This window comes from Streptomyces sp. NPDC005070, from assembly GCF_053600395.1.
In genome coordinates this window covers 1-56,801 of sequence record NZ_JBSFZS010000038.1, presented here as the reverse complement: position 1 = coordinate 56,801, position 56,801 = coordinate 1, and the positions used below count along the sequence as shown (strand labels likewise).

52 protein-coding genes, 1 tRNA gene and 3 pseudogenes (1 of these 56 running past the window's edge) are annotated in these 56,801 nt (G+C 68.9%); 30 read left to right on the top strand and 26 right to left on the bottom strand.

The window, feature by feature from the left end:
- Both glp and galU read right to left on the bottom strand, forming a co-directional pair.
- On the bottom strand, positions 1-94 hold the 5' end (the start) of the coding sequence (gene glp / locus ACWEBX_RS15505; protein WP_451885365.1) for a molybdotransferase-like divisome protein Glp. Its footprint begins 1,229 nt before the window's first position; the window shows 94 of its 1,323 coding nt (coding positions 1-94); it begins with the start codon at positions 92-94; its stop codon lies off the left edge, out of view.
- A gap of 4 nt (positions 95-98) precedes the next feature.
- Positions 99-1,001 (bottom strand): UTP--glucose-1-phosphate uridylyltransferase GalU, encoded by a 903-nt coding sequence (gene galU / locus ACWEBX_RS15500; RefSeq protein WP_451885364.1) that lies wholly within the window; start codon positions 999-1,001, stop codon positions 99-101.
- A gap of 133 nt (positions 1,002-1,134) precedes the next feature.
- Here galU and ACWEBX_RS15495 point away from each other — a divergent pair, with 133 nt between their 5' ends.
- The gene (locus ACWEBX_RS15495) at positions 1,135-1,710 is read left to right on the top strand and encodes a 5-formyltetrahydrofolate cyclo-ligase (RefSeq protein ID WP_451885363.1); all 576 of its coding nucleotides are present in this window, start codon (positions 1,135-1,137) and stop codon (positions 1,708-1,710) included.
- Positions 1,711-1,860: 150 nt separating this feature from the next.
- Here ACWEBX_RS15495 and ACWEBX_RS15490 read toward each other — a convergent pair whose 3' ends face one another.
- Positions 1,861-4,620, bottom strand: coding sequence for a penicillin acylase family protein (locus ACWEBX_RS15490; RefSeq protein WP_451885362.1), 2,760 nt, complete (start codon positions 4,618-4,620; stop codon positions 1,861-1,863).
- 199 nt (positions 4,621-4,819) lie between these two features.
- On the opposite strand from ACWEBX_RS15490, the gene ACWEBX_RS15485 reads away from it, so the two are divergent.
- From ACWEBX_RS15485 to mscL, 6 genes are all read left to right on the top strand, one after another.
- Positions 4,820-6,406, top strand: a complete 1,587-nt coding sequence (locus ACWEBX_RS15485) for a potassium/proton antiporter (protein WP_451885361.1) — start codon at positions 4,820-4,822, stop codon at positions 6,404-6,406.
- A 297-nt stretch (positions 6,407-6,703) separates the two neighbouring features.
- On the top strand, positions 6,704-8,083 hold the full coding sequence (locus ACWEBX_RS15480; RefSeq protein ID WP_451885360.1) for an MFS transporter: 1,380 nt from the start codon (positions 6,704-6,706) through the stop codon (positions 8,081-8,083).
- Positions 8,084-8,151: 68 nt separating this feature from the next.
- Positions 8,152-8,478, top strand: coding sequence for an FmdB family zinc ribbon protein (locus ACWEBX_RS15475; RefSeq protein ID WP_451885359.1), 327 nt, complete (start codon positions 8,152-8,154; stop codon positions 8,476-8,478).
- A gap of 159 nt (positions 8,479-8,637) precedes the next feature.
- Entirely contained in the window at positions 8,638-9,516 is an 879-nt protein-coding gene (locus ACWEBX_RS15470; protein ID WP_451885358.1) for an S-methyl-5'-thioadenosine phosphorylase, read from the top strand.
- 279 nt (positions 9,517-9,795) lie between these two features.
- On the top strand, positions 9,796-10,338 hold the full coding sequence (locus ACWEBX_RS15465; RefSeq protein WP_451885357.1) for a hypothetical protein: 543 nt from the start codon (positions 9,796-9,798) through the stop codon (positions 10,336-10,338).
- A gap of 114 nt (positions 10,339-10,452) precedes the next feature.
- Entirely contained in the window at positions 10,453-10,923 is a 471-nt protein-coding gene (gene mscL / locus ACWEBX_RS15460) for a large conductance mechanosensitive channel protein MscL (protein WP_451885356.1), read from the top strand.
- Between the two features lie 94 nt (positions 10,924-11,017).
- On the opposite strand, the gene ACWEBX_RS15455 is transcribed toward mscL, so the two are convergent.
- A complete protein-coding gene (locus ACWEBX_RS15455) occupies positions 11,018-11,200 on the bottom strand; it encodes a hypothetical protein (RefSeq protein WP_355759474.1) in 183 nt (60 codons plus the stop codon).
- Between the two features lie 106 nt (positions 11,201-11,306).
- Here ACWEBX_RS15455 and ACWEBX_RS15450 point away from each other — a divergent pair, with 106 nt between their 5' ends.
- From ACWEBX_RS15450 to ACWEBX_RS15440, 3 genes are all read left to right on the top strand, one after another.
- A complete protein-coding gene (locus tag ACWEBX_RS15450; protein WP_451885355.1) occupies positions 11,307-12,542 on the top strand; it encodes a low temperature requirement protein A in 1,236 nt (411 codons plus the stop codon).
- A gap of 52 nt (positions 12,543-12,594) precedes the next feature.
- Positions 12,595-13,644 (top strand): P1 family peptidase, encoded by a 1,050-nt coding sequence (locus ACWEBX_RS15445; protein ID WP_451885354.1) that lies wholly within the window; start codon positions 12,595-12,597, stop codon positions 13,642-13,644.
- A 256-nt stretch (positions 13,645-13,900) separates the two neighbouring features.
- The gene (locus ACWEBX_RS15440) at positions 13,901-14,650 is read left to right on the top strand and encodes a DUF6227 family protein (RefSeq protein ID WP_451885353.1); all 750 of its coding nucleotides are present in this window, start codon (positions 13,901-13,903) and stop codon (positions 14,648-14,650) included.
- A 128-nt stretch (positions 14,651-14,778) separates the two neighbouring features.
- On the opposite strand, the gene ACWEBX_RS15435 is transcribed toward ACWEBX_RS15440, so the two are convergent.
- Positions 14,779-16,416 carry an MFS transporter gene (locus ACWEBX_RS15435; protein ID WP_451885352.1) on the bottom strand — a complete coding sequence of 546 codons (1,638 nt, stop codon included), beginning with the start codon at positions 16,414-16,416 and terminating at the stop codon, positions 14,779-14,781.
- A 62-nt stretch (positions 16,417-16,478) separates the two neighbouring features.
- Between ACWEBX_RS15435 and ACWEBX_RS15430 the strand changes: the two genes are divergently transcribed.
- Positions 16,479-17,462 (top strand): helix-turn-helix transcriptional regulator, encoded by a 984-nt coding sequence (locus tag ACWEBX_RS15430; protein ID WP_451885351.1) that lies wholly within the window; start codon positions 16,479-16,481, stop codon positions 17,460-17,462.
- A 619-nt stretch (positions 17,463-18,081) separates the two neighbouring features.
- On the opposite strand, the gene ACWEBX_RS15425 is transcribed toward ACWEBX_RS15430, so the two are convergent.
- Positions 18,082-19,080 (bottom strand): sigma-70 family RNA polymerase sigma factor, encoded by a 999-nt coding sequence (locus ACWEBX_RS15425; RefSeq protein WP_451885350.1) that lies wholly within the window; start codon positions 19,078-19,080, stop codon positions 18,082-18,084.
- 169 nt (positions 19,081-19,249) lie between these two features.
- On the opposite strand from ACWEBX_RS15425, the gene ACWEBX_RS15420 reads away from it, so the two are divergent.
- The gene (locus ACWEBX_RS15420) at positions 19,250-19,774 is read left to right on the top strand and encodes an N-acetyltransferase family protein (protein ID WP_451885349.1); all 525 of its coding nucleotides are present in this window, start codon (positions 19,250-19,252) and stop codon (positions 19,772-19,774) included.
- A gap of 86 nt (positions 19,775-19,860) precedes the next feature.
- Here the strand turns inward: ACWEBX_RS15420 and ACWEBX_RS15415 are convergent, their stop codons facing one another.
- Positions 19,861-20,667 carry a dioxygenase family protein gene (locus tag ACWEBX_RS15415; RefSeq protein WP_451885348.1) on the bottom strand — a complete coding sequence of 269 codons (807 nt, stop codon included), beginning with the start codon at positions 20,665-20,667 and terminating at the stop codon, positions 19,861-19,863.
- Between the two features lie 137 nt (positions 20,668-20,804).
- Here ACWEBX_RS15415 and ACWEBX_RS15410 point away from each other — a divergent pair, with 137 nt between their 5' ends.
- Positions 20,805-21,314 carry a MarR family winged helix-turn-helix transcriptional regulator gene (locus tag ACWEBX_RS15410; RefSeq protein WP_451885347.1) on the top strand — a complete coding sequence of 170 codons (510 nt, stop codon included), beginning with the start codon at positions 20,805-20,807 and terminating at the stop codon, positions 21,312-21,314.
- 190 nt (positions 21,315-21,504) lie between these two features.
- On the opposite strand, the gene ACWEBX_RS15405 is transcribed toward ACWEBX_RS15410, so the two are convergent.
- Entirely contained in the window at positions 21,505-23,049 is a 1,545-nt protein-coding gene (locus ACWEBX_RS15405; RefSeq protein ID WP_451885346.1) for an MFS transporter, read from the bottom strand.
- 271 nt (positions 23,050-23,320) lie between these two features.
- Entirely contained in the window at positions 23,321-23,965 is a 645-nt protein-coding gene (locus ACWEBX_RS15400) for a TetR/AcrR family transcriptional regulator (protein WP_451885345.1), read from the bottom strand.
- 475 nt (positions 23,966-24,440) lie between these two features.
- Between ACWEBX_RS15400 and ACWEBX_RS15395 the strand changes: the two genes are divergently transcribed.
- The 3 genes from ACWEBX_RS15395 (at position 24,441) to ACWEBX_RS15385 (ending at position 28,771) form a co-directional block, all read left to right on the top strand.
- The gene (locus tag ACWEBX_RS15395) at positions 24,441-25,715 is read left to right on the top strand and encodes a M6 family metalloprotease domain-containing protein (protein ID WP_451885344.1); all 1,275 of its coding nucleotides are present in this window, start codon (positions 24,441-24,443) and stop codon (positions 25,713-25,715) included.
- A gap of 297 nt (positions 25,716-26,012) precedes the next feature.
- Positions 26,013-27,911: an IclR family transcriptional regulator domain-containing protein gene (locus tag ACWEBX_RS15390; protein ID WP_451885343.1), complete on the top strand. Its 1,899-nt coding sequence runs from the start codon at positions 26,013-26,015 to the stop codon at positions 27,909-27,911.
- A gap of 143 nt (positions 27,912-28,054) precedes the next feature.
- Complete coding sequence (locus ACWEBX_RS15385; RefSeq protein WP_451885342.1) at positions 28,055-28,771, top strand: ScbR family autoregulator-binding transcription factor; 717 nt, start codon at positions 28,055-28,057, stop codon at positions 28,769-28,771.
- Positions 28,772-29,124: 353 nt separating this feature from the next.
- Here ACWEBX_RS15385 and ACWEBX_RS15380 read toward each other — a convergent pair whose 3' ends face one another.
- Entirely contained in the window at positions 29,125-29,388 is a 264-nt protein-coding gene (locus ACWEBX_RS15380) for a hypothetical protein (protein WP_451885341.1), read from the bottom strand.
- A 273-nt stretch (positions 29,389-29,661) separates the two neighbouring features.
- On the opposite strand from ACWEBX_RS15380, the gene ACWEBX_RS15375 reads away from it, so the two are divergent.
- Positions 29,662-30,642 (top strand): Lrp/AsnC family transcriptional regulator, encoded by a 981-nt coding sequence (locus tag ACWEBX_RS15375; RefSeq protein ID WP_451885340.1) that lies wholly within the window; start codon positions 29,662-29,664, stop codon positions 30,640-30,642.
- A gap of 262 nt (positions 30,643-30,904) precedes the next feature.
- Here the strand turns inward: ACWEBX_RS15375 and ACWEBX_RS15370 are convergent, their stop codons facing one another.
- The 10 genes from ACWEBX_RS15370 to ACWEBX_RS15325 form a co-directional block, all read right to left on the bottom strand.
- Positions 30,905-32,419 carry a GMC family oxidoreductase gene (locus tag ACWEBX_RS15370; protein ID WP_451885339.1) on the bottom strand — a complete coding sequence of 505 codons (1,515 nt, stop codon included), beginning with the start codon at positions 32,417-32,419 and terminating at the stop codon, positions 30,905-30,907.
- A gap of 116 nt (positions 32,420-32,535) precedes the next feature.
- Complete coding sequence (locus tag ACWEBX_RS15365; RefSeq protein ID WP_451885338.1) at positions 32,536-33,900, bottom strand: aldehyde dehydrogenase family protein; 1,365 nt, start codon at positions 33,898-33,900, stop codon at positions 32,536-32,538.
- Positions 33,900-35,000: a phenazine antibiotic biosynthesis protein gene (locus ACWEBX_RS15360; protein ID WP_451885337.1), complete on the bottom strand. Its 1,101-nt coding sequence runs from the start codon at positions 34,998-35,000 to the stop codon at positions 33,900-33,902. The genes ACWEBX_RS15365 and ACWEBX_RS15360 overlap by 1 nt, the downstream gene beginning before the upstream one ends.
- 105 nt (positions 35,001-35,105) lie before the next feature.
- On the bottom strand, positions 35,106-35,753 hold the full coding sequence (gene phzG / locus ACWEBX_RS15355) for a phenazine biosynthesis FMN-dependent oxidase PhzG (RefSeq protein WP_451885336.1): 648 nt from the start codon (positions 35,751-35,753) through the stop codon (positions 35,106-35,108).
- 13 nt (positions 35,754-35,766) lie between these two features.
- Positions 35,767-36,600, bottom strand: a complete 834-nt coding sequence (locus tag ACWEBX_RS15350) for a PhzF family phenazine biosynthesis protein (RefSeq protein ID WP_451885335.1) — start codon at positions 36,598-36,600, stop codon at positions 35,767-35,769.
- Entirely contained in the window at positions 36,600-36,953 is a 354-nt protein-coding gene (locus tag ACWEBX_RS15345; protein ID WP_451885334.1) for a hypothetical protein, read from the bottom strand. Before ACWEBX_RS15345 ends, ACWEBX_RS15350 begins: the two co-directional genes overlap by 1 nt.
- Entirely contained in the window at positions 36,950-38,815 is a 1,866-nt protein-coding gene (locus ACWEBX_RS15340) for an anthranilate synthase family protein (RefSeq protein ID WP_451885333.1), read from the bottom strand. The genes ACWEBX_RS15345 and ACWEBX_RS15340 overlap by 4 nt, the downstream gene beginning before the upstream one ends.
- A complete protein-coding gene (locus tag ACWEBX_RS15335; protein ID WP_451885332.1) occupies positions 38,812-39,435 on the bottom strand; it encodes an isochorismatase family protein in 624 nt (207 codons plus the stop codon). The genes ACWEBX_RS15340 and ACWEBX_RS15335 overlap by 4 nt, the downstream gene beginning before the upstream one ends.
- A gap of 24 nt (positions 39,436-39,459) precedes the next feature.
- A complete protein-coding gene (locus tag ACWEBX_RS15330; protein ID WP_451885331.1) occupies positions 39,460-40,626 on the bottom strand; it encodes a 3-deoxy-7-phosphoheptulonate synthase in 1,167 nt (388 codons plus the stop codon).
- A 47-nt stretch (positions 40,627-40,673) separates the two neighbouring features.
- On the bottom strand, positions 40,674-41,183 hold the full coding sequence (locus ACWEBX_RS15325) for a PhzA/PhzB family protein (protein WP_451885330.1): 510 nt from the start codon (positions 41,181-41,183) through the stop codon (positions 40,674-40,676).
- Between the two features lie 820 nt (positions 41,184-42,003).
- Here ACWEBX_RS15325 and ACWEBX_RS15320 point away from each other — a divergent pair.
- From ACWEBX_RS15320 to ACWEBX_RS15260, 13 genes and pseudogenes are all read left to right on the top strand, one after another.
- A complete protein-coding gene (locus ACWEBX_RS15320; RefSeq protein WP_451885329.1) occupies positions 42,004-43,362 on the top strand; it encodes an FAD-dependent oxidoreductase in 1,359 nt (452 codons plus the stop codon).
- A gap of 19 nt (positions 43,363-43,381) precedes the next feature.
- Complete coding sequence (locus tag ACWEBX_RS15315) at positions 43,382-44,485, top strand: hypothetical protein (RefSeq protein ID WP_451885328.1); 1,104 nt, start codon at positions 43,382-43,384, stop codon at positions 44,483-44,485.
- A 234-nt stretch (positions 44,486-44,719) separates the two neighbouring features.
- A pseudogene (locus ACWEBX_RS15310) lies at positions 44,720-45,025 on the top strand (IS5/IS1182 family transposase); the annotation flags it as partial.
- 161 nt (positions 45,026-45,186) lie between these two features.
- The gene (locus ACWEBX_RS15305) at positions 45,187-46,053 is read left to right on the top strand and encodes an oxidoreductase (protein ID WP_451885327.1); all 867 of its coding nucleotides are present in this window, start codon (positions 45,187-45,189) and stop codon (positions 46,051-46,053) included.
- A gap of 280 nt (positions 46,054-46,333) precedes the next feature.
- The gene (locus tag ACWEBX_RS15300) at positions 46,334-46,888 is read left to right on the top strand and encodes an NAD(P)H-dependent oxidoreductase (RefSeq protein WP_451885326.1); all 555 of its coding nucleotides are present in this window, start codon (positions 46,334-46,336) and stop codon (positions 46,886-46,888) included.
- A gap of 317 nt (positions 46,889-47,205) precedes the next feature.
- On the top strand, positions 47,206-47,334 hold the full coding sequence (locus ACWEBX_RS15295) for a hypothetical protein (RefSeq protein ID WP_451885325.1): 129 nt from the start codon (positions 47,206-47,208) through the stop codon (positions 47,332-47,334).
- Positions 47,331-47,642: a hypothetical protein gene (locus ACWEBX_RS15290; RefSeq protein ID WP_451885324.1), complete on the top strand. Its 312-nt coding sequence runs from the start codon at positions 47,331-47,333 to the stop codon at positions 47,640-47,642. Before ACWEBX_RS15295 ends, ACWEBX_RS15290 begins: the two co-directional genes overlap by 4 nt.
- A gap of 5 nt (positions 47,643-47,647) precedes the next feature.
- A complete protein-coding gene (locus ACWEBX_RS15285; RefSeq protein WP_451885323.1) occupies positions 47,648-47,854 on the top strand; it encodes a hypothetical protein in 207 nt (68 codons plus the stop codon).
- 3 nt (positions 47,855-47,857) lie between these two features.
- The gene (locus ACWEBX_RS15280; protein ID WP_451885322.1) at positions 47,858-48,082 is read left to right on the top strand and encodes a hypothetical protein; all 225 of its coding nucleotides are present in this window, start codon (positions 47,858-47,860) and stop codon (positions 48,080-48,082) included.
- Positions 48,079-49,662, top strand: coding sequence for an acyl-CoA carboxylase subunit beta (locus tag ACWEBX_RS15275; protein ID WP_451885321.1), 1,584 nt, complete (start codon positions 48,079-48,081; stop codon positions 49,660-49,662). Before ACWEBX_RS15280 ends, ACWEBX_RS15275 begins: the two co-directional genes overlap by 4 nt.
- Positions 49,663-49,682: 20 nt before the next feature.
- A complete protein-coding gene (locus ACWEBX_RS15270; protein ID WP_451885320.1) occupies positions 49,683-49,883 on the top strand; it encodes an acyl-CoA carboxylase epsilon subunit in 201 nt (66 codons plus the stop codon).
- 184 nt (positions 49,884-50,067) lie between these two features.
- On the top strand, positions 50,068-50,427 hold the full coding sequence (locus ACWEBX_RS15265; RefSeq protein WP_451885373.1) for an OB-fold protein: 360 nt from the start codon (positions 50,068-50,070) through the stop codon (positions 50,425-50,427).
- Positions 50,428-51,127: 700 nt separating this feature from the next.
- A tRNA-Arg gene (locus tag ACWEBX_RS15260) sits at positions 51,128-51,203 on the top strand.
- A gap of 13 nt (positions 51,204-51,216) precedes the next feature.
- Here the strand turns inward: ACWEBX_RS15260 and ACWEBX_RS15255 are convergent.
- The 6 genes and pseudogenes from ACWEBX_RS15255 to ACWEBX_RS15230 form a co-directional block, all read right to left on the bottom strand.
- Positions 51,217-51,554, bottom strand: a pseudogene (locus ACWEBX_RS15255) (tyrosine-type recombinase/integrase); the annotation flags it as partial.
- A 192-nt stretch (positions 51,555-51,746) separates the two neighbouring features.
- Positions 51,747-51,902, bottom strand: a pseudogene (locus ACWEBX_RS15250) (transposase); the annotation flags it as partial.
- A 90-nt stretch (positions 51,903-51,992) separates the two neighbouring features.
- Positions 51,993-52,676 carry an alpha/beta fold hydrolase gene (locus ACWEBX_RS15245; protein ID WP_451885319.1) on the bottom strand — a complete coding sequence of 228 codons (684 nt, stop codon included), beginning with the start codon at positions 52,674-52,676 and terminating at the stop codon, positions 51,993-51,995.
- A gap of 401 nt (positions 52,677-53,077) precedes the next feature.
- Positions 53,078-53,344, bottom strand: a complete 267-nt coding sequence (locus tag ACWEBX_RS15240) for a DUF6959 family protein (protein ID WP_451885318.1) — start codon at positions 53,342-53,344, stop codon at positions 53,078-53,080.
- An 818-nt stretch (positions 53,345-54,162) separates the two neighbouring features.
- Entirely contained in the window at positions 54,163-54,948 is a 786-nt protein-coding gene (locus tag ACWEBX_RS15235) for a sulfite exporter TauE/SafE family protein (RefSeq protein WP_451885317.1), read from the bottom strand.
- 411 nt (positions 54,949-55,359) lie between these two features.
- Positions 55,360-55,824, bottom strand: coding sequence for a BP74-related protein (locus ACWEBX_RS15230; RefSeq protein ID WP_451885316.1), 465 nt, complete (start codon positions 55,822-55,824; stop codon positions 55,360-55,362).
- Between the last annotated feature and the right edge of the window lie 977 nt (positions 55,825-56,801).

Sequence of the window (56,801 nt, the reverse complement as noted above, 5' to 3'; positions counted from 1 at the left end):
CGAGGGGGCGGACGGTCGTGAGGATGTCCTCCAGGTGGTCGTCCACCGACCAGAGGTGTTCCTGGCCGGTGGTGCGGGTCGTGGCGCTGCTCAAATCCCTACATCTCCTCGGCTACGTAACTGCGAAGCCAGGTCCGGAAGTCCGGGCCCAGGTCCTCACGTTCGCATGCGAGTCTGACAATGGCACGCAGGTAGTCGCCGCGGTCACCGGTGTCATAGCGGCGGCCCTTGAAGACGACGCCGTGCACGGGTCCGCCGACCTTCTCGTCCGCGGCGAGCTGCTGGAGGGCGTCGGTGAGCTGGATCTCGCCGCCGCGGCCCGGCTCGGTCTTGCGCAGTATGTCGAAGATGTGCGGGTCGAGGACGTAACGCCCGATGACGGCGTAACCGCTGGGCGCGTCCGCCATGTCCGGCTTCTCGACCAGACCGGTCACCTTGACCAGGTCGCCCTCGTCGGTGGCCTCGACGGCGGCGCATCCGTAGAGGTGGATCTGCTCGGGCGCCACCTCCATGAGAGCGATGACGCTGCCGCCGTGCTGCTCCTGGACCTCGACCATGCGGGCGAGGAGGGGATCGCGGGGGTCGATCAGGTCGTCGCCGAGGAGCACGGCGAAGGGCTCGCGGCCGACGTGCGGAGCGGCGCACAGGACGGCGTGGCCAAGGCCCTTGGGGTCGCCCTGGCGCACGTAGTGCATGGTCGCCAGGTCGCTGGACTCCTGGACCTTGGCGAGCCGGCTCGCGTCGCCCTTCTTCTGGAGGGCGGATTCCAGCTCGTAGTTGCGGTCGAAGTGGTCTTCGAGGGGGCGCTTGTTGCGTCCGGTGATCATCAGGACGTCGTCAAGACCCGCCGACACGGCCTCTTCGACCACGTACTGGATCGCCGGCTTGTCGACGACCGGCAGCATCTCCTTGGGAGTGGCCTTGGTGGCCGGCAGGAACCGGGTGCCGAGGCCTGCCGCGGGGATGACAGCCTTGGTGATCCTGGGGTGTGACTCAGTCATGTCCGCAACCATAACTGGTGGCTATGTGCAGAATCTGTGGCTCCGGTTAATTCACGTTCATATGAACTGATTAAGAGAGCTACAGGAGTCACCTGTGAGACACGGCGGACCCGAACCAGAGCCTGACAAGCGAATGTTGCGGCGAGGACACCTGCTGGTGAGAAACGGGTTGACGGCCGGTGACGTGCGGGAAACCGCCGCCGCGCTCGCCGCCCGCGCGCTGGAACTGCCCGAACTGGCGCAGGCCCGCACCGTCGCCGCCTATGTGTCCGTGGGGAGCGAACCGGGCACCCTCGCCCTCCTGGACACTCTCCACGCGCGCGGGGTGCGTGTCCTGCTGCCGGTCCTGCTACCGGACAACGACCTGGACTGGGGCGCGTACACAGGGCCGGACTCCCTCACGGAGGTGCGGCACGGCGGAAAGACGGCCCTCCTGGAGCCCGCGGGCGAGCGGCTGGGGCCGGAGGCCGTCCAGGACGCCGACGCCGTTCTGCTGCCCGGCCTCGCCGTCGACGCCCGCGGGATGCGGCTGGGGCGCGGCGGAGGCTCGTACGACCGTGTGCTGGCCCGTCTGGAGCGCTCGGGCGCGGACCCGGCGCTGGTGGTGCTCCTGTATGACACCGAAGTCGTCGACCGGGTCCCGGAGGAGGCGCACGATCGGCCCGTCCACGCGGTGGTGACCCCTTCCGGGGTGCGCCGCTTCCGCTGACGGGGAGGCGGACGGCGGACGAGGGGCCGGAGCGGCGGACGAAAGTGGCCCTCCACGCGTGCGTGGAGGGCCACTTTCGTCAGGCACCGGCTTCAGGGCGTCGAGCACGGCGAGGACGCCGGCGCCGACGGCCGCCGAAGCGTCAGGGCTTCAGGGCTTCAGGACCAGGGTGTCGGTCGTCTTCTGGTCGACGGCCTTCTTGCTGAAGGCCCACGGCAGGAGTTCTCCCTTGGCCCACAACTCCGTCTGGTCGGTGTAGTGCGCGCTGTAGGCGTGCCCCGAGGCGCCCGTGAGGTTGATCCACTTGGACTTGTCGAGGTCCTCGAGGTTGACGACCATCCGCATCGAGGGCACCCAGACCACCCCGTAGCCGCCCGCCGCGTTCCAGCCGGTCGCGTTGACCGTCGCCTCGCCGCCGCCGAGGTTCCAGGGGCCGCGGTTGAGCATGTACTGCAGGAAGCCGGGGCCTTCGGTACCGAGGGTCTGGTTCTTCAGGAACAGGCGGTGCAGCCGGCCCCAGCTCCAGGTGTCGATGTCCTTGCCGAGCTTGGCGGTCAGCTCCCAGCGGGCGTCGCCCATGGCCCGGAGGAAGAGGTCGTCCCGTGAGGTGCTCGCTTCCTCGGTGCGCGTCTTGGGCAGCTTCCACCAGTCGTTGTGCTCGTCGTCGCTGATCTTCCGGACCACCTCGAACCAGCGGTCGCCGCCGTCCGGCTGCGCCTGGTCCGGCTCACGCTCGCCGCACTCGCGCACCGTCTGGTCCTCGTCCGCGGGACCGGTGGTGTCGACCTGCTCGACCCACAGGCACTGGCCCTTGACCCGCAGCTCCTTCGGCAGTTTGTTGCCGAAGGCGAGCTTGAGGATGTTGCGCCAGGTGGCGTTGAAGTACGCGGCCGCCGCGGAGTCGGCGTCCTGGGTGTAGTCCCAGCCCTCCAGGAGCTTCTGCGCCGCGCGGACGTCCTTGTCGGGGACGTCGATCTTGAGCAGCAGGGGCACGATCTTTGCGGCGATCTCGCTGCTGTTGTCGAGCTGCATCTGGCGCATGTCGTCGGTCGAGATCTTGGCGCCGCCCTTGGTCTTCGCCTCGATCAGGTCGGTGATCCGCTGGCTGCGGGTGCCGTAGCCCCAGTCCGTGGTGAGCGTGTACGGGTACTTGTCCGGGTCCACGACCGCCTGGTTGGCGGTGACGATGTAGCCGCGCTTGGGGTTGTACTCGTAGGGCAGGGCGGACGGCTTGATGTAGCCGGTCCAGCGGTACTTCGAGTCCCAGCCGGGCGCGGGCAGCGAGCCGTCGTCGCCCTTGGCGCGCGTGGGGATCTTGCCGGGGAGCTGGTAGCCGATGTTCCCGCTCGCGCCGGCACCGTCGGCGTAGACGAGGTTCTGGGACGGCACCTCGAAGGACGCGGCCGCCTTGCGGAACTCGTTCCAGTTCGACGCCTTGTCCATCGCGAAGACGGCGTCCATGGTCCTGCCCGCGGCCAGCGCGGTCCAGCGCAGTGCTATCGCGTAGCCGTCGCCGCGGTCGGGCGCTCCCGCGTCGACCGTGGCCTTCTTGCCGACCTGGACGAGTTCGTCGTCACGGTCGGAGAGCAGCGGCATCCCGTCCTGCGCCTGCCGGACGACGATCGTCTTGGCGTCACCGCCGGCGACCTTGATCGTCTCCTTGCGGGTGGTGAAGGGCAGCACCTTGCCGTCGTACTCGTAGCCCTCGCCGGTGATCTTCTCCAGGTAGAGGTCGGTGACGTCGACCCCGGAGTTGGTCATGCCCCAGGCCATGTCGGCGTTGTGGCCGATGACCACACCGGGCATGCCCGCGAAGGTGTATCCGGAGACGTCGAACTTGCACGTCGCGGAGACCGCGGTGCAGTGCAGACCCATCTGGTACCAGACCGAGGGCAGCGACGCCGACAGGTGCGGGTCGTTGGCCAGCAGCGGCTTGCCGGTGATCGTGTGGCTTCCGGCGACGACCCAGGAGTTGGAGCCGATGCCGTTGCCGTTCACGCCGACGGCGGTGGGCAGGTCGTCGAGCACGTTGTAGAGACCCGAGAGCTGGCTCTGGAACCCGGAGGGCGTCTGTGTGTTGCCCGCGAGCCCCGTGCCCGCGCTCGACGCCGAGGTGGTGCCCGAGGGGCTGTACGTCCCGGTGGCACTGTCGTACGAGCCCTCGCGGACGATCGTCTTGTGCCGGTCGTACGGGTACTCCGGGTAGAGGTCCGCGATCTGCTTCGGGCCGAGCCGGCTCGTCATCAGGGAGCGGTCGATCTCCTCCTGCATGTTGCCGCGCAGGTCCCAGGCCATCGCCTTGAGCCAGGCCACCGAGTCGACCGGGGTCCACTGGGTCGGCTTGTAGTCGTTGGTGAAGCCGAGGGCGGCGTACTCCAGGGAGATGTCCTTGCCGCTCCTGCCCTTCAGGTAGGCGTTGACCCCCTCGGAGTACGCCCGGAGGTACTTCTTCGTGGAGGGCGACAGCTTGGTGTCGTACTCCTTCTTCGCGATCCGGTCCCAGCCCAGCGTGCGCAGGAACTCGTCGTTCTTGACCTGGCCCTCGCCGAACATCTCGGAGAGCCGGCCCGAGGTCATGTGGCGGCGCACGTCCATCTCGTAGAACCGGTCCTGCGCCTGGACGAAGCCCTGGGCCATGAACAGGTCCTCGTCGGACGAGGCGTAGACCTGCGGGATCCCGTTGCCGTCGCGCTGCACGGTCACGGGCCCGGACAGCCCGTCGATGCGGATGGATCCCTTGGTCTGCGGGAAGGAGGCCCGCACCGTGCTGATGCTCCAGTACGCGCCGAAGGCGATGCCTCCGATGATGGCGAGAACCAGGACAATCAAGAACAGTCGGGCTTTGCGCCCCTTCTTCCTGCCGGGCTTGCCGGGCTGCTGGCCGGAAGAGGCGGTGGTGTTGGGGGGCATCGCTGTCCTTGCTGTCCTAACGCGAGCGGCAGGCGGTCCTGGAGTGCTGGGGCAACCATAGGCGCAGGGCCAACCACGCCTTGACGCGGAGTAGGAAACCGGGAAGCACGACTGTTCGATCTTGCCTCCGGGAACGTCAAGAAAACGTCAAGAGTTAGGTAAGGTAACGAAGTACTTGCACTGAAGTGGCCGGCTTCCGGTGCTCGGATCCGGGTGCCGCCCCCGCGGAACCGGATCGGCGAGAAAGGAACAGCCCCTGACTGTCCACCACCTCAACCAGCTCCTGCTCGTGTGCTCGCTCGTCCTTCTCGTCGCGGTGGCGGCGGTCCGGATCTCTTCGCGCAGCGGGCTCCCCACGCTGCTCGTGTACCTGGGGATCGGCGTCGCGATCGGCCAGGACGGAGTCGGCGACGTCCAGTTCAGCAATGCCGAACTGACCCAGGTCATCGGATACGCGGCCCTGGTCGTGATCCTGGCCGAAGGCGGACTCGGCACGAAGTGGAAGGAGATCAGACCGGCCCTGCCGGCGGCCTCCTCGCTGGCAACGGTGGGCGTCGCGGTGAGCGTCGGCGTCACGGCCGCGGGCGCGCACTATCTGATCGGCCTGGAATGGCACCAGGCCTTCATCATCGGAGCGGTCGTCTCCTCGACGGACGCGGCGGCGGTCTTCTCCGTCCTGCGGAAAATCCCCCTCCCCACGCGCGTGACGGGCATCCTGGAGGCCGAATCGGGCTTCAACGACGCCCCGGTGGTCATCCTGGTCGTCGCGTTCTCCACCGCGGGCCCGGTCGAGCACTGGTACACGCTGCTCGGCGAGATAGCGCTGGAGCTGACCATCGGCGCCGCCATCGGTGTCGCGGTCGGCTGGCTGGGCGCGTACGGACTGCGGCACGTTGCGCTGCCGGCCTCCGGCCTCTACCCGATCGCCGTGATGGCGATCGCCGTCGCCGCCTACGCCGCCGGCGCGCTCGCCCACGGCAGCGGCTTCCTCGCCGTCTACCTCGCCTCCATGCTCCTCGGGAACGCGAAGCTGCCGCACTGGCCCGCCACGCGCGGCTTCGCCGAGGGGCTCGGCTGGATCGCCCAGATCGGCATGTTCGTGCTGCTCGGCCTGCTGGTCACCCCGCACGAGATGGGCGACGACATCGTCCCGGCCCTCGTCATCGGTCTGGTGCTGACGATGGTGGCGCGGCCGCTGAGCGTGGTCGCGGGCCTGCTGCCGTTCCGCATCCCGTGGCAGGAGCAGGTGCTGCTGTCCTGGGCGGGTCTGCGCGGCGCGGTGCCCATCATCCTGGCGACGATCCCGATGGTGAGCGGCGTCGCCGAGAGCAAGCGGATCTTCAACATCGTCTTCGTCCTCGTCGTCGTCTACACCCTCGTCCAGGGCCCGACCCTGCCGTGGCTGGCCCGCAAGCTCCGCCTCGGCGGGTCCTCGGGGGCCTCCGATCTGGGCATCGAATCGGCACCCCTGGAGCGGCTGCGCGGCCATCTGCTGTCCGTCGCGATCCCCGAGGGATCGCGGATGCACGGAGTAGAGGTGGGTGAGCTGCGGCTGCCCCCGGGCGCGGCGGTCACCCTCGTCGTCCGCGAGTCGAAGTCCTTCGTGCCCATGCCCACGACGGTGCTGCGGCTCGGCGACGAACTGCTGGTCGTGGCGACCGACCCGGTCCGCGACGCGACCGAGAGACGCCTCCGCGCGGTGGGCCAGGGCGGCAAGCTCGCCGACTGGCTGGGCTTCGACGACGGCGGCAAGGAACACCGGACCCAGCACAGAACGGGCCTGTGACGCGAGCGCCGGGCCGTCGACCGGCTTCCTAGGAGACTGCGCGTTCCTACGAGACTGCGGCTTCTTACGCGACTGCGGCTTCTTACGAAACTCAGGACGCGCCTCTTGCACGACCTCTTGCACGACCTCGCCGAGGCTTACGACACATCGAACGAAAACGCGAAGACGAAGGGCATTCACAGGCCCACGACCGCGGAGTGCTCTTTTTCACAGGCCCGACATGACGGCCACCCCCTGTACGATGAACGCACACCTTGATCGAACCAACTCTGCCTGACGCAGAGCTGGCGCGACCGTATGGCGGCCGTGACGTCCTTCCGCAGGGGGCGCCGGTATCTACCGCAGATCCGCGCAAGAGGACAGCTCTCGGCGCCCCCGCACGGGCGCGCTACCAGGCGGCAGAAAGGCACGGCCGTGGCATCCACGGTCACCTCCCGTCCTGGATACGGACAACTGCTGCGCACCCGCGGCGCCTGGACGTTCCTGCTCCCCGGCTTCGCCGCCCGTCAGCCGTTCGCCATGCTGACGATCTCCATCGTGCTGCTCGTGCAGCACACCACCGGCTCGTACGGTGCGGCCGGCGCCGTCGCGGCCGTCACCGGTGTCTCCATGGCACTGTTCGCGCCCTTCACCGGACGTCTGGCCGACCGGCACGGCCAGCGGGCCGTCCTGCTCCCCGGCGTCCTCGTGCACGCCGTGGCCGGCCTCTCCCTGACCGCGCTCGCGCTGGCGGGCGCCCCCCTGTGGGTGCTGTTCGCCGCCGCGGTGCCCACCGGCGCCTCGGTGCCGCAGGTCGGCCCCATGGTGCGGGCACGCTGGGGCGTGAAACTCCAGGGCTCGCCCCTGATGCCGACCGCCGCCGCCTTCGAGTCCGTCACCGACGAGCTCACCTTCGTCTTCGGCCCGCTGCTCGCCACCGCGCTGTGCACGGCCGTCGCCCCCGCCGCGGGCCTGCTGACCGAGGCGTCGCTGACCCTCGTCGGCGGCCTGCTGTTCGCCGCGCAGAAGAGCACACAGCCCGCGGTCTCCGCCGCCGGGCACGCGCGCGTGGAACACGGTTCCGCCCTGCGGATCCCCGGAGTGCGCGTTCTGATCGTGACGTTCCTGGGCATCGGTTCCGTCTTCGGCGGCATGCAGGTCTCGCTGGCCGCGTACAGCGAGTCGATCGGCGAGCCCGGCCTGAACGGTGTCCTGTACGGCGTCTTCGCGGCCGGCAACATGCTCTCGGGCATCGTCTGCGGCGCCGTCGCCTGGAAGGTGGCCCCGCAGCGACGGCTCGTCGTCGGGTACGCCGCCCTCGCGCTGGCCGCGTCCGGGCTGTGGGCCGCGAACTCGTTGATGGTGCTCGCCGGCCTCGGCCTCGTGGTCGGCATGTGCATCGCCCCGAGCCTGATCACCGGCTACACCCTGATCGAGAGCCTCGTCCCGCAGGGCGCACGCACCGAGGCCTTCACCTGGCTCACCGGTGCCGTCGCGCTCGGCCAGGCGGCGGCCGTCACGGTCGCCGGACAGCTCGAGGACAGGCTCTGGGACGGCGCCGGGTTCCTGGTGCCGATGGCCGGTACGGCACTGGCTCTGGCGACCCTGGTGTCGCTGCGTTCACGCCTCGTCGCACGGACCCCGAGCCGCGCCGTCGCACGTGGCGTCGGTCACCGCGTGCCGGTGACAGTGGACTGATCTCGCGGAATACGTCAGTATGGACCGTCGTTAGCACTCACTAAGTGAGAGTGCCAGGAGGAAGACAAGTGCCGACCTACCAGTACCAGTGCACCGAGTGCGGCGAGGGCCTCGAGGCGGTGCAGAAGTTCACCGATGACGCCCTGACCGTATGCCCGAGCTGCGACGGCCGCCTGAAGAAGGTGTTCTCGGCCGTCGGCATTGTCTTCAAGGGCTCCGGCTTCTACCGCAACGACAGCCGCGGCTCCTCGTCGAGCAGCTCGCCGGCGTCGAAGCCGTCCACGTCCTCGGACACGAAGGCCGCGTCGTCGGCGTCCGCCTCGTCGTCCTCGGACTCGAAGTCGTCGAGCGCGAAGTCGTCGGGCACCGGCTCCGCCGGCAGCTCCGCCGCGTAAGGACTCCTCGGCCCGCGGCCGGGGCTCCCCGTCCCGTCCCGGCCGCAGCGCCTCACGGCCCGCAGGCCGCACAGGCCCGTTTCCGCGGAAGACCCCGTCGTCGTACGACGACGGGGTCTTCCGCGTTCCTCCGTCGGGACAGCCCGTAGGGTGCCGTTCATGGCGAACACGGAGAACCCACGGAACCCGGCCGGGGAGCAGTCGACGGCCTCGGCCGAGATCGGTGTCATCGGCGGCTCGGGCCTCTACTCCTTCCTCGACGACGTGACCGAGCTGCGGGTCGACACCCCTTACGGACCGCCCAGCGACTCCCTGTTCCTCGGCGAGATCGCCGGCCGGCGGGTCGCCTTCCTGCCCCGCCACGGCCGCGGCCACCATCTCCCGCCGCACCGCATCAACTACCGGGCCAACCTGTGGGCGCTGCGCTCCGTCGGCGCCCGCCAGATCCTCGGCCCCTGCGCCGTGGGCGGACTGCGTCCCGAGTACGGGCCCGGCACCCTGCTCGTTCCCGACCAGTTCGTGGACCGTACGAAGTCACGGGCGCAGTCCTACTTCGACGGGCTGCCGCTGCCCGACGGCACGGTGCCGAACGTGGTGCACGTGTCGCTTGCCGACCCGTACTGCCCCGTCGGACGGAAGGTCGCTCTGGAAGCGGCACGCGGACGTGACTGGGAAGCCGTGGACGGCGGTGCGCTCGTGGTCATAGAGGGCCCGCGGTTCTCCACCCGGGCCGAATCCCTCTGGCACCAGGCGCAGGGCTGGTCGGTGGTCGGCATGACCGGGCATCCCGAGGCCGCGCTCGCCCGCGAACTGGAGCTCTGCTACACGTCGCTGACCCTGGTCACCGACCTGGACGCGGGCGCCGAGAGCGGCGAGGGCGTCTCGCACGACGACGTGCTGAAGGTGTTCGCGGCGAACGTGGACCGGCTGCGGGACGTGCTGTTCGACGCGGTCGCGGGACTGCCGGCGAACGGATCGCGGGACTGCCTGTGCACGAGGGCGCTGGGCGGCATGGATCCCGGCTTCGAGCTGCCGTGACCTGAACCGCCGTGGCGCCGACTGCCGTGATCCGGGCCGCCTTGACCGAGGGGCCGGGATCCTCCGTGCCGTGACCCGGGCCGGGGTAACCGGGGCCGACGTGACCCGAGCTCGGCGTGACCCGAGCTGCCGTGACGCGTGCCCGAGCGGGGCGGAATCTCCCGTTCGGGTGAGGGAGTTGTCCACAGTTCCCGGGCCGTCCACGGGTGCCTGCGGGCTTCGGCGCGAGACCTCATCGTGGGATCGCAAGCCGGTCCCTCGTCACAGGTGGTGGTCACCATGGCACAGCTCTCGCGACACATCCGCCCACCGGGCGCGGACACACCTCCGACGTGCGAGGTGCCGCAGTTCGCGCCCTTCCGGGTGCGGGGCGGGCGCTTTCGGCCCCGGCCCCTCGCACGGCACAGGAGGCGGGCGGTCGCCGCGGGCCTGGCCATGACGGCGGCCGCGCTCGTGGCGGCAGGTCCGGGCGATGCCGGGCGGGCCCGCGGACATCCGGCGTCCACGCCCTCCGCGTCCGCCTCCACCACGGCTTCCACCCCCGTACGCGGGCCCGGTCCGGCCGGGACCGTGAGGGCGCCGGTCCGGATCGCGGACGCAGACGTGGCGCGTCTGCTGCGTCCCGGCGACCGGGTCGACGTGGTCGCGGCGGACGACGGCGGCGAGGTGCGGGTGCTCGCGGCCAGGGCGCGGGTCACCGGGGTCCCGGACGCCGGCGCCACCGGCACCGGAGCACTGGTCGTGCTCTCCGTTCCGCCCGCGACGGCCGTGCGGCTGGCCGGCGCGGGCACCACGTCACGGCTGGCGGTGACGCTGCGATGAGCGCCGAAACCGTGTCAAGTCTCTCGATCGAGCTACCCAGTTGGACAGGCTCGGAACACCCTGCCGTAGGTTGCGGAGCTGTTTGTTCCACAACATGCGCGGAGGGGCCTCCTAGTGAGCGACAAAAAGCAGCCCGGCGTCTGGGAGGGCTTCAAGGCCTTTCTGATGCGCGGCAACGTCATCGACCTGGCCGTCGCCGTGGTCATCGGCGCGGCCTTCACCAACATCGTCAACGCCGTGGTGAAGGGCATCATCAACCCGCTGGTGGGCGCTGTCGGTACGAAGAACCTCGACAACTACAGCTCCTGCCTGGAGAAACCCTGCACGGGCACCGGAGCGAACGCCAAGGGCATCCAGATCATGTGGGGCTCGGTGCTGGGCGCCACGCTCAGCTTCGTGATCACCGCCACCGTCGTCTACTTCCTGATGGTGATGCCGATGGCCAAGTTCCTGGCCCGGCAGGCGGCCCGCCAGAAGGCGAAGGAGGGCACGAGGGAGGTCCTCGAGGTGTCCGAGCTGGAGGTGCTCAAGCAGATCCGCGACGAGCTGGTCGCCCAGCGCGGCCAGGGACGCCGCGAGTACTGACGGCGAGGCCGCGGGCACGCGCCCGGGAACTCGGCCGAAGGCGCCGGGACCCTGGGGCGCGCCCGTCCCGGGGCCAGGGCGCCCGGAGCCGGGCTCAGATGTGGTGGGGCGGCTTCTCGTCGAGGAAGCGCTTCAGGTCGGCGGCGCTGTCACCGGTGCTGTCGGCCCGCTCGCCCCACCCACGGTCCGTATCGTCCGAGGACTGCTGGTTCAACGGATCGTCGAAGACCAGTGCGGGCTTCGGATCGCGCGGTTCGGGGGCGGGGGCGGGACTCATGCCCCAAGCGTACGCCGCGGGGATGCGGGGCCACCCTGGTCGACCCGGGATCGCTTGTGAAGGCATTCACAAGAATTCCCGGCGCTTTTCTGCTGTGCTTGGCCCTATGACCTCCCGTTCCGCTCCGGAATCCGCCTCGACACCACGGTCCGCGGGCCACTGGCCGCTGCGCAGAATGACGGCCCGCGGCCGCGACGAGGCGCACCGGGTCGCGTCGCCGCTGGAGCTCCTGTTCGACCTCTGTTTCGTGGTGGCCATCGCCCAGGCGGGCGCCGAGCTGGTGCACGCGGTGGCGGAGGGGCACGCGGGTCAGGGCATCCTCGACTACGCGATGATCTTCTTCGCCATCTGGTGGGCGTGGATGAACTTCAGTTGGTTCGCGTCGGCCTACGACAACGACGACGTGCTCTACCGGGTGGTCACGCTGGTGCAGATCGCCGGCGTCCTGGTGCTCGCGGCCGGGGTGTCCAAGGCGTTCGAGAACCACGACTTCCTGGTGGTCTGGCTGGGCTACGTGATCATGCGGTTCGCGATGATCGCGCAGTGGCTGCGGGTGGCCCGGTCCACCGAGGGGGCCGAGAGAACGGCGGCCCTGCGGTACGCGGGCGGGGTACTGCTGTGCCAGATCGGCTGGCTCGGCCTCCTGATCACGCCGGAATCCGTCCGCCCGTGGGCCTTCTTGGTGGTGGCTCTCGCCGAACTGTGCGTCCCGCTGTTCGCGGAGAAGGACTTCACCACGTCATGGCATCCGCACCACATCGCCGAGCGGTACGGACTGTTCACGATCATCGTGCTGGGCGAGACGATCGCCGCCGCCACCGTCGCGGTGAAGTCGGCCGTCGACGAGCACGACGCGCTGGGCGAGCTGCTCCCGATCGCCGCGGGCGGCCTGCTGATCGTGTTCTCCGCCTGGTGGATCTACTTCGTGGTGCCGATCCACGGCCATCTGCGGTCCAACGGCCAGGCCTTCCTGTGGGGGTACGGCCACTACCTGATCTTCGCGTCGGCCGCCGCGATCGGTGCGGGTCTGGAGGTCGCTGTGGAACAGACGGTCGGCACGGCGCACATCTCCACGCTCTCGGCGTCCGCCGCGGTGACACTGCCGACCGCCCTGTACTTCCTCGCCGTCTGGGTCCTGCACTCCCGCCATTTCAAGGTCGGCATCGCCCAGCAGCTCGTGCTGCCGACCACCGCGCTGCTCGTCATCCTGTGCACCTTCCTGGGCGACTGGGCGGTCCTCGCCGCGGGGATCGTCTCCGCGCTGGCCGTGGCGGTCGGGGTGGTGATGACGACGCGGATGGTGACGAGAGAGGCGGCGGCCGGAGCGGCGCGCGGCACGTAGCCCGGCGTGCGCGAACACGCCGCCGCGGCCGCGGGCGGGGAAGACTGGGCGCATGACAGTTGACGCTCTGACAGATGTCGCGGGTCTGCGGGTGGGGCACGCGACGCGCAGCGGGGACGGTTGGCTCACGGGGACGACGGTGGTGCTCGCTCCCGAGGGAGGTGTGATCGCCGCCGTGGACGTGCGCGGCGGCGGGCCCGGCACCAAGGAGACGGACGCGCTCGATCCGCGCAACCTCGTGCAGCGGATCGAGGCGGTCGTGCTGACCGGGGGCAGCGCCTACGGGCTGGACTCGGCGTCGGGCGTGATGGCGTGGCTGGAGGAACGGGGACGCGGGGTGCGGGTGGGGCCGGACCCCACGCACGTCGTGCCCGTCGTGCCGGCGGCCTGTGTCTTCGACCTCGGGCGCGGCGGCGACTTCCGGTCACGGCCGGACGCCTCCACCGGACGCGCGGCGGTCGAGGCCGCCGACGCGAGTGCGCTGCGGGCGCCGGTGCGCGAGGGCGGCGTGGGCGCCGGTACCGGCGCGGTGGTCGGAGCGCTCAAGGGCGGGGTCGGGACGGCGAGCGCCGTGCTGGAGTCCGGTGTCACGGTGGCCGCGCTGGTGGTGGCCAACGCGGTGGGCTCGGTGGTGGAGCCGGAAACGGGGGCGCTGTACGGGGAGTTGGCGCGAGGTCGTACGGCGGGTCCGCCGGCCGCGGTGCGCGAGGCGGCCCGGCTGCGGCTCGCAGAGGCCGCCGCGCGGAACGCGCCGCCCCCGCTGAACACCACGCTCGCCGTCGTCGCCACCGACGCCGGTCTGACGCGGGCGCAGGCGCAGAAGCTCGCGGGTACGGCGCACGACGGAATCGCGCGCGCCGTGCGGCCGGTGCATCTGCTGAACGACGGGGACACGGTGTTCGCGCTGGCCACGGGCGACAGGGAACTCGACGCCGGGAACCCCTTGGCTCTCAACGAGATCCTCGCGGCGGGCGCGGACCTGGTGACGCGCGCGATCGTGCGGGCCGTGCGCGCGGCGGAGCCGGTGGACGGGCCGGGCGGAGCGTGGCCGTCGTACGAAGAGCTCTACGGGGAGGGAGGGTTGGGGAACCGGACGTCGTAGCGCCCGGGAACTGGTGCGGCAAGGGCGCCTTGCAGGACAATGAGTGTGACGGGCCGGAACCTTTCGCGGGCCGCGTGGACCGCTGGAAGTGCCGCCTGACGACGGCCTTTTGACGAACTGACGAGCCGCGGGGGAACTGACCGCACGGCCCGCCCGTTTTCCGTCCGTACGTTTTCTCGGTTCGCGGACATGATGTCCGACCGAGGGGCTACGGTATGCACCCACAAGGTGACATGCAGCAACGCCGGGAGAAACCTTGAGCGTTCCGTACGAGACAGCAGCGTACGAACCACCCGAGTCGCCCGAGTCTCCGGAGGAGCATCTCGCACGACTTCTGGGCCGCGCCCTGAACTCGTTCGAGCTGCCCGACGAGGCGATACGGCGGCTCGACTGCGCGCTGGCGCACGACAGCTCGCTGCACTCCGCGCACCACAGCGCGGGGCTGCACCGGGAGACGTACCGGCACACCTGGCTGCTCGCCGACGGTTCCACCGTCACGCTGTGGGAGCTGGTGCACAACACGGCGGCCGGTCACGACGCCCAGCACGAGGTCTACGTCGACGAGGAGGAGCTGCGCACGGCCACGGCCCGGCTCCCGCTCCCCCCGGACGCGCCGGACTTCGAGCTGCCCGTGTTCGTGCAGTTGTCGTCGATCCCCGAACCGCGTCACACCTACGTGCCCGACGACTCCGCCGATCACGCGCGCCGGCTCCTGCGGCGTGCGGAGAATCCGGACCGGCCGGGCGCCGACCTCACGTCGCTGCTGCTGCGGGAGGCGTTCGCGCACCAGATCACTCAGGCCTTCGGACGCCCTTGCCGTGCGGGGCAGGCGGGGCTGTGCTTCTCGCTCTACGAACACGCGTTCCTGCTGCGCGACGGGCGGGAGATCTCCTTGTGGGAGGTCGAGCACACGGCGACACCGGACCGGCGGCACATGTGCGAGGTGTACGCGAGCGAGGACGCGGCCCGGGCCGCGATGGAGCGCCGGGCGGCACGACTGGGCTGACACCGGACTGACACGGGGAAGGGGCCCGGCACCTGAGGTGCCGGGCCCCTTCCCCGTTCGGACCTCCGCGTCGCGCGGGTGGCGGCGGAACCGGGCATCGCCCCCCGAGGCGGTGCCCCCGAGAGGGATCAGCCGACGAACTCCGGCTTCAGGTCCTGGTCCGCACCCTGGTCCTGGCCCACGTCCTGACTACTGCCCGGGCCCTGACCCTGATCCTGATTCCTGCCCTGGTCCTGGCTGTCGTCCTTGCTCTGGCCCTGCTCCCGGGCGTCCGTCTCGTCCTGTGCGCCCTCCACGTGCTGGGCCGGCCGCTTCGGGAGGGCGAACATCAGCAGGAAGATGACGGTCAGCACGGCGGCGACCCAGCCCAGCGCGTGCTGGAAGGCGTTCACGAAGGCCGGGCCCACCTGGTCGAGGGTCAGCCGGTCGCCGATCTCTCCGAAGAAGAGGACCGAGACCAGGCCGAGGCCGAGCGCGTTGCCCATCTGCTGCACGGTGTTGATCAGGCCCGAGGCCGAACCAGAGTGCTCACGCGGGACGTCGGAGAGCACGGCGTCGGTCAGCGGCGCGACGATGAAGCCCATGCCCGCTCCCATGACCACCAGCGGGAGGGCCATCTGCCAGGGGGCGATGTCCATGCCGTAGCGGTCGGACTCCCAGATGTAGAGCAGCACGCCCAGCGCCATGACCAGGGCTCCCGCCTGGAGCACCTTGCGCCCGAAGCGCGGGACCAGAAGCTGCACGGACATGCCGGCCGCCGCCGACACCGCGATCGAGAACGGCACTCCGGTCAGCCCCGCCCGCAGCGGGCTCCAGCCCAGTCCGATCTGCATGTACAGCGTCCAGACCAGGAAGAAGATGCCGAGCGCGACACCGAAGACGGTCTGCACCGCGATGCCCGCCGCGAAGCTCTTCACCTTGAACAGCGACAGCTCGACCAGCGGTGAACCATCCCGCGCGGTCTTCCGCTTCTCGTACGCCACCAGCGCCGCGAAGACCACGAGGGAGCCGGCCATCGAGACGTACCCCCACAGCGGCCAGCCCAGCTCGCGGCCGCGGGTCAGCGGGTAGAGCAGCATCAGCAGGCCGAGCGTGACGAGGGCGACGCCGACGAGGTCGAGCTTGAGGGCCTTCGGGGCCTTGGACTCGCTGATGAAGCGGCGGCCCAGGATGAGCGCGACGACACCGACCGGCAGGTTGATGAGGAAGATCGGCCGCCATTCCAGACCGAACAGGTTCCACTCGGTGAGGAGCGCGCCGAGCAGCGGGCCCGAGACCGCGCCCAGACCGACGATCGCGCCGAACAGGCCGAAGACCTTGCCGCGCTCGTGCGCCGGGAAGGTGGCGTGCACGATCGACAGGACCTGCGGCACCATCATCGCCGCCATGGCGCCCTGCAGGATGCGCGAGGCGACGAGCATCTCGGGGTTCGCCGCGAAACCGCACAGCGCGGACGCGACCGTGAAGCCGGCCACGCCGAGGAGGAAGAGCCGCTTGCGGCCGTGGATGTCACCGAGCCGTCCGCCGGTGACGAGTCCCGCGGCGAAGGCGAGCGCGTAGCCCGCGGTGATCCACTGGATCTGGCTGAAGGAGGCGCCCGCGTCCCGCTGGATCGACGGGATCGCGATGTTGACGATCGTGACGTCGACCAGGTCCATGAAGGCCGCGGTCATCACGATGGCGAGGGCGAACCAGCGCCGTCGGTCGGCCGCGGCGCCGGGTGCCGGGCTGCTGAGAGCTGTCTCAGGGGTCTCGGTGGAGGTCATGCGACCAACTTAGAACCCTATTAGGTCAGATCACGTCCTAGTTCTCCGGCACCCTGGAAACCATGACGACCGATACTCCGGCCCGGCTTCTCCAGCTCCTCTCCCTCCTCCAGACGCCCCGCGAGTGGCCCGGCGGCGAGCTGTCCGAGCGCCTCGGGGTGTCCCGTCGCACGGTCCGGCGCGATATCGACCGGCTCCGCGAGCTGGGCTATCCGGTGCAGGCGACCAAGGGTGCGGACGGCGGCTACCGGCTGGTGGCGGGCACGGCGATGCCCCCGCTCGTCCTCGACGACGAGGAGGCCGTCGCGATCGCGGTGGGTCTGCGGGCCGGCGCCGGGCACGCGGTCGCGGGCGTGGACGAGGCCTCCGTACGGGCGCTCGCCAAGCTGGAACAGGTCCTGCCGTCCCGGCTGCGCCGCCGCGTGTCCATGCTCCAGGCCGCGACCACTCCCCTGACCAGCGGGGACGGGGCGAGCATCGCCCCCGAGACGCTGACCGTGATGGCGTCGGCCATCGCGGGCCGCGAACGGCTGCGGTTCGCCTACCGCTCCGGGGACGGAACACCGTCGCGGCGGCTGACCGAGCCGTACCGGCTGGTCTCCACCGGCCGCCGCTGGTATCTCGTCGCGTACGACCTCGACCGCGACGACTGGCGGACGTTCCGCGTCGACCGGGTGAGTGAACCCTTCGCGACGGGAGCCCGGTTCACGCCCCGCGAACTGCCGACGGGGAACGCCGCCGAGTTCCTGCGGCAGTCGATGTACCGGCGTCAGGAGACCTACACGTACGACATCACCTTCGCCGCCCCGGCCGAGTTCGTCGCGGCGCGCGTGCCCACGTGGGTCGGCGCGCCCGAGCCGATCGACGAGCGGAGCTGCCGGCTGCGGGCCTCCTCCAGTGACTCGGTGGAATGGCTCGCGGTGCGGATCGCGATGGTCGACTGCGACTTCACGGTACGAGAACCGAGAGAACTTGTGGATTACGTAAGGGAGTTGGGTGCACGGCTGAGCCGGGCGGGGGGAGTGCCGCAGACTGACGGCGCTTGACGGTCGACCGCACTCCACGGGGGTGGTGACACCCGGTGGACCGTCGGCGACGGCAGGTTATGTCGCTGTGGCAGAATCTGCCATCCGGGTCACCCCGGGGTTCAGGTTCGGGGTGGCCCGCCCCCGTGCTGCCCGGAATCCCTCCGCACCCGTCCCGCACTTCGCCCGGCCTGGCCCTTTGCAGGCCCGCACGCCTGGCCCCGGTCCCCCGGCCCCCGGGCCCCTGAAACAAAAGGGAGCCGAGCTTCGGCGCCAGGGGGGGGAGGCGCCGAAGCTCGACTCTGGAAGAGTCCCGGCGCGGGGGGGGGTGAGCGTCGGGACTCGGTTCTCGGGAGCGGCCTGTATCCGTTGCGGTGACTTCCGCTCGGGACTGCCGCTCGGTACTTCTCTTCGCTTCTTCCGCTCGGACGGGGCCCGAAGCGTGGGCCCTGAAGTCTTGTTCCCAGGGCCCGGCGGATTGAAGCGGCCTTACATGGCCATGTCTGGTCGACTTGTGGCCAACGTGGCGGGGGTGCCCGTGCGCGGACTGGGCGGAGCGGGTCCGGCGCCCGCGTGACGAGTCAACCCGTACGGCCCACTCACCCCGCTCGCCCCGTGCGCTCCGCGTGTCCCGTCGCCGTTACGCCGCCGCGTCGAATCCGGTGTCTCGCGCCAGCTTCTTCAGTTCGAGCAGGGCGTGCTTCTCGATCTGACGGATGCGTTCGCGCGTCAGCCCGTGCTCCTTGCCGACCTCCGTGAGCGTCCGCTCCCGGCCGTCGTCGATGCCGTACCGCATCTTGATGATGGAGGCGGTGCGCTGGTCGAGGTGGCCGATCAGATCGTCCAGTTCCTCGCTGCGCAGCAGGGTCAGCACCGACTGCTCGGGCGACACGGCCGAGGTGTCCTCCAGCAGGTCGCCGAACTGGGTCTCGCCCTCGTCGTCCACCGCCATGTTCAGGGAGACCGGGTCGCGGGCCCAGTCGAGCACATCGCCGACACGCTCCGGCGTCGTACCGAGCTCGACGGCTATCTCCGCATGCTCGGGCTCGCGCCCGTTCTCACGGTTGAACTCGCGCTGCACACGGCGGATCCTGCCCAGTTCCTCGACCAGGTGGACGGGGAGGCGGATCGTGCGCGACTGGTCGGCGATGGAGCGGGTGATGGCCTGACGGATCCACCAGGTGGCGTACGTCGAGAACTTGAAGCCCTTGCGGTAGTCGAACTTCTCGACCGCCCGCACCAGGCCGGCGTTCCCCTCCTGGATCAGGTCGAGCAGGGGCAGGCCGCTGCGCGGGTAACGGCGCGCCACGGCGACGACCAACCGCAGGTTCGAACGGATGAAGACGTCCTTGGCGCGCTCACTGTCGGCGACCAGCGCCTCCAGCTCCTCGCGAGACGCGTCGGCCTCGGCCTCCGCCTCACCGTCGAGGATCTGCCGCGCGAACACACCCGCCTCGATGACCTGGGACAACTCGACTTCCTTGGCGGCGTCGAGCAGCGGTGTTCGCGCGATCTCGTCGAGGTACATGCCGACCAGGTCGCGATCGGCGATTTCGCCGCCTCCGGCGCGAACACTGCGTGCCGCGTCGGCGGTCCCGCCGGTGGCGGACTGACGACGGGCGACGGCACGGGTTGCCATGCGTGCTCCCTTGCGTGGTGGGCTTGCGGGTGGTCCCGGACATCCGGTTTTACCCTCCCGGGTGCCCGGCATCCGATGGAAACAACGACTGGAATCAGGACAGAATTCCCAACCCGCCCCTTGATTTTTCTGATCATGCAGTACCCTGTCGCACCACTCGGGAGGGTCAATGCGGTCAGAACGTACAGATGTGCAGGTCAGGCCGGGAGCCGCAGCCGACCTCGGCGCGCTCACGGAGTTGTACAACCACTACGTGCGTGAGACGCCCATCACGTTCGACACCATCGTCTTCACGCCGGAGGAACGTCGTTCGTGGCTGCTCTCCCACCCTGAAGACGGACCGCACCGCCTGATGGTTGCCACAGAGGCTGATTCACAGGTGATTCTGGGGTACGCGACGTCCAGCGCCTTTCGTGCGAAACCCGCCTACGCGACCTCCGTGGAGGTGACGGTCTACGTCGCCCCGGGCGCCGCGCGCCGGGGCGTCGGCACCCTCCTCTACGAAGCGCTCTTCTCGGCGCTCGCCGGCGAGGACCTGCACCGGGCCTACGCCGGCATCGCGCTGCCCAACGAGGCGTCCGTGCGCCTGCACGAACGCCTCGGATTCCGGCACGTCGGCACCTACGGGGAGGTGGGCCGCAAGTTCGGCCGCTACTGGGACGTCGCCTGGTACGAGAAGGAGCTCGCCCACTAGGGCACACCCGACGCGCCCGGCACGCCCGGGGACGAGCCCGCCGGCGGGCAGGCCCACCCTCCGAACACCCGGTGCCGTCCGCACACTCAGCCGAACTGCACCGAACGCTTGGCCATTCCCAGCCAGAATCCGTCGATCACGGACCGCTGCCCGTCGAGCCCCCCGACGGCGTCCGCCGCGCCCATGGTCACGAAGAGCGGGGCGAAGTGCTCGGTGCGCGGGTGGGCGAGACGGCCCGCCGGGGACTTGCGCTCGAAGTCGAGCAGCGCGTCCACGTCACCGGCCTCCAGCGCGCGGTGCCCCCAGTCGTCGAACTCGCTCGACCAGGCGGGCACTCCCCCGCCGGTATGCCTGAGGGCCGCGAGATTGTGGGTGAAGAAGCCGGAGCCGACGATCAGCACACCCTCGTCGCGCAGCGGCGCCAGCTTCCGCCCGATCTCGAACAGCCGGACCGGGTCGAGCGTCGGCATGGAGATCTGGAGCACGGGAATGTCGGCCTCGGGGAACATCTCCTTGAGGGGGACGTACGCGCCGTGGTCGAGTCCCCGGTCCGGGATGTCCTGCACCGGCGTACCGGGCGCGCGCAGCAGCTTCCGTACGGACTCGGCGAGTTCGGGGGCGCCGGGGGCCGCGTACGTCACCTGGTAGTAGTGCTCGGGGAAGCCCCAGAAGTCGTACACGAGGGGGATCGCCTCGATCGCGCCGAGGGCGAGCGGGGCCTCCTCCCAGTGGGCGGAGACCATGAGGATCGCCTTGGGGCGGGGCAGGTCGGCGGACCAGGCGGCGAGCTGGCCCGGCCACACCGGGTCGTCGGCGAGCGGCGGGGCACCGTGGCTGAGATAGAGGGCGGGCATGCGCTCCGGCGCGGGGCGCTCCTCGGTGGCGGCTGACATGGCGGCTCCCTCCAGAGAGTTACATCGTACGGCGGCAGTGCTTGATCTTTGAAGCAGTTGCTTAAAGTCTCAAGTTCTCAGTCGAGACTACGGGTGCTTTGTTTAAGTTTCAAGAAGAGGCTCGTACAGTGGAGTACATGAACACGGCACCCGCTCCCGCTGAAGAGCCGCGCTGGCTCACCGACGAGGAACAGCGCATCTGGCGTGCGTACATGCACGCCACGACCCTCCTGGAGGACCACCTCGACCGTCAGCTCCAGCGCGACGCGGGCATGCCGCACATCTACTACGGCCTGCTCGTCCAGCTCGGCGAGGCCCCGCACCGCCGGCTGCGGATGACGGAGCTGGCCATGAACGCGAAGATCACCCGCTCGCGGCTCTCGCACGCCGTCGCGCGACTGGAGAAGAACGGCTGGGTACGCCGCGAGGACTGCCCGTCCGACAAGCGGGGTCAGTTCGCCGTCCTGACCGACGAGGGCTACGAGGTGCTGAAGCGCACCGCGCCCGGCCATGTCGCCGCCGTACGCCAGGCCCTGTTCGACCGGCTCGGCCCGGACCAGCGGAAGGCCTTCGGCGAGGCCATGCGGATCATCGCCGAGGGTCTCCAGCCGAAGGACGCGGGGGCGGATCTGCCCTGGCTGCGCTGAGGCCGCTCCCGCCGGGCAGACGGGCATGGCCCGACGGGCCCCAGGGCCTGCCGTCCGATCGATCGGCGGACACGGGACTGCCCCGGCTCCCTGTACCGGGAGCCGGGGCAGTCCCCGGAGTCGTACGGACGAGGCGTCCCCACCCCGCGTCCGTACGCGAAGTACCCGAAGTGAGTCTGCGCCGGGTTCGTCAGTGGGCGACGACCGGCACCTTCAGCTCGTCCTCCGCACCCTCGCCCGAGCCGACGACCGCCGAGGCGTCCGGACGGCCGGTGTTGATCAGGGTGAAGGCGATTCCCGCGGCGACCACGAGGATGCCGACGGCGAACCAGATCGCGTTGCTGTAACCGTGCACCGAGCCCTCCGCCTGGACGAGCTGCTGCTGCGCCTTGGTACCGGCGCCGGCCATGTGGTCCTTGATGTAGGCGGTGGTCGCGGAGGCCGCGATCGTGTTCAGCAGGGCCGTGCCGATCGCACCGCCGACCTGCTGCGAGGTGTTGACCATCGCCGAGGCGACACCGGCGTCACGCGGCTCGATGCCGTGCGTGGCCAGCGACATGGCGGGCATGAACGCCGTACCCATGCCGAGACCGAGCAGCAGCATCGCCGGCATCACCAGGGAGACGTACGACGAACCGATCTCGAGCTGCGCCAGGAACAGCATGCCGACCGCGGCGACCAGGAAGCCGGGGCCCATCAGCAGCCGCGGCGCGACGCGGGTCATCAGGCGGGCACCGATCTGCGTGGAGCCCGTGATCATGCCCGCGATCATCGGCAGGAAGGCGAAGCCGGTGGAGATCGGCGAGTAGCCCTTCACGATCTGCAGGTAGTAGGTGAGGAAGAGGAACGTGCCGAACATCGCGATGATCGCGAGGCCGAGGGAGAGGTAGACGCCGCCGCGGTTGCGGTCGAGGACGACGCGCAGGGGCAGCAGCGGGGCCTTGACCTTGGACTCGGTGAAGACGAACGCGGCCAGCAGCAGGGCGGAGGCCACGAACAGGCCGACCGTCAGGGAGTCGCTCCAGCCGTTCGACTCGGCGCGGGTGAACCCGTAGACGAGGGAGACCAGACCGAGGGTGGACAGGACGACACCCGGGATGTCGAGCGGCGAACGGTTGCGGCCGCCCTTCGGCTCACGGATGACGAAGTACGCGCCGGCCGCGGCGACGATCGCGAACGGGATGTTGACGAAGAAGGTCCAGCGCCAGTTCATGTACTCGGTGAGGACACCGCCGAGGATGAAGCCGACGGCGCCACCGCCACCGGCGATCGCGCCGTAGATGCCGAAGGCCTTGGCGCGCTCCTTGGCGTCGGTGAACATCACGGCGAGCAGCGAGAGCGCCGCGGGCGCCAGCAGCGCGCCGAACACACCCTGCAGGGCACGGGCGCCGAACATCATCGCGCCGCTCTGCGCGGCGCCACCGAGCGCGGAGGCCGCGGCGAAACCGATCAGGCCCACGACGAAGGCGCGCTTGCGGCCCCACAGGTCGGCGATCCGGCCGCCGAAGAGGAGCAGACCACCGAAGGCGAGGGCGTAGGCCGTGACGACCCACTGCCGGTTGCCGTCGGTGATGCCCAGGTCCTGCTGGGCCGAGGGCAGGGCGATGTTCACGATCGTGGCGTCGAGCACCACCATCAGCTGGGCGAGCGCGATGAAGACGAGCGCCCTCCAGCGGTTGCTGTGCGCGTCGGACGCTGGATCCGGAACTGCTTTGGACAGGACTGTTTCAGACATGGGGGTACCCACTCCGGGACTTCGTAGCGAAAAAAGCAGTGAAAGGGGACGGCGCGTCGACGGTGACGGCCGGAAGAGCAGCACCTGCTGCTCGGGCTGTACGGCTGTGCCAGTTATGGGTGACGCATGGCGAGTCGCGCGGTGTGATGCGCGAACGGTGAACTGTGGGTCACGCGTTGTCGGATGCGAGCAGGGGTCACGAGTTCCGACCGGCGTCCGGTGCCGGACTCATCGGCCGTCGACCGATCGGTCCCGGCGCCCTACGTGTCGGTCACACTCGTCGCAGTCCCTCCACGGTGGCGGCCACTCCCGGCAGTTCGGACCGGGCCGGGGCCCGCATCCCGTCCAGGAAAAGCTGCAGATGACGGTGTACGAAGCGGTCGATGCCCTGGCAACCGGTGCCCGGCAGCGGCCTGGTGAGCTGGCTGACGGCGATCATCAGATCGCCCACCTCGACATCGGGTCGGAGCTGTCCGGCCTCACGGGCACGGGACATCAGCCGCTGGATCAGTTCGGTGATCCGGTCGCGCGCGGCGACCAGGTCGGGATGGTTCTGGTCGAAGTTCGCGGAGAGCATCGGGCACAGGGCGCCGATCCGCTCGTCGGCGGCGAAGTGCACGAAGCCGCTCAGCGCCTCGAACGCGTCGCCGTCCACGGCGAGAGCCTTTTCGATCCACTCCGAGGTGCGGTCCATGACCGAGCAGACGACCTCGCGGGCGAGGGCGTCGCGGTCGGGGAAGTTGCGGTACACCGTGGCGTTGCCGACCCCTGCCCGGCGGGCGATGTCGTCGAACGGCACCTCGGCGCCGAACTCGACGAACATCTCGCGGGCGGCGGCGACGATCCGCTCCCGGTTGCGCAGGGCGTCGGCACGGGGCCGGGCCACTCGGCGCTGCACGGGGGTTGCGGTCTCCACGGCGTACTCCTCGAAGTGTCTCGGAACTCGGATGCGATCCGGGGATTCGGTCCCCGTTTCGCTCGGACGTATGGCTAAACGGGGAAACGATCCCCGGTTATTTCCCGGACCCGGAAGAGATTGATGTGACCTGCGTCACATTCATTCTCCCTCGCTCTCCCCTTCCTCTGCAGCTCGCTCTCCCCTTCCTCTGCAGCTCGCTCTCCCCTGCCACTCGCCCTCGCCCTCCCCTGCCCCTCGACCTCGTTCTTCCTTGCTTCCCGGCCTCGCTCTCCCCTGCTTCTGCACCTCGCTCTCCCCTGCTTCCGCACCTCGTTCTCCCCTGCTTCCCGGCCTCGCTCGCCCTCGTTTCTCCGCCTCCCGCGGATGAACCCGATCGGGCCCATTCAGCGCGCGCCCGGCGCGTCGGCGACTCAGGGTGATCGAAAGGGTGCAGTCGGAGACCGGTGGCTGCCGTGGAGCGAAGGGCCCCCGCATGCAGCCGTCCAGCCGCCGCATACGCCCGCGCCGTGTGGCCGCGCTGGCCACGGTGACCGTGCTGACGCTGGCGGTCAGCACCTCCGCCGGCACCGGGCACCTGACGGCCGGCTCCGCCACGGCGGGCTCCGCGGCGCTGGCCCGCTCCACGGCGCTCGGCCCCTGCATGATCAACGGTCCGTCGGACGTCCAGATGGGGGAAGGGATTCCGACCGCACCCGGTTACGCCCGCTCCACCGGCACCCTGCGGGCTCTGACCCTGATGGTCGACTTCTCCGACGCGCCGGGCAAGGGCAGTGCCCGCGCCCGGTACGACGAGTTCTTCCCGAAGACGCAGGAATGGTTCCGCACCGCCTCCTACGGCCGTCTCGACTATCGCCCCAAGGCCCCCGTCAAGCACTGGCTGCGGATGCCCAAGCCCTTCAAGGCGTACGGGATAGAACGCGGCGCGCCCTTCGACCCCGGGTACCGCGAACTGGTCCAGGACATCGTGGCGACGGCCGATCCCGAGGTCGACTTCCGGTCGTACGACATCCTGAACGTGCTGGTCACACCGAATGCCGGGCCCTCCGCCCTGGACACCGTGCTGTCCGTGACCTTCGCCGGCAACACCGAGGCGCCGGTGGCCGACGGCGTCCCGGTCGCCAACGCGTCCTTCGTCTACAGCCGCCAGGACGACGGGTCGGGCTCCTACGCCGACACCGGCTACCGCGTCCTGCCGCACGAGAACGGTCACACCTTCGGCCTGCCCGACCTCTACACCCAGGACGGCGGCGCCGCGGTCGGGCACTGGGACATCATGAGCGAGGACTGGGGTGCCGACAACGACCTGCTCGGCTGGCACAAGTGGAAGCTCGGCTGGCTCGACCCCTCCCAGGTCGACTGCGCGGCGGCCTCCGGCACCAGCGCGTACACGCTCACCCCGCTGGCCCGGAAGGGGGGCGTCAAGCTCGTCGTCATACCCTTCGGCACCCGCAGCGGGTACGTCCTCGAACTGCGCATCCGTGCGGGCAACGACTCCGCCGTCTGCCGTCCGGGGATCCTCATCTACAAGGTCGCCGCGGACGTGGACACCGGGAACGGGCCCATCACGGTGTACGACTCCCGGCGCAACAGCGGCGGGTGCACCCGCTCGCCCAACGTCCAGGCGGAACTCTCCGACGCGCCCTTCACCCCCGGTGAGACCTTCAAGGCCCCCCACGCGGGGCTCACCGTCCAGGTCGCGTCGGCGGACACCGCGGGGAAGTATCGGGTGTACGTGACGCGCCGCTGACCAGCGGTCGAGCCGGCCGGCGGACCGGCGGACCGGGCGGGAAGCCCGCGGAAGCCGTACGGAGACCCGAGGGGAGCAGTACGGCGGCTCGCGGGGCAAGCCGGGCGGAGAGGGTGTGTTCGGCGGGCCGGCGTCCGTGCCCGTGCCCGTGCCCGTGGCGGGAAGCGGCCGACCTGCTTCGGCGGGCCGGCAAGCACTACCGTGGCTTTTCTGAGATCCACCACACGGTGGCTCATCCGAGATCCGCACGGTGACTCCTCTGAGAGCCCCACCGGAGAACCCATGCCATCGAGCTCCATGTCATCGAGCCCCCCACCGCCGCGGCCGCCCACTGTCGGGGCGGAAGCGCCGGAGGAGGCGGTCACCCCGCTCATCCGCGGGATCGCCGTCCTGCGGAGGCTGACCGAGGCGGACGGTTCGGCCAGTCTGAGCGGACTCGAACGGGCCACCGGACTCGCACGCTCCACCGTCGACCGGATCACGGCGACCCTGGCCCGCATGGGCTACGTACGCCTGGACGGCCGGGACGCCGTACTGGCCCCGCGGCTGACGGAACTCGGCAACGCCTATCTCGCCGCGCTCCGGCTTCCCCGCGTCCTGGACGCGCACGCCGACGCGCTCGCCGACGAGCTCGACGAGTCGGTGTCCATCGCCGTCTGCGACCGGGACGGCATCCGCTTCATCCATCAGACGACCCGGCGCCGCGCGATGTCGCTGAGCTTCCGCATCGGCGACCTGCTCCCCGCCGAACGCACCGCTCCGGGACCGCTGTTCGCGTCCGAGTGGAGCGAGGAGGACTGGACGCGCTGGCGGGAACGCCGCGCGGCCGATCCGGAGGACCGCGGCTTCCCGGCCGTACCCGCGCGGAGCAGACCCTACGACGGAGGGTCGGCCGCCTCCGCGCTGCCCGCCTCCCAACGCCCCACCCTCGGAGACGACTTCGAGGAGCGGACGGCCGAAGCGGGCCGGGCCGGCTGGGCGTCGGACGACCAGCTCATCGAACCGGGCCTCGTCGCGCTCTCGATGCCGGTACGGGAGGCGGGGCGGATCGCCTGCGTGGTGAACGTCGTGAGCCATACGAGCCGGCACAGCGCCGCCGAACTGCGGGACGCGCTGCTGCCACGGCTGCGGACGGCGGTGGCCGAGATGGAACGGGCGCTGACGCTGGACGAAGCGGGGGGCGCGGGAGGCGCGAGCGGTACGGAAGGGGCGGGAAGCCCCGGAACCGCCGGGAGTCCCGGCGCCACGGAAAGCCCCGACACCGCCGGGAGTCCCGGCACCGCGGAGGACACGGAACCGGCAGGGAAGACCGAACCGGCTGGGAAGGCCACCGCCGCCACACCCACCACCGCCGCCGCCGTCACGGCGGCCCCTTCCGGGCTCGCCGACTGGACCGGCGCCTCCAAGCAGGAACTGGGGCGGGAGTTCATCGAGTCGCTGGCCCGGGGCCTGACCGTGATCACCGCCTTCGGCGAGGGCCGCGGCGAACTGACCCTCACCGCGGTCGCCCAGGCGACCGGACTCGCCCGCGCGACCGCTCGCCGCGCCCTCATCACCCTGGAGCACCTGGGATACGTCACCACGCACGACCGGGTCTTCCGCCTCACCCCGCGTGTCCTGGGGCTCGGCTTCCCGCCACTCTCACGGACCACGCTCCCCGAGATCGCGGCCCCGCATCTGACCGAACTCTCCCAGCGGCTGCACGACTCGGTGTCGCTCGCGGTGCTGACGGGCGACGAGATCCAGTACACCGGGCACGTCTCCACCCGAGGCATCATGAGCGTCCACGTCACCGTCGGCACGCGGCTGCCCGCGTACGCCACCTCGCTGGGGCGAGCGATCCTGGCCGATCTCCCGGTGGCCCGGGCGATGGAGACGATGGCCGGCCCGCCCGAGGCCGCCACCGGGCGGACCGTCACGGACCCGGAGCGGTTCAGGGCCGAACTGGACCGGGTTCGCACGGCCGGATACGCGCTGGTCGAGGAGGAGTTGGAGCAGGGACTGCGGTCCGTCGCCGTCCCGGTGCGGGACCGCGCCGGACGGACCGTGGCCGCGGTGAACGTCGCCATGCACAGCAGCCGTCGTACCGCGGAGGCCTGCGTGAGCGAGGTACTGCCCGAGCTGCGCGCGACAGCGAGACGCATCGAGGCGGACCTGCACATCGCGGCCCGCTTCCGCCGGGTGCCACGAACCTGAACCCAACGACCCCCGGTGCCCCCGCCCCCTCCTCCTTCACTCTTCAACCGGCGCTCTATTCAAGAGAGTTACCGTCTGGCGTGAAGATGATCTGTGCGGGAGAGGCCCCGTTGACAGATCCAAAAGCAGGTTTCTAGCGTCACTTGCGGCAGGACGAACAGCAGCCGAACGACAAGGAGCGTCCGGGTGGTCGCGTCGTGGTGAAGCAGGAGAGGTCCGAGCGGACCAGGCGCAACCTGATCCGGGCCGCCTCGACCGTGTTCGACCAGTCCGGCTACGAACGGGCCACCCTGTCCGCGATCAGCGAGCGGGCACAGGTCACCAAGGGCGCGCTGTTCTTCCACTTCGCGGCCAAGTCCGATCTGGCCCGAGCCGTCCAGGAGCAGGCCTGCGCGACGTCGGGGGCCGCGCTGGGGAAGCTGGCGCGGCGCGAGACGCCGGCGTTCGAGATAGCCACCGCCATGGCGCACACGCTGGTCGACCTCCTCGAAACCGACACGATCGTCCGCGCGGGCGCACGTCTGGCCCAGGAGATCAGGACCCCCGACGACCCCTCCCTGCACTGTCACACCAACTGGCTCGGCGCCCTGCACGGGATCCTGGCCCGGGCCCGGAAGGACGGCTCGCTGCTCCCCGACGTCGACGTCCGCGCGGCGGCAGGGTTGATGCTGTCCATGATCACCGGCACGACGGCCCTGCCCCGCCTCCCCGCGGACCCCGGCACCGCACGGACCCCTCGTCCGCGACACACCTCGGCCATCGGCTTCGCTCCCCGCACCCCTCAGGAGACAGGCGCCCTGTGGCTGACCCGCATGCTCCACCTGACCCGCCCGGCCCTCTCGGACCTCCCGGCCAACTGACCCCACCCCGCCCCACCTGCACGAACGGGAACCTTCCCGGTCCCCGCCCGTGGGACGCTCCGCCGGGTGCGGAGAGGATGCGCCGGCTTCTCAGTGCCGGCCGGCGGCCATGACCGCCTCACCGCAGCTCATTGCGTAATGGCTGACATGGATCTTCGGCTCACTCCCCGGGGCCCTGCTACGGGGACCCTGAGGCACCCCGTACCCACGAAGAGTAATAGCATGTACACTCGGCCGAAGATTGAACCTAGTAGATTCCGCCAACCAAGCCCTGGCTGTAAGTCAGGACCCTGGCGAGTTTCTTTCGACCTATTGAGCACCACTTCGTGGTGATGGTCATGGTCCGTAGTGGTTCAGGAGCTGGTCGGGGGGCTGGTGTAATGGCAGCGGCTGCATGCGATATTGCCGAATCGGTCGGTCTTGACCGCCTGGAATGCCAGGTCGTGCAGGCTGGAGAGATTCCCAGGCAGGCGTGCAGTGCGGGCCTGGCGGCGCTCCCCCTCGAAGATGTCATCCAGAGCGTGGTGCCGGTAGTCGGCGCATCCTTGCAGCTCTTGACGGACTGTCAGGCCGCTGGGTCCCGCGTCCGAGGCCGGCAAACCGGTGATACCGAGCACGCATTCCTTAAACCACGATGGTGCGACTCCATGCCCGCGCGCAAAATCCGGCAAAGCATAACCAATCACAAAAACTGGCTGACCATCACCATGGAACGGAACTCGCCGGGGCTCTGGTGATGAAAAATGCCGTCGCCGACACCCAAGTCCATTGACCAGGTCTTGGTAAATGCTACCCGAGGAAAACTGGTGCCGCAAACCTTGCTGAGCACCCCTGGCCCTAGACGGCCAGTGGGGGATTTTTCCGAGTCGACGGTCCCCTCAGTCGATGAATTGGACCACGGTATTATTCATGCCCTGCGTATCGACGGTCGGGCGCCGTTCAGCCGGATCGCCGACGTTCTGGGCGTATCCACGCAAACAGTCGCCCGTCGCTACGGGCGGCTGAGCAGCGAGTTGTCGCTTCGCGTTGTCGGGGTGGTGAACCCACGGCAAGCATCCGGTGGGAAGTGGATTCTGAGGCTCACGGCCAGCCCGAACACGGCTCAGAATGTCGCGCAGAGCCTGGCTCGGCGGGACGACACCGTCTGGGTGCGGCTCATGTCCGGGGGAACCGAAATTTGCTTTGTCATGAGCTCCGCAACGCACCATTCGCTGCTGTTCCGCGACATCCCTCGCGTGTCCGGCATCGCCGAGGTGTCGGCGCACCGCCTGCTGCACACCTATCTGGGCGGCCCCACCGCATGGCAGGGGCACACCGCCGCTCTCACCGACGGGCAGCAGGAACAACTGCGCCGAGCACTCGACTCGTCGGACGGCGCTGACGAGCCCAAGTCCCGCTCGTCCCTGAGCCAGGCGGACTGGCAGGTGCTGGCCGCGTTGCAGCGTAACGGCCGCATCAGCTACACGGATCTCGCCGCCGAGACCGGCCAGTCCTCCTCGACCATTACGCGCCGACTCGCCGCTTTACAGGCCGGCGGCATGATCAGCTTCGACGTCGAGATCAGTGCGGAGGTGTACGGCATCACCACGCAAGCCCTGCTGTGGATGTCGGTCGCCCCCGCGCACCTGAACCAGGTGGCGAACACCCTGATCCAACACAGGGAACTGGCCTTTCTGGCCTCCACCACCGGCCCGACCAACCTGGTGGCCCTCGTCCTGTGCAGGAGCCCCGGCGAACTGCACGACTACCTGGCCGACAGTCTCAGCGCGCTGGACTCCATCCGCATGCTCGAAACAAGTCCTGTCCAGCGGACCCTGAAAGCCAGCAGTCCGTTCCTGCAGAGCAGCCCCAGAGGCAGCAATTCACCCTGACGCGGGATCGGAGCCTCCATCAGTCGATCGGTCCAGGATTTCAGCATCGTGCGCACCCGTCGGATGCGGCGCTCGCCGCGCCCCAAGCCGAGCTCCCCTAGCTGAACTCCCGTCGAGTGCAGCTAGGGAAGCGGCGGTGACGTGCGGGAACGCGGAGCCTGGGACTCGGCCCCGGAATAAACAACTTGATCATTCGTGAAAAACTCGAACATTTCACGAGTTCATCAAGGTGAATGGCCGACCCCTCGGCAGCCTATGGCTGTCAATGGTTGTAGACGAGGTGGGCGATGCGTTCGGCGAGCATGATCGTGGTGAGGTTGGTGACGCTCGAGGGCACGCACGGGATGATCGAGGCGTCCACGACACGCAGAGCGGCGAGTCCGTGGACGGCTCCGCGGGAGTCGACGACCGCCTGAGGCGAGTCGGCGGCACCCATGGGGGCGGTGGAGGTGGGGTGACCGTAGATGGCGAGGTGGGATTCGATCACCCGCATCAGTTGCTCGGCCTCGTCGGGCAGTTCGCGCGGCATCAGAAGCCCGGCGAGCGACGGCGCGAGTGCCGGGTCACGGGCCAGATCACGGGCGATTCGCACGCCTTCGAGCATGCGTCGGCGGTCGCGCTCGGTGCCGAGGTAGTTGTGGTCGATCAAGGGCTGGGAAAGCGGATCGCGGCCGGCGAGGCGCACCGTGCCGTGCGCGTCGGGGAGCACGAGAGCCGTGGACAGGGCGATGATGCCGCCGGGGGGCATGAACGGAGCCCCGTTGGGATGCACGGCGACGATGTTCAGGTCGAGTTCACCGTCCGCGGCCTCGCTGGAGGCGGTCCACAGCAGCGCGCCGAGGGCCGGAGCCATCTCCCCTCGCCCCGGGGCGAGTGCATAGACCGTGGGGAAGAAGGGGTGGTCCTGCAGGCGTTGTCCGACAGGTAGGTCGGCGAGGGTCTCGATGCCCAGCGACGCCAGTTCGCCGGCGGGGCCGATGCCGGAGCGCAGCAGGATCGCCGCGCTTCCGTAGGTCCCGGCAGAGAGGATCACCTCGTCGGCGTTGTGCACGGTCCCGTCGGCGGTGACCACTCCCGTCGCACGGCCACCGCGGAACAGGACCCGGTCGACGGTGACGGCACCGTGCACGGTGAGGTTCGGGCGAGCGCGGACCTCTGCGGTGAGGTAGACCAGTGCGGTGTTCTGTCGGATCCCGTCGAGGACGTTGACCGCGAAGGGTCCGACACCGTCCTGCTCGGTACCGTTGAAGTCGACGATCCGCTTGTGACCGAGGGCGACCGCGGCGTCGATGAAGCCACGATGGGCGGGGGTCAGCTCGGAGTCGGTCAGTTGGCGCACGGGCATCGGCCCGCTTCGCCCGTGGAACTCGTCCTCGCCGGTGGGGGTGTTCTCCAGGGCGCGGAAGTACGGCAGGACGTCGGTGAAGCTCCAGTCGTCGAGCCCGTTCTCGGCCCAGCGGTCGAAGTCGCGGGCGCGGGCGCGGAGGGCGGCGCCGGCGTTGACGGCGGAACTCCCGCCCATCACCTTGCCGCGCAGAGCGGTGATCTCGGGACTCAGTCGCCCGCCCGGTGTGGTGTATCCCCAGTCGTGATCGAGATCGGCGATGCGGTTGGCGTCGAGCAGCGAGTCGGGGAACCGGGTGGGGCCGTAGTCCGGCCCGGCCTCGAGCAGCACGACGCGCCGGGCGGAGTTCTCGCTCAGGCGCGCGGCGAGCACCGCGCCGGCCGACCCGCCGCCGACGATCAGGACGTCGGCCGGTTCGACGGAGTGGGACAAGGTAGGACCCTTTCGATCTCGTTGGAGCTGGGAGGGAGCGTCCCGGTGGCGAGCCGCCGCGGGCGACATCGGAACCGCGCTCACGGTGCGAACGGTGAGCGTCGCCGGAACCACTTTCAGTTCCGGATGACGCCCTTGTTCCGCATGAGGAAGTCGGCCAGGTAGCCGTCGTGCGGTACCGAGGGATCCATCCAGTGGGTGTGCCGGCTTCCCAGGTACAGGTTGCTGATGGTCGGCTCGCCGAGCAGGCGGTCGATGAGCCGGCTGTCGTGGGTCATCGCGTTGAGCACGAGCGTGTTCTTCAGCGGCTCCGTACCGGCCTCGGGTGTCCACGGCGCGATCCACACACAAGGGAACGGCAGTTCCACCCCTGCCTGCGGAGCGGCCGGATCGTCGAGTTGGAAGACGGCGGGCAGCAGCGCGGCGCTTCCGTCCCCGAGTTCGCCCACGACGCCGTCGCCGCCGAGCCAGGCCCGGGCGCCGGCCGCCTTCTTCAGCAGGTGCGCTTCGATCGCCCTGGCGACCGCGACCGGCTGTACGGGGAGTACGGCCTTGTCGTCCTCGGGCGGCAGGGGCGTCGCGGCGGACAGCCGCGCCGCGACGGCCTCGGCCAGCGGAGCCGGGTCGCCCTCCACGAAGATGGCCGTCGTGTTCACGCATCCGGTCCCGCCGTGGCCGCTCACCGACGAGACGATCACGTCCAGGTGGTCGCGCCAGTCCACGTCGGCCGTGATGAGGATCTTCGACCGACCGGGCCCCTGCGGCAGCACCGTCGCGGCCTCGCCGTACTTGCGGGTCACCTCCTCGCCGCCGTACACCATCCCGAGGTCGGCGCCGCGCAGAATGGCGTCGGCACCGGCGTGGTCGGTGGGCAGGAGCACCACCTGGTCGTCGGCGAATCCCGCGCTCCGCAGTGCCGTCACCAGCCGGTGCGGGGTGAAGGGATCGCGGCTCGACGGGCGGACCGCGACGCGGTAGCCCAGCGCCAGTGCCTCCGGCCAGATGCTGTGGGTGCCGGGGTGGTTGCCCGCGGCGTGCACGGCGAACACGTCTCCGCGCCGGGTCCACACCGAACGCCCGGTCCGCGTCAGAGGATCGCGCCAGTTGTCGACCGCCCCCCGGGGGCGCGCGTACTGGACGCTCGCATGAGCCTTCGCCACCCGATCGGCGACCGTCGTGGTCGCCGTGACCACGGAGGAGATCGGGACGCCACCGACCCTGCTGACAGCGTGCTGGTACTCCTCGACGGTCAGGCCGTCGATCGTCGCGGTCGCGAAGAGCTCGGCCGCGCGGATCATCGCGTCGGCCCGCTCGTCGGCCGGCATGACGCCGCCCCGGCGCAGCGCCGCCATGGTGCGGTTGACGTACAACGGCGGCACGAGGCTCAGTTCCGCGAGGGCGGTGCCTGCCACATCGGTGACCGTCTGTATGTTCCTGGAGCGGTAGGCGCCCGTTGCGCCGAGCGCGGGCAGGTCGATCATCAGTAGACCCCCTCGATGACGTCCTCGTCCTCGAACACCGCGACCGTGCCGATGTCGGCGACCGAGTCCCCGACCAGGCCGTTCACCTGGGGAATCCGCGTGGCGAGGTCACGTTCCAGGTTGCTGGGCAGCAGGAAGGACTTGCTGACGTGGTTGACCAGCACCCGGCCCCGCTCTCCGTGGGCCACCGGCTCGAGGCTCTTCGGATCGACGACCGTGAAGGTCACGTACGGGGAGAACGAGTCGAAGATGCACGGATCGTCGGCGGAGAGCCCGGCACGCTCGCCCGCGACTCCGATGATCATCGTGCTTCCGTACTCGCCGCACAGCGCGACCTCGGGGAACACCTCGGTCTTGAAGAGGTGCCGGGTGTCGGCGTCCATCTGCGTACCGCCCCACCTGATGCACTTCACCCGCTCGTTCACCAGGGCGGCCAGCTTCTCGTCCCGGGACAGCCGTTCCAGCAGCGGCGGCGTGATGGTGAGCAGGCCGACGTCCTGGGTCCGCAGGACTTCGGCGGCCTGGTCGATGAGGTGCTGGCCGTAGGCGTCGACCTGCCCGAACTGACCGCCGGCGATGAGCCGCTTCACCCAGCGCGGGTCGAGGTCGATCGTGAAGCCGTGGCGGCCGTGCGTCACGGCGTGCTGCCGGAACAGGGTGCCCACGACGTGCGGCCCGGTCGGGATGATTCCCAGCCAGTTCCCTCCGCGCGGCACACCGTGGCGGTCGAGGTTGGCGTTGCTCCAGGCCACCATGCGGTCCAGCCAGTCCCGCATCAGGACGACCCGCTTCGGGGCGCCGGTGGTCCCGCCGCTCTCGAAGAACCCGACCACGTCGGGCCGGTCCCCGTATCCGCGGGGAATCAGGTCCTCGCCGCGGACGTCACGGAGCTCCGCGGCCACGTTCGGGAAGAGCCGGAGGTCGTCGTGCGTCTTGACATCGGCTCGCGGATCGAAGCCGAGAGTGGCGGCTCGGTCCAGCCAGAACGTGCAGCCGGTCTCGGGATTGAAGTGCCACTCCATGGCGGCGCGGATGAACTCGTCCGGATCGGGCTGGACGTCGAACGGAAGATCCAGAATCTGTTCTGAGGTAAAAGTCATTGTCTCTCCCTCATGGGAAGGGTCGGGTGTGTCCGGGCACGACGACGATGCCGCCGAAGCGGTCAAAGACGTGGAGCGCCAGGAGGGTTGGTCGAAGGAGCCGGGCTACGGCTGCAGCCGGCTCGTACGCCACTCGAGCGCGTCGCGGTCATAGCGCAACCTGCGGTGCAGCCGGTCCGAGCTCGCGGACCAGAATTCGACGACGTCGGGCCGCAGCCGGTAGCCGACGAAGAACTCCGGCCGGGGCTGGGGCTCCCCGGCCCGTTCCAGTTCGCGTGCCCTGGCGCGCAGGATCTCGACGTGCTCCAGGTCCTCCAGCGGCTCGCTCTGCTCGGTGACCGTCGACATGGCGTGCAACGGAATCGGCCGGGCGGCCCACAGGGCGTCCGACTCGGCGTCGGACAGTGGCGCGATCGGACCGGAGAGGATGATCTGCTGACCGGTCTCCCTCCAGTACAGCAAGCCCGACGCCCACCCCGTGGCGGCGATCTCACGTCCCTTCTGGCTGCAGCTGTGGCTGCTGAACACCAGGCCCAGGTCGGTGACTTCGGTGATGGCGACAATCCGGGTGGAGGCGCGGCCGCGGGAGTCCGCCGTGGCCAGCGCCAGCGCGCTGGGTTCGCGGACTCCGATGTCCCGTGCCTGGGAAAGCCAGCCGCTCACCAGCTTGAGAGGATCCGCCGGCGGTTGGTCGTACTCGGGGAAGGGGAGATCGACCTTCCCGCTGAGGGACTCGAATCCACTGGGGTCCACGGAAGGCTCCTCGCTAGACATTGATGGTCCCCTCGGCGACCAGGACGGCGTGCCCGCCGACGTGGACCGAGTGGATCGACTCGCCGACCCCCTCGGCGGTCGCCCTCATGACCGACGAGCGTCCCATCTCCACGCCCTGGGTGATCCTGATCTCCTGCCCGTACTCGGCGAACCCGTGCCTGGCCAGGTGGATCGCGAGGGGCCCGGCGGCGGAACCGGTCGCCGCGTCCTCGACCACGCCGTAGGCGGGGGAGAACATCCGCGTCCGCCATCCCCCCTCCGCCTTGGCGAAGCAGTTGGCGGCCATGTCGGGGAAGCGCGAGAGGGCGCGGTGATCCGGGTGGAGGGCGGAGAGCGCCTCGACATCGCTCAACCCCACGAACACGTGACGCGGCCCGTTGTGGTAGATCTCGACCGGGGCCGTCGACGACTCGACCCCGAGTGCGGCCAGGAGCTCCGTGTCGAGGTCGTAGGGCTTCGAGGTGGGGACCGGCTGCTCCATCCGGACCCATGCGGCGCCGTCGCGGGTGCTCAGCTCGAACGGGATGACACCCATCGCGGTCTCCAGCTGCAGGCTGTCGCGCCCCCAGGCCTGACCCAGCGCGAAGGCCGTGCCGAGCATCGGATGCCCGGCGAACGGCAGTTCGTTCACCGGGGTGAAGATCCTGATCCGCGCGTCGCCGCCCTGCTCGGCCGGCAGCACGAAGGTGACCTCGGAGAGGTTCATCTCCCTCGCGATGCGCTGCATCGTCTCACCGGTCAGATCCTCGCTGTCCAAGAAGACGGCGACCGGGTTGCCCAGCAGCGGCTCGCTGGCGAAGGCGTCTACGACCATGTACCGGTGCATTACAGGCGCTCCCCTGCTTGTGCCGGGTTCAAGGACCCGGCGGAGAAGGCGAGGCCGAGCGAGTCGATCCCCTCGGCCACCGCTGCGACGTCGAAGCTGGTGCGGTGGTCGGGCGCGTACCCGATCAGCTCGGCCGCCCGGTTGGGGGGCAGCGGCTGATCCGCCGGAACGTCCGAGTCCCACCACATGACCGCGCCCCAGCGGCCGCGTTCACGGTCGGCGATCCACAGCTTCAGGCGCAGTCCCCTGACCTCGTGCCACGGCTCGACGGAGCCGTCACGCAGGTCCTGCTCCAGGGATTCGATGGTCCGGTGGGACCTGGCCAGGTCCCACCAGACGACATCCACTCTCATCGGCCGAGCACCCCCTGTATCGCCTCGCGGATGATGCGCGGGCCGTCGACGGTGAGCACCGACTCGGCGTGGAACTGGACCGAGGCGAAGCCCGGCCCGCGGAGCGCGTTCACCTCGCCGGTCTCCTCGTCCCGGCTCACCTCGACCACGCCGATCCCCTCGACGGTCCGCTTGTTCTCCGCGCTGTGCGCGGCGAACGTGTTGTAGAAGCCCACTCGTTCGGGCACGCCGAACAGTTCGATCTCACGCTGCACGCCCTGGTTGGGTACCTCGCGGCGGTGCAGCTCGAAGCCGAGCTTCGTGCTGAGCACCTGATGGCTCAGGCAGACGGCCAGCATCGGCCGGCGACTCGCCAGCGCGGTGTCGATCGACTGCCGCAGCTTGGCGATCTTGGGGTGGGAGGTCGTCCGCGGATCTCCCGGACCAGGGCCGAAGACCGTCAGGCCATAGGCCGCCACGTCGTACGGTTCGTCGAAGCGGCGGACCTCCACGGACAGCCCCAGTGACCGCAACTGCTGGTCGAGCATCGCGGTGAAGGTGTCCTCAGCGTCCACGACCAGTGCCGTCATACCGTCCAGCGAGGCCCCGGCCGACGGGCGGTCGTCCTTGTCCCGGAGCCAGAAGCCCGCGATCCCCTCGTTGCGGCGCTCCAGGGCGGCGAGGACCTCCGGGTCGGCCGCGTAGCCGGATGGACGGTCGGACTTGAGCGCGTTGAGCAGGGTCGCCAGCTTGCCGTGGGTCTCGGCTGCCTCGGCCATCGGGTCGGAGTGGCGCACCAGGGTGGCCCCCACGGAAATGTTCATCCGGCCGCCGGGATCGATGTCGGCCGTCCGGATCAAGATCGCCGAGTCAAGTGTCTGCTGTCCGGCCGCGTCCCGTCCGATCAGCGCGGCGACTCCGCTGTAATAGCCGCGTCCGTTCGGTTCGTAGCGCGAGATGACCTTGGCGGCGCTCTCCAGCGGGCTTCCGGTGACGGTCGGGGCGAACATCGTCTCGTGCAGGACCTCGCGCACATCGCGGTTGGTCCTGCCCTCGATCAGGTACTCGGTGTGCGCCAGCCGCGCCATTTCCTTCAGGTACGGCCCGTGGACGCGCCCCCCGTCGTCGCACAGCCGGGCCATCATCTTCAGTTCCTCGTCGAGGACCATGTAGAGCTCGTCGGTCTCCTTGGTGTCGGCGAGGAACTCCATGACCCCCTGCAGGCTGGGGCCGCCGGACGGATACCGGTACGTGCCGCTGATCGGGTTCATGACGGCCGTGCCGCCGACGAGCGAGACGTGACGCTCCGGTGTCGCACCGACGAGAGTGTTGCGGCCCGTGTGAATGATGAAGGTCCAGTAGGCCTTCTCCTCGCGCTCCAACAGCCGCCGGAAGAACGACAGGGCCCTGGTCGGCGAGTAGTCGCCGATGTCCGCGACGAACGAGCGCTTCATCACGAAGTTGGCGCCCTCGCCGGTGCCGATCTCCTCGGTGACGATCTGACGCACCATCTGCGCATAGGCGTCGTCGTCCATGTCGAAGTGTCCGTCGGTCAGTTCCGTCGGGACCTGCGGGAAGCCGGCGAGCGCTTCGGCGGCCGGCACCGTGTCGTGAGCGGTGAGGCTCATCGCGAGCAGGGGCGTGGCGTCGTCCCGCGCGGCGAAGCCGCGATCGGCCAGCTGCCGGTAGGGGACGAGCACCAGCGTGTCGAGCGCGGGACCCGGCCCGGAGTCGTCGGCCAACGGAATGTCGTCCAGCGACTTGTACTCGGTCACCTGACCGGTCAGGACGTCCAACGTGCCGGGGGAGCCGCTTTCGGGACGGTGGATGATCGCGAAGGCGGGGAGTTCCAGCGCGAGAACCTGCTCGAGCAAGGCGCTCATGCGAGCACGTCCTCGGTTCGGACCACCATGGCGCAGCACCGTGCCGCGTATTCGAGGGTCATCCTGTGGCGGTCTTCGGAGAAGTCGCCGAGCGCGTCGGCGACCAGGAAGGGCTGGATGTCGTTGGAGAACGCCTCCAAGGCGGTCGACAGCACGCCGATATGCGCGTAGACGCCGCAAATGATCAACTGGTCACGCTGCAGCGCGCGCATGCGCTGGAGCAGCTCCGAGTTGAAGAACGCGCTGTAGCGCCATTTCGTGCTCACCCAGTCGTCCGCGTCGGGTTCGAGTTCGGGAACGACCGCGCGTTCGGTCTCGTCCGTGCGCATGCCAGGGCCCCAGAAGTCCTTCAGGAGCCCACGCTGTTGGTCCGTCATCCCGCCGGGCTGGGCGGTGTAGGCCACCGGCACCCCCAGCGATCCGCAGCGCTTCTTGAGGTCGGCGATGTTGCTCACCAACTCGCTGCGCATGGCGTCCTCAAAGGGCTTGAGGAAATAGCTCTGCATGTCGTGGACGAGGAGCACCGCCCGGTCCGGGTCGACGGTCCAGCGCACGGTGTTTTCCGGCAGCGCATTCCTCGGCGGCAGTCTGTAAGGCGCGATCGGCGGTATTCCCGTCATCACAAGGCTCCCTCTCTAGGAATCTCAGTACTCGGACCACGCCGAGACCACCTTGATGGCCTGGGGGGTGTTGAGTCGCGGATCGCACAGGCTGGTGACGGGGCCCGACCCCAGCTCGGCCGTGTCCAGCACGCACTCGGTCACGTCGTCGGGGGTCGCCTCGAGGTGAAGCCCCCCGGCCGGAACCCCCGCGAGGTCCAGGACCCGCCGGAAGCCGCGGACTTCCCTGGCGACGGTTTCCACGAGGCGGTATTTGGTGCCGTCAGCCGCGCAATCGGTGTTCCCGTGCATCGGGTCGCTGAGCCAGACCACCGGGTGCCCGGCCGACCGCACAGCCTCGACGAGCGGGGGCAGCCTGTCGGCGACGAGGTCGGCGCCCATGCGCACGATGAGTGAAAGCCGGCCCGGCTCCCGCTCCGGGTCCAACCGGTCGCACAGCTCGACGATCTCGCCGGCGCTCATGGACGGGCCGACCTTGCAGGCAACCGGGTTGACCACCTGGGCGAGCAGTGCGACGTGCGGGCCGTCGATCTGCCGGGTCCGCTCGCCGATCCACGGCCAGTGGGTGGAGCTGAGCAAGTACCGACCGCCGTCGAGCTCTCGGAGCATCGGTATCTCGTAGTCCAGCAGCAGCGCTTCATGGCTGGTCCAGACGACGGGCCCGTCAGGCCGAGGTGCCGACCCGGCCCGCCCGAGCCGCATCATGATCTCTCTCGCCGCCATGTAACCGGTGAGAATGCGCAGTGGATCGGGACGCCTGCTCTCGTGGGTGGGCTCCGGCCCGTTGATCATGTGCCCGAAGAAGGACGGCAGTTCGTCATCGCCGTGCTTCTCGACCCGGCTGGATCGGGGCTTGGAGAACTGCCCTGCGATCCGCCCGACCCGCAGCGTCTGCTTGCCGGTGGCGGTCTCCAGGTTCCGGGCGAGCAGGTCGATGAGTTCGGTCTTGCCTTGAACGTGCCCAGCGGTGCACTCGGCTGGGTCCTCCGCACAGTCACCGGCCTGCAGCACCTGCATCTCACCGGTGGCGACGCGGGCCAGGTCGGAGCGGAGGTTCTCCACCTGCGCCGCGGTCACCAGCGGTGCGACGGATGACAGCATCGCCCGTACGAGCTCGACCTGTGAGGGATTGTCCCATTCGGGCTGGTGGCGCGCCTTGGCCCTCTCGATATCGGCAAGGATGTTTCCCATAACGACCTTCTCCATTGATTGATAAGAAGACGCCCGGCGAAGGGCGTTCAGGTCGGTATGTCGGCCCGCTTGACCTGAGGGACGTCGATGCCCAGAGCCCTGAACTGCTGGCAGGGGTTCATGAACTCGCGCTGGCGCTTGATCTTCCCGTTCTCGAACTGGAAGGAGTGCAGGAAGTGATTGCGGTAGTGGCCGTCGGGATAGTCGGGGAAGCGGATCGTTCCTTCACCGTCGCATTCGACCCAGAACCGGTTGGGGTCCTGCGTGTCGAAGATCTCGATGTTCGTCCAGGCCCAGTCGGGGAAGCACTTGAGCGACCACTGGCCGTGGTCACCCAGTCGGTCCCTGCCCGTGATGACGATCGGCTCTCCGGTTTCGGTCGTCCAGAGACCACCGGTGCCGTCTTCGGTGAACAGAAGGTGCCGGCGCAGGCGATCCTGCCCGCGGGTATTCATGTACTGCTCCACGATCGCGCGGTTGCTCGCTCGCAGTTCCGCGTCACTGCGGGAACTCGACAACGTATCGGTGGTTTCAGCGGTGCCGGTGATGTCGACCATTGGCTCTTCCCTGTAGTGCCGAAGTAAAGCGGGATCACCGCGCACACAAGGGCAGACTCAACCCGTCACGACGACGCCGAAAGCGCAATCATGCATTGGTTCATGAGATTCCTGTCGAACCCGCCTCCCGTGCGTGACGGGTTATGAGATGACTTTGCTCAACTCTGGCCGGTTCGGGAAGCCGATCACGACTGTCTGGCCGAAAAATTCCAGCGGGTATCACCGTCTGAGGGATCTGCTCCATGGCTTGAAGGATCTACTCCATGGCTTGAAGGATCTACTCCATGATCTGACGGATCTGCTCCATGGCAGCGCGACTCTAACGGAGCCCCGACCCACCGATCGGGGCTCAGGACGTCGGCCGGTCGGCCGTCCGGGAGTCGGCCCGCCTACCGACCGGCCTGCACTCCTGTCCCTTGTGCGAGGGACGCCTATCCCTTGCGCGAGGGATGCCTATCCCTGCACGAGGGACGCCCGCGACTATTACCGGCAGCCCCGAGCTCCGGCCCGGCACCGGCGCCCGGACACGTGCCGCCGGCCTGGTCGCCGGCGCGCCGGCGCCTCGCATCCGACGTGAATTTCGGCCACGCGAGCCGCGCTCGATGGAACGAACAAGCCAATACTGCGCCCCGTGCGGTGGCCAAACCTGCGGAGCCCATACATTCGCGATGCGCACCGAGCACCTCGATATGCGCACCGAACACCTCGATGTCCGTATCAGAAGAGTTCGGGAAACTGTCGCCCGAGCATCGGCCGCGATCGCCCCTGTATTGCACGACGTACCCCACACAAGACACTTGCCGAACCAGAAGGAATTCCAGTGAAGCGTATCGGTGAACATGCGGTGGTGCTGGGCGCGAGCATCTCGGGTCTGCTTGCCGCCCGGGTGCTCTCCGAGGCATTCGACCGGGTAACGGTGATAGAGCGGGACCAGCTGCCGGACGGGCAGAGGACTCAGCGGCGAGGTGTGCCGCAGGGCCGCCACGCTCATGGCCTGCTCTCCAAGGGCGCGAAGATCTTCGAGGAGCTGTTCCCCGGGATACTCGACGACTTCGTTGCCGGTGGCGCGCCCGTCATCGACGGACCTGCCGAACTGCGGATGCGCCTGGGCGGGCACTTGCTGTGCATGGACGGCGAGTACGCCGATCTGTCCCGCACCTACCAGCCGAGCCGGCCCCATCTGGAGAGTGGGCTCCGCACCCGGATCGGGGCTCTCGCGAAGATCAAGCTGATCGACCAGTGCCAGGTCACCGGCCTCGAGACCACCTCGGACAATGACGCTGTCACCGGTGTGCGTGTCCGGTACGAGGGCAGCGGCTCCGAGGATGTGATCCTCGCCGATCTGGTGGTGGACGCGACCGGCCGGTCCGGACGGACCACCAAGTGGCTGGTCGAGATGGGATACGAGCCGCCGCTCGAGGAGCGCATCGACGTCGACATCATGTACACCAGCCGGTATCTGCGGCCGGCCCCTGGTTCGATGGGCCGTGAGAAGGTCGTGATCATCGGGCACGCACCGGGGAGCCCCAAGGGCGCGGAATTCCTGGAGGAAGAGGACGGCCGCTGGGTCCTGACGCTGATCGGTTACCGCGACCACCATCCGCCGACCGACCCGGCCGGGTGGGTGGAGTTCGCCAGGCCGCTGGTTCCCGAACACGTCTTCGCGGCGATCCGCGACGCTGAGCCGCTCAGCGAGATTTCCGCGCACCGGTTCCCGGCGAGCGTGCGCCGTCGCTACGAGAAGCTGACCCGATTCCCGCGCAGGCTGCTGGTCGTGGGCGATGCGATATCCAGCTTCAACCCCATCTACGCCCAGGGGATGACGGTGGCCTCGCTCCAGGCGATGGCACTGCGTGACTCGCTGAGCGGTGACCTGGATCAGGTCGCGCAACGATTCTTCCGCAAGGCCGCCAAGCCCATCGGCGTCGCCTGGAAGATGGCGACCGGCAGTGACCTGGCCCTACCGCAGATCGAAGGCCCGCGGCCCCTTCCCGTGCGGCTCATCAACTCCTACATGGACAAAGTGCTCGCCGCGGCCGAGACGGACATGGTCGTGGCCGAGAAATTCCTGAAAGTCCAGTACTTGCTTGAACCGCCGACAACATTGTGCACCCCGGGCATCATGTGGCGCGTTTTGGTGGGAAATCGCCGGCGGCGCTTCCCGGAACACACCAGTTAATGGAGGCAACCAAATGCCCGTGTCCATCGCCGACAAAATCCTTCGGCTCTCCCTGACCACGTTCCCGTTCATTGATGCGTCGCAGTTCTTTCCGTCGCTCTCAACGTACAAGGTTGACAGGCCCTTCGATCTCACCGAGTTCGAGGAGGCCATGAAGCACTTCTTCCGAGGGAATCCGCTCTTTTCCAAGTGCCACCTGGTGGAGCTGACCTTCGACAGTCCCGAGGATTTCCCTCTCTCGTCCTTCCAAGGGCTCCTCGCGGAGAGGTACGAAAGCTACTACGACAGCTTCCTGCTGGCCTCCGTCACCTATCGCTCCGATCCGCACCTGCAGGGCATCTTTACGTGTATTCCGTTTCCGCTGCAGGACGGATACAAGGTTTTCCGATTCCACCAGGCGCTGATGAAGACCCTGAAGACTCGGCAGGACGGCTTCCAGATCGCCCAAGGTCTCGCAGAGCTGGAGATCCGGGCCGATGAGCTGGCAGAGTTCTTGCCGCCCGCTCAGACTTCGCCCTCCGGTGCGAGCAAGGAACTCCCTGTCTCGTTCACCGAAGGCTCTGCCCCGCCGGTCAAGATCGGCTCCTTCATGGAAAAAATGAGGGCGGATTTCCTCGACCGCGACAGCGCAAACATGTTCGTCCTCAAGAACAGTCTCTACTCGCCGAAGCTGCCCCTTGGCAACACGCTTCGGTTCCTGACGGTGCCGCGAAGCGTCGTCGCGCAAAGCACGGGAATCCAGATCCGTGACTACTATCGCGCCGAGGAGCAGCGGCAGATAGACGCACTGTCCCACGTCGAGCGGCGAGAAGACTTCATCGAAGCCGGCCAGGCCAGAATCGGCAAGATGATTTCCACGCCCGACGTCTTCGCCGTCAACAACTACGGCAATGTAACGGCGCACGACGGCTCGGACAGCCATGCGGACCAGGGCACGCTCGTGAAGTACGAGTGGCATATGCCGCTCATCGTGTTGGGACTTACCGTGGGTGAGAGGTCCGGACTCTCATGGACAGTCACCATTCGCGACAAGGCGTTCAACTTTGCGACGGTCCGGAACTCCCCGCAGGATGACACCGTCAAGGCGGCTGTCGGGAACAATCCGGCAGCTTCCGTCGCATGAACCGCCGCTGAGCCACCCGTGTCCGCCTGCTGTCTCAGCAGGTTCGGGCACGGCTGTGAAGGCGCCTTTTCAGGGGAGCCTCCGATCGGTGTGACGGTCGGGCAGTCGCAGGCGGGGAAAACGGACAGGGCTCCCGAGCAGTTGAGTGAGGCATCTGACTGACGTCTCAACTCCGTTGCCCGGGAGCCCTGGTGGTTACCCGTCCTGCCGCACGCACTCGTCGAGCGGGCCCCGCTCGCCCGCAGGGCGCCCGGCCTGATCCGGGCGCTCCGCGACCCGGACGCCGAGTACGTCCTGATCGACGGCACCCTCGCCGAGTGCGGCCGGGTCGCCGAGTGCGGCCGGGTCGGCGACGGCCGCGCCGACCACCCCGGCAAGCACCGCCGCCACGGCGCGAACCACCAGGTCGCCACCGGCCCGACAGGCAAGCTCGTGTGGATCTCCAGGGCCCTGCCCGGCCGCACCCACCGCCTGACCGCCGCCCGCACCCACCGCATCGTGACGACCTGCGTCCGACTCCGCATCCCGGCCCTGGGCGACCCCGGTGCACACCCGCGCCGGCGGCACGGTCGCCGCTCCCGCCGGGCGCCCGACCCGCAAAGAACAAGGAAGCAGCGGTGACGTGAAGGAACGAGGGGTCTACCCAGTGGACGCGCCGAAGGTCCGCAACGATGCCGCGAACAGACCCGAGAGGCCTTCCGATGAACATCCCCGCCCTGCCGACGCTGACCCTCGCCGACGACCTGAGCATCACCCGGATGGGATACGGCGCGATGCAGCTGACCGGTCCCGGTGTCTTCGGACCGCCCAGGGATCGCACTCAGGCGATCGCCGTGCTGCGCGCGGCGGTCGAGCTCGGCATCACCCACATCGACACGAGCGACTTCTACGGGCCGACTGTCGTCAATGAACTGATCAAGGAGGCCCTGCACCCCTACCCGGCCGGTCTGCACATCGTCACCAAGGTCGGCGTCCGCCGCAGCGCCACCGGCGGCTGGATCACCTCCCTGGACCCCGCCGACCTCAAGGCCCAGGTCCACGAGAATCTCCGGCACCTCGGCCTGGAGACCCTGGACGTGGTCAACCTGCGTGCGGCCGGATTCGACGGCGGTGACGGGTCCTCGATCGCCGAGCCGTTCGGCGCCCTGGCCGGCCTGCGTGAGCAGGGCCTGATCCGTCACCTCGGCCTCAGCGGGATCACCGACGCCCAGCTCACCCAGGCCCAGGCCATCGCCCCCGTGGTGACCGTGCAGAACCAGTACAACCTGGTCGACCGCGCCGACGACGACCTCGTCGATCGCTGCGCCGAGGAGAACATCGCCTACGCCGCGTTCTTCCCCCTCGGCGGCGGATTCCAACCGCTGCAGTCACGGACCCTGCGCGACGTCGCCCGCCGCCTCGGCGCCTCCGAGCAGCAGGTGGCGCTCGCCTGGCTGCTGCGGCGCTCGCCGTCGACGGTGCTGATCCCCGGAACCTCCAGCGTCGCTCACCTGCGGGAGAACATCGCCGCGGCCGACCTGCAACTGCCCGACGAGGCGATCGCCGAACTCAACGCCATCGGGCACTGACCCCGTGGGCCCTCGTTCCGGCGCAGAGCATCGGTCGTGAGCGTGAACATCCACCACGGGGACGGTCACCGGTGGAACGAGTCCGTCAATCTCGCGTGATAAACGCCGCTCGGACCGCCGACCGCCTTTACTAAGACACGCAGCCGCTCGTTCCGAAAGCGATCGCCCTTTCAAAGCGCTCGAGAAGAACGCATGACCGCGGCCACGGCCGACCTGCTCGCCGGTATTGACAGTAAGGACGCATATGGATTCGCGTCCTACAGGAGAAATGGAAAAGTCAGTGACCACACCTCGCACCCTCGTCATTGTCGCCCACCCGAACCTCACGGAATCCCGTGCCAACGCCGCTCGGCTCGCCGAGATCAAGGACCTGGACAACGTCACCGTCCACGACCTCTACCAGGCCTACCCCGATTCCAACATCGATGTCGCACGCGAGCACCAGCTGCTGCGCGAGCACGACACCATCGTTCTCCAGTTCCCGGTCTACTGGTACAACGTGACCTCGCTTCTCAAGGCCTGGTTCGACGCGGTGCTGGTTCACGGTTTCGCCTTCACCTTCGACGGTTCCGCCTCCGCGCTGAGCGGCAAGAAGGCTTGGCTGGCCGTCACGGTCGGCAGCACCCTGGAGACCTACGCCGCGGACGGCCTCGCCCGACGGCCCCTCGACGAGTACCTCGCCCCGGTCACCCAGTCGCTGGAGTTCTGCCAGCTCGACTATCAGGGTGTTCACGCCGTCTACGGCATGATCTTCGACCCGTCGGACGAGACCCTCGCCCTGGACGCCAAGGAATACCACAGGCTCATCTCGACCAGCGAGACGCCGGTCGGCTGACCTCGGCTGTTCGTAAGCCTCGATTATTCGTGAATTCTTCGAGTATTCACGAATAATCACGAGCTTTACTCCGGGGCCCAGCCCCGGGCCGCGCGTTCCTGTATGTCACCGCCGCTTCCTTCACTGAACTCGACGGAAGTTCAGCGAAGGAAGCTCGACTCAGGCTCGGTGAAGCGGTCCGGAAACCTTACGGGCGGCGGCCGAACCAACTCCTCCGGTGCTTGCCGACAATGCCGTGCGTGCAGGTCACCCGCGGGGCACAGGTTCCGATCCTCCTGCCGGTCCGGCGATGATCGCCGGCTGTGCGCCTACGATTCGTGCTTCTTCTGACGCTGCGGGTACCCGTGCGGCTGTGGCTCCCACAGCGTTCGGCGGCCTGGAAGAACGCGAGGATCCTTCTCTTTCGCCACCAGGTCGCGCTGCTCGAGGACCTCGTGACCGCGTGACCGCGCGGCCCGAAGCTCCGGCGACGGCGACCGGCGGTGGCCTCGAACCCAAGGCTCCGGACGGCAGGCCACTCGTCGTCCGGCTCTCGGGTCCGCCCCTGGCGGACCTGCGCGGACCAGGGCTGCGTTCCCCCGACGCGGTCCTGGTCCGCACCGACGGCGTGATCAGCACGGCGGGCCCGTTCACCGACCCCGACCCGCGTCGGCGGAGGGAGGCCGCGCCGCCCCTCCCCGCCACCGACTCCGACCGCACTTCCCAGCGCCTCCCGTCCCAGCACCGCACACCCGAGTTGCCGCGAGAAAGGTGAGCGTGATGACCACCATCGGTGACCACCGGCCTGAGGAAGCGGTTCCGGGCGAGGACTCCGTCGGGGCCATGGCCATGACCGACAACGCCGAGGCCGGCCGGGTGGTGCCGACGGCGGCCGCGCTCGCCGAGATCGACCGGCTGGTCCCCGCCGGGGCGTTCGCCGGCGAACGCTTCCCCGAGCAACTGCTCGTGATGGTGCAGGAGGACTGAGTCATGACGCTCGAGATCGTCTACGAGACCCATGCCCCGACCCCGGACAACACCCGTGGCGTGATCAGCGGTCGGCGCGACACGCCGCCGGCCGAGGACGGCCTGCGCGCGCTGATCGCGCACTCCGCGAACAAGTGGTCGCTGGACTGCCTGCTCGGCGGTGCGCGGATCGAGGAGCTGGTCCGCGGCCCGTTCGTGTGCAACCCCGGCCGGGAATACCGGGCATGACCCTGCTCACCGCAGCCCCCGTGAGCACCAGTGACGCCCATGGCCGTGTCGCCGGGCTGCACGCGATCCGTGAGCAGGTGCTGGCGGGGCCGAGCCTGGCGGCCACGGAGGCCCAGCACGCCAAGGGCAAGCTGACCGCGCGGGAGCGCATCGAGCTGCTGCTGGACGAGGGCTCCTTCAACGAGGTCGAGCCGCTGCGCCGGCACCGCGCGACCGGCTTCGGCCTGGAGGCGAAGAAGCCCTACACCGACGGTGTGATCACCGGCTGGGGCACCGTCCACGGCCGCACCGTATTCGTGTACGCGCACGACTTCCGGATCTTCGGCGGCGCACTGGGCGAGGCCCACGCGCAGAAGATCCACAAGATCATGGACATGGCCATCGCGGCCGGTGCCCCGCTGGTCTCGTTGAACGACGGCGCCGGCGCCCGGATCCAGGAGGGCGTCACCGCGCTCGCCGGCTACGGCGGCATCTTCCAGCGCAACACCCGCGCCTCGGGCGTGATCCCGCAGATCAGCGTGATGCTCGGCCCGTGCGCGGGCGGCGCCGCCTACAGCCCGGCGTTGACGGACTTCGTGTTCATGGTCCGCGAGACCTCGCAGATGTTCATCACCGGCCCGGACGTGGTCAAGGCCGTCACCGGCGAACAGATCTCCCAGAACGGCCTCGGCGGCGCGGACGTGCACGCCCAGGTGTCCGGGGTGGCGCACTTCGCCTACGACGACGAGCGGACCTGCCTGGAGGAGGTCCGGTTCCTGCTGTCGATGCTGCCGCAGAACAACCGCGAGACCCCGCCGGCCGAGACGACCGAGGACCCGGCCGACCGCCGCTGCGAGGCGCTGCTGGACCTGGTCCCGGCCGACGGCAACCGCCCCTACGACATGCGCAAGGTCATCGAGGAGCTGGCCGACGAGGGCCAGTTCATGGAGATCCACGAGCGCTGGGCCACCAACGTCATCTGCGCCCTCACCCGCATGGACGGCCAGGTCGTCGGCATCGTCGCCAACCAGCCCCAGTCCCTCGCGGGCGTGCTGGACATCCACGCCTCGGAGAAGGCCGCCCGGTTCGTTCAGCTGTGCGACGCCTTCAACATCCCGCTGGTCACCCTGCTGGACGTGCCCGGCTTCCTGCCGGGCGTGGACCAGGAGCACGGCGGCATCATCCGCCACGGCGCCAAGCTGCTGTACGCGTACTGCAACGCCACCGTGCCGCGGATCTCGCTGGTGCTGCGCAAGGCCTACGGCGGCGCGTACATCGTCATGGACTCCCGCTCCGTCGGCGCGGACCTCGCGTTCGCCTGGCCGACCAACGAGATCGCCGTGATGGGCGCCGAGGGCGCCGCCAACGTCATCTTCCGCCGCGAGATCGCCGCCGCCACCGACCCGGAGGCCAAGCGCGTGGAGATGGTGCGGCAGTACAAGGACGAGCTGATGCACCCCTACTACGCCGCCGAGCGCGGCCTGGTCGATGACGTGATCGACCCCGCCGCCACCCGCGAGGTGCTCATCCGCTCCCTGCGGATGCTCCGCACCAAGCACGCGGACCTGCCCGCCCGCAAGCACGGCAACCCACCCCAGTGAGCGCACCGAAGGAGCAGCAGATGGACCAGGGGGACCTCCGCGTCATCCACGGCGATCCCACTCCCGAGGAACTCGCCGCGCTGATCGCGGTTCTGGCGGCCCGCACCGCCGCGCAGCGTGCCACCACGCCGCGGTTCGCCCATGGCAACCGGCGCCCGCAGGCCCGCTGGCGCCGCCCCGAGCGCGTGGCCGGCTACCGCAGCCCCGTCTCCTGGCGCTGATGCCGCCCGCCTCGGTTCAACGTGGTTCAACCGAACGGCGTCGGCACCAAGTTGCAGGGGAAGGACCCACCCGGTGCGACCCCGCCCGGACCAAGACGGCAGACGACATCCTCAAGAAGGCCAACCGTAAGAAGATCTCGAGCGCGGAACACCAGTCGACGACAACTCGAACAAGACCAGCAGGATCACGCGACACCAGAGAAGGCGGCAACCCATGAAGATTCGAGACCTCCACAACGAGTTCACCGCGGACCGCGCCGCCGCCGAGCGTGCCTACTACGGGAAGTTCCTCACTCTCGAGGGAATCTCCGTCCGAACGGGCGAAAGCCAATACGGTACGCCGGTGGTGGAAGTGTCAGATGTCCCCGGAGGCCCCCACATCGCCATCTTCGTGCTGCCGTTCGACCACCGGATCAAGGAGTCGTTCCGGCTCGTGCGAAGCGTCCCCCTGGGCGTCACCGTCACCGTCAAGGGAGAATGTCGGGTCTTCAGCGAGGACGGCACCGTGCTGGTCATCAAGGAGTGCGAACTCCTCACCCCATGAGTCCCTGCGGGCCATCTCCCAGAGCGGCAGACGACCGGCACGCGTGAGGTCGATCCAAGCCTGACCTTCAGCCTGCGCGGTATGCCCAGTCTCGCCTGGTGCCGCCGGAATCGACCTCGGAATCATCCGGCTCTCCAGCGTGGACCACGTCAGGGTGACCGAGGCGTGCGGCGGCAGCGCTTGATCAAGTTCCGCAGGTATCCCGATCCGCCTCTGGAACCGGCGCGTGATCGCCTACGGCATCGAGCGTCAGAAGATCTTCGTACTCGGTTTCGCCCTCTCCCGGAACGCCACCAGGCACCAGATCCACCTCGAAGCCCACAGCAACGCTCAGCAGGCGCCCCGCGTCGCCTGGCTTCTCTCCACAGCCTCGATGGCCGCACCCCACCCAGGAGTGCGGCCATCGCCCGCTACGCCTGGCCATGGAGGGCAAGAGGACAGAAGGGACCCCCCAGACTCCCGGAACCCCCAGGTCACAGCCGTGTCTTCACCGAAGACCCGCTCCCACGACAATCCAGGCGCCCACGCCCAGTCTGATCGGCTAGGCTGTCAGCGGTCAGTCGGCTACCAGGCATGTGCCCGGGAAAGTGTCCGTGAGGGCATCACCCACACAGCATGGGCACGCCACCTGACCAGCACGCTTGCCGAGCCGGGCTGGGCCACCCCTCCGGGGTTTCCCACAAGGCTTCCGTCAAGCCCCGCCTTCGTAGCTCAGGGGATAGAGCACCGCTCTCCTAAAGCGGGTGTCGCAGGTTCGAATCCTGCCGGGGGCACCAGTTCAGAGGGGCCTCATCTACGGAAATCCGTAGGTGAGGCCCCTCTGACATCTAGGTCTGACATCAACGGCGGCGGTCGCGGACGACCGGGGCGCCTCCTGAGCAGCCGGTCCATGTGACTCATGGCCTCGCGCTGTGTGTCCTGCACGACGTGCGTGTAGACGTCCATGGTGATGCTGATCTGCGAGTGCCCCAGGATCTCCATCACGACGCGGGGCGCGGCTCCGGCCGCCGTGAGCAGGGTGGCGGTGCCGTGCCGAGCGTCATGCAGCCGGCGGACTCGGCGACACGGGTGAAGGAGCGATAGACGTTCCGCGGCTCGACTTGGCGCCCGGTGCGGGTGGTGAAGACCGGGGGTGCGCAAGGAGCACGTCTCGTCGGGCTGAGAAGCCGAGAATGCCTATCCTGACCTGAGACTTCCCACTGTGGCCAATAAGCCGAACTCCCTACTCGAGCGCCTTGTCTGCTTCCGGCTGTACTCGGTGCAGTTCGTCATGGACTACGTCCAACTACAGTTCGACGGCCCGACCGACGACAGTCGGAGAGCTCCCGCCAGGGCGAGTTGGTGCGGTAGTTCCACGCGATGGCCTCAAGCATGCGTCGGTGGTCGGCCCAACGCCGCCCACGAACCGGATCCGCTGGCATCAACGGTTCGATCCGGTCCCACATCGAATCAGTGATCACTAATCGGACAGACACATCCGATCAACTGGCCGACCCACGAAAGACACGCGCTGGCTAGGTCGTCCGGCGGCAGCGAGAACCGTTCGCCGGGGCTTCCTCACGGCCCTACTCCAGGCTCTTCGCAGCGTCGCGGATCACGTCTAGGACAGCGTTGGGCTGAGAGAGCATCGGAACGTGGCTGCTGTCGAGGCTGACGGTCGTGGCCTTCATCCGTTCGGCGGAGGCGCGCTCCCGGTCCGGCTGCACCGTGCGGTCCTGAGTGCCCACGATGAACCAGCTCGGCTTCTGTCGCCAGGCGTTGCCGGGTACGTGCTGTTCGAAGAGGTCCGAGACCGGCGGGTTAGCGGTGGCCAGCACGACTTTCTGTTCCTCCGGCGACAGGTCGCCGCAGAAGTGGCCGATGCCCGACTCCTTGAGGTAGATGCGGTTGTCGGCGACCTCGAGGTGCTCGAAAATCGGCGAGCTGTCAAACGCGGCGAGGTGCTGTGCCGAGGTCTCCTCGTCGTCCGGGGCGAGCGCACAGATGTACACCAAAGCGCCTACCCGGTCGTGCACGCCCGCCTTGGTGATCAGCGTGCCGCCGTAGGAGTGGCCCACGAGGACGACCGGGCCGGGCACGTGGTTGATGGCGCGGGTGACGCAGGCGACGTCGCTCTCAAGCGAGTCGAGGCCGTGCTGCGAGACGAAGACTTCGCGGCCCTCGGCCTGGAGTGCGGGGATCAGCTTTGCGAAGCACGATCCATCTGCCCACAAGCCGTGGGCAAACACGATGCTAGCCTTGCCGGCCATACTTTCCTCTTTCGTTGGTACCTGGAGTGGGGATGTCGGATCCTCAATGCCCCACTTTCAGGTAGGAACGATGGGTGCGCTTGCCGAGACGTCCAGCGGCTCCGCCATTTGGATGAATGCCGCGCACGGGCCACCGGCCTTGTAGCCGCCAGGTCGATCCGGCCGGCCACGCGACCTGCAATGACCGCCAACAGCCATTAGTGGCCGACCGACCAGACCTCATTGACCGCCCAGCTGAGAGTTCGGGACGAAGAGGTCGCGCCAGAACCGTGCCGGGTCGCGCCGGGAACTACGGGGAATGGCGGAGACCAGGTCGTCGGCCCGTTGACTGCCGTAGCCGTTCTGCCGCAGGTCAGTCCAGCAACCGCCAGTAAGGCTTTACAAGCTGATGGCCTGACAGCTCAGTACGGCCGCGGAATCTCGTGCTCGTCCAACGCTGCCTCGTACCGCGCCGGCAGAGCTTCGAGGTTCGCCAGAAGAAGGCCCGCGGAGTCCCGAGCTTCATCCAGGTCGCCTCGCTCGCAGGCCTCCGCCAACTCGGCCGCGTCACCGCGGAGGATGTGAAGGGAGTCGCCCTGCACCACGACCCCGGGGAACCTCCTACCCGGCATGCGAACCACGGCGTCGTTGCCGCCATCGGTGAACAACTCAGCCTCGATGCGCTCCATCGGCCCATCCAACCTGACATCCACGGCTGACATCAACGACGTTGGACGCAGGCGGCATTGAGCGAACGTCCGCGCTCCGCCGATAGCACTGCGAGGGCGGTCAGAGAGCCGCAGGATCAAACTCCTAAAGCGGGTGTCGCAGGTTCGAATCCTGCCGGGGGCACAGATAGAAGGGCCAGCTCAGGAGGAGTTTCCTCCCGGACTGGCCCTTTGCCGTTTCCGATGCCGTGCCACTCGCGTGCCACTACGCCCTGCCCTATGGCACTCCCCCGCCGCGCCTAGCATGTGGGGGTGGACGACATACAGGTTCCCGACTCACTTGTGTCCCTGCAATCCGCTGCCTACGCGGCTCGCGTGTCCATGGCTGACTCCGTCCGAGCGAGCGGGCCTGTTCGCGACTGGACCGACGGGACGCGGGCCGAGGCAGCCCGCCTTCAGCAGACACTCGAGTCGGCCGAGACCGCCCTTCGGGAAGCCTTCGAAGCGAGCGACTTGCTGCGCGTACACAGCAGACACGCCCTGCGCCGATCCCTCAGGAGGGCAGCAGCCCCTCCTACTCCCCTTCCTTGAAGGCGCGTTTCCCTTCCACCTCCCGGATCATCAAGCCCCGGCTGCGCTCCGCTCCGCCGGGCGCGCTCCCGGCTCCGCTGCGGGCGCCGCTCCTGCCTTCGGCCCGCTCCGCCCGCGCTGCGCCGACGACGCGCGCCCTGGAGAGGGTTGGCCGGCGGCATGACCTCAGAACACGTCGTGGCTGGGGCGGTCGGGGTGACTTCGGGAGCCGAACCAACCTGTAATGCAGGGTGCGCGGGGAGGACGGGTCAGCGCAGCGCGTTCACGGCATAGAGGGCGCCGAGCCCTGCGGCCAGTGTTCCCAGGAGCAGGCGGAGGAAGGTCTCGGGCATCCGTGGCTGGAGGCGGGCGCCGACATAGCCGCCGATGAGACCGCCCAGGCCGCAGGCCAGGCCGAGGAACCAGTCGGGGGCAATGCTTCCGCTGTGGCCCAGTGACAGCAGGGCGTAGGTGGAGGCGCCGAGCAACGAGGTGGCGAAGGTGGAGGCGAGCGCGGCCGGGGCGACTTGGGAGACAGGGATGCCGCGGCCGACGAGGACGGGGCCGAGGACCGAACCGCCGCCGATGCCGTAGATGCCACCCACGACCCCGACCGCGAGAGCCAGTCGGGTCACGGTCCGGGGTGAAGGCTCGGGGCGTTGGATCTCCGGGGTATCGGGGCGGAGAGTCCGGATGATGAGCCAGGTGCCGAGCGGCAGCATCAGGGCGGCGACCAGGAGGCGGAAGACGTTCGGGCCCGGGAGGGCAAACACGCGGATGACCGCTCCGAGGACCACACCGGGCAGCGTGCCCAACACCAGTTGACGCAGCAGCGGACCCTTCAGGGCGCCGTTTCGGTGGTAGCGCAGTAGGGCGCCAGGCCCTGCCACGACGTTGTAGAGCAGGTTCGTGGGCGTGACGGACGGGTTCGGCACAGCGAAGACGCTGAGCTGTACGGGCAGGAGGAACACCGCCCCGGACACTCCGACCGGCGCAGTCACCACAGCAATGAGCATCCCGACCGCGAGGCCGGCCGCCCCCAGCTCCCAGTCCACCCGATGCCCCCGCCGCGCCTCAGTCCGTCCCGGTCGCCGTCCAACGACAGACTAGATCGCCCCGCGCATCGAGGACCGAGGCGAGGACCGTGCCCCATCCGTGCCCCATCCGTGCCCGTCAGACCGGGAACTCACGGGGAACGACAGTCGCTAACGCCAGCGCACACGACGAAGGCCCCCGACCGTTTCTCCCGGTCGAGGGCCGTTCACCTGCGGTGGGTGTGGGATTTGAACCCACGGTGACTCGCGCCACGACGGATTTCAAGATTGTCCGTCGGTAACGGTCAGCGGCTCAGGCCGTTCTTGTGGAGTGCGGCCGACCTTGGGGAAGCATGGCCAGGGGACCATCGGGCAGATGTGCGCGGGCCGGGGCGTCGTGAGGGTTCGGCGTCAGCCGGCCTTGTCGGTCAGCTACGGGGCGGGGATTTCCCTGATGAGGCGCGAGGTCCAGTCGCACCAGTACAGGCCGGGCAGGAAGGCTCCGCCGGCTTCATCCAGGTGGTCTTCGACGTACGGGATGGTCGCGTCACAGACTTCGATGGCGTAGTCGAAGAATTCCGTGGTGTCGGGGTTGTTGTGGTAGCTCCAGCGCGGGTTGTAGGGGGCCTGCCGCTTGAGAATCCGCGCGATCACGTGGGGACGGTCGGTGGTCTGCCCGCTGACGAGCTCCCGGGCGTGCTCGATGTCCCCTGGCTTGGTCAGCTTGATGACGAATTCCTCCCGCGTGATGTCGGTCATCACGAAGTACGCGGCGCTCTCGGCGGCGGCGTGGCCGGGCTGCTTGCTGAGGGTGTTGGCCTGAGTGGGCTGTGCCGTGGCGAAGGCCAGCACGCCGACGGCGGCCAAGCCGGCCGCCCTGATGAGCACGCGTCGCATGAGGGTTCTCTCCTTGGGTACGGGCGTCGTGTACGTCACGACTAGTCACCCAGAATATTCAATCAGTTACATTTAGTAATCACGCCGAAGGCGCGCTCACCTTCGCCGCATATGCCGATGGCCTCATGCCGCTGCTGCTTTGGGGCATCGCCACCGTCCTCGGCACACCTTGGCCGTGCGGCACTGGCAAGTTCGCGTTGAGGTGCAGCACACGGCGCCCCACCCGGGCCGTCTCTGGGCCGTCCGAGGGTGCTCAACGACGACCAACGCTGACAACCATCGACGGCCAAGTTGCAGGTCGCAGCGTTGATCGATTGCAGGGGTGCAGGTCGGAGACCCGGCCCCGCACTTCTTCGGCTACTGAGCGCCTTGACTGATCAACCAGACACCGCCCGCGCTGCCACATTCAGGAGCTGGGAGGAACAACCACAGATCGCAAGGGCAGTCGCGTGCGACGATCGTGCCGTGACCACTACCGACCCTTCGTTTCGCCGACGCCTGCTGGTCGAGTCGCTCACTGTGCTGGCCGCTGATCCCTCGGTCCAGGCGGTGTGGCTGGAGAAGTACGACATCCCTCGTCGCAGAACTGGGCGAGTGGAGAGCGCCTATGCCGGCCATTTGCGTGATCCGTTGAGGGGCTGTGCGGCCGTGCCACTCTCGTGCCAGAACGCGCGGGGAGTCAGGGGGAATCACGGTGCGCATGGGGACGCATCACCCACTCCATCCGATGCGGGAAATCCACAGGTCAGGTCTGTGACCACCTCACCTCGCTCCTAAAGCGGGTGTCGCAGGTTCGAATCCTGCCGGGGGCACCAGTTCAGAAGGGGGCCACCTACCGATCTCGGTAGGCGGCCCCCTTCTGGCATCGAGGTCTGACGTCAACGGCGATGGTCACCGACGACCGGACACCGGACACGCCGCAGCCGACGGGCGGGGGCCCTCGGCTGCGGCGCCCGGGGCCTGTCCGCTACAGCGTC

Excerpts from the sequence above, each read along its gene's own strand:
- galU (WP_451885364.1), bottom strand. The coding sequence starts at position 1,001 with ATGACTGAGTCACACCCCAGGATCACCAAGGCTGTCATCCCCGCGGCA.
- ACWEBX_RS15495 (WP_451885363.1), top strand. The coding sequence starts at position 1,135 with ATGTTGCGGCGAGGACACCTGCTGGTGAGAAACGGGTTGACGGCCGGT.
- ACWEBX_RS15490 (WP_451885362.1), bottom strand. The coding sequence starts at position 4,620 with ATGCCCCCCAACACCACCGCCTCTTCCGGCCAGCAGCCCGGCAAGCCC.
- ACWEBX_RS15480 (WP_451885360.1), top strand. The coding sequence starts at position 6,704 with ATGGCGGCCGTGACGTCCTTCCGCAGGGGGCGCCGGTATCTACCGCAG.
- ACWEBX_RS15470 (WP_451885358.1), top strand. The coding sequence starts at position 8,638 with ATGGCGAACACGGAGAACCCACGGAACCCGGCCGGGGAGCAGTCGACG.
- ACWEBX_RS15465 (WP_451885357.1), top strand. The coding sequence starts at position 9,796 with ATGGCACAGCTCTCGCGACACATCCGCCCACCGGGCGCGGACACACCT.
- ACWEBX_RS15455 (WP_355759474.1), bottom strand. The coding sequence starts at position 11,200 with ATGAGTCCCGCCCCCGCCCCCGAACCGCGCGATCCGAAGCCCGCACTG.
- ACWEBX_RS15450 (WP_451885355.1), top strand. The coding sequence starts at position 11,307 with ATGACCTCCCGTTCCGCTCCGGAATCCGCCTCGACACCACGGTCCGCG.
- ACWEBX_RS15445 (WP_451885354.1), top strand. The coding sequence starts at position 12,595 with ATGACAGTTGACGCTCTGACAGATGTCGCGGGTCTGCGGGTGGGGCAC.
- ACWEBX_RS15435 (WP_451885352.1), bottom strand. The coding sequence starts at position 16,416 with ATGACCTCCACCGAGACCCCTGAGACAGCTCTCAGCAGCCCGGCACCC.
- ACWEBX_RS15430 (WP_451885351.1), top strand. The coding sequence starts at position 16,479 with ATGACGACCGATACTCCGGCCCGGCTTCTCCAGCTCCTCTCCCTCCTC.
- ACWEBX_RS15425 (WP_451885350.1), bottom strand. The coding sequence starts at position 19,080 with ATGGCAACCCGTGCCGTCGCCCGTCGTCAGTCCGCCACCGGCGGGACC.
- ACWEBX_RS15420 (WP_451885349.1), top strand. The coding sequence starts at position 19,250 with ATGCGGTCAGAACGTACAGATGTGCAGGTCAGGCCGGGAGCCGCAGCC.
- ACWEBX_RS15415 (WP_451885348.1), bottom strand. The coding sequence starts at position 20,667 with ATGTCAGCCGCCACCGAGGAGCGCCCCGCGCCGGAGCGCATGCCCGCC.
- ACWEBX_RS15410 (WP_451885347.1), top strand. The coding sequence starts at position 20,805 with ATGAACACGGCACCCGCTCCCGCTGAAGAGCCGCGCTGGCTCACCGAC.
- ACWEBX_RS15405 (WP_451885346.1), bottom strand. The coding sequence starts at position 23,049 with ATGTCTGAAACAGTCCTGTCCAAAGCAGTTCCGGATCCAGCGTCCGAC.
- ACWEBX_RS15395 (WP_451885344.1), top strand. The coding sequence starts at position 24,441 with ATGCAGCCGTCCAGCCGCCGCATACGCCCGCGCCGTGTGGCCGCGCTG.
- ACWEBX_RS15390 (WP_451885343.1), top strand. The coding sequence starts at position 26,013 with ATGTCATCGAGCCCCCCACCGCCGCGGCCGCCCACTGTCGGGGCGGAA.
- ACWEBX_RS15365 (WP_451885338.1), bottom strand. The coding sequence starts at position 33,900 with ATGATCGACCTGCCCGCGCTCGGCGCAACGGGCGCCTACCGCTCCAGG.
- ACWEBX_RS15360 (WP_451885337.1), bottom strand. The coding sequence starts at position 35,000 with ATGACTTTTACCTCAGAACAGATTCTGGATCTTCCGTTCGACGTCCAG.
- ACWEBX_RS15350 (WP_451885335.1), bottom strand. The coding sequence starts at position 36,600 with ATGCACCGGTACATGGTCGTAGACGCCTTCGCCAGCGAGCCGCTGCTG.
- ACWEBX_RS15345 (WP_451885334.1), bottom strand. The coding sequence starts at position 36,953 with ATGAGAGTGGATGTCGTCTGGTGGGACCTGGCCAGGTCCCACCGGACC.
- ACWEBX_RS15340 (WP_451885333.1), bottom strand. The coding sequence starts at position 38,815 with ATGAGCGCCTTGCTCGAGCAGGTTCTCGCGCTGGAACTCCCCGCCTTC.
- ACWEBX_RS15335 (WP_451885332.1), bottom strand. The coding sequence starts at position 39,435 with ATGACGGGAATACCGCCGATCGCGCCTTACAGACTGCCGCCGAGGAAT.
- ACWEBX_RS15330 (WP_451885331.1), bottom strand. The coding sequence starts at position 40,626 with ATGGGAAACATCCTTGCCGATATCGAGAGGGCCAAGGCGCGCCACCAG.
- ACWEBX_RS15325 (WP_451885330.1), bottom strand. The coding sequence starts at position 41,183 with ATGGTCGACATCACCGGCACCGCTGAAACCACCGATACGTTGTCGAGT.
- ACWEBX_RS15305 (WP_451885327.1), top strand. The coding sequence starts at position 45,187 with ATGAACATCCCCGCCCTGCCGACGCTGACCCTCGCCGACGACCTGAGC.
- ACWEBX_RS15285 (WP_451885323.1), top strand. The coding sequence starts at position 47,648 with ATGACCACCATCGGTGACCACCGGCCTGAGGAAGCGGTTCCGGGCGAG.
- ACWEBX_RS15280 (WP_451885322.1), top strand. The coding sequence starts at position 47,858 with ATGACGCTCGAGATCGTCTACGAGACCCATGCCCCGACCCCGGACAAC.
- ACWEBX_RS15275 (WP_451885321.1), top strand. The coding sequence starts at position 48,079 with ATGACCCTGCTCACCGCAGCCCCCGTGAGCACCAGTGACGCCCATGGC.
- ACWEBX_RS15270 (WP_451885320.1), top strand. The coding sequence starts at position 49,683 with ATGGACCAGGGGGACCTCCGCGTCATCCACGGCGATCCCACTCCCGAG.
- ACWEBX_RS15245 (WP_451885319.1), bottom strand. The coding sequence starts at position 52,676 with ATGGCCGGCAAGGCTAGCATCGTGTTTGCCCACGGCTTGTGGGCAGAT.
- ACWEBX_RS15240 (WP_451885318.1), bottom strand. The coding sequence starts at position 53,344 with ATGGAGCGCATCGAGGCTGAGTTGTTCACCGATGGCGGCAACGACGCC.
- ACWEBX_RS15230 (WP_451885316.1), bottom strand. The coding sequence starts at position 55,824 with ATGCGACGCGTGCTCATCAGGGCGGCCGGCTTGGCCGCCGTCGGCGTG.